This is a genomic window from Chitinophaga sp. (assembly GCF_035761305.1).
In the GTDB taxonomy this organism is placed as follows: Bacteria; Bacteroidota; Bacteroidia; order Chitinophagales; family Chitinophagaceae; genus Chitinophaga.
In genome coordinates this window covers 1-57,671 of record NZ_DASTRI010000089.1, presented here as the reverse complement: position 1 = coordinate 57,671, position 57,671 = coordinate 1, and the positions used below count along the sequence as shown (strand labels likewise).

The 57,671-nt window shown below is 49.9% G+C and carries 44 protein-coding genes (1 of these 44 running past the window's edge); 27 read left to right on the top strand and 17 right to left on the bottom strand.

What is annotated here, in order from left to right; translation table 11 throughout:
• From VFS25_RS08085 to VFS25_RS08055, 7 genes are all read left to right on the top strand, one after another.
• A protein-coding gene (locus VFS25_RS08085) for an OmpA family protein (protein ID WP_326461622.1) crosses the window boundary here: on the top strand, positions 1–230 show its end. Its footprint begins 1,657 nt before the window's first position; the window shows 230 of its 1,887 coding nt (coding positions 1,658–1,887); the start codon falls outside the window, past its left edge; it ends in the stop codon at positions 228–230.
• A gap of 574 nt (positions 231–804) precedes the next feature.
• On the top strand, positions 805–1,917 hold the full coding sequence (dprA, locus tag VFS25_RS08080; protein WP_326461621.1) for a DNA-processing protein DprA: 1,113 nt from the start codon (positions 805–807) through the stop codon (positions 1,915–1,917).
• Positions 1,918–2,133: 216 nt separating this feature from the next.
• Positions 2,134–3,606 carry an IMP dehydrogenase gene (guaB, locus tag VFS25_RS08075; RefSeq protein WP_326461620.1) on the top strand — a complete coding sequence of 491 codons (1,473 nt, stop codon included), beginning with the start codon at positions 2,134–2,136 and terminating at the stop codon, positions 3,604–3,606.
• 198 nt (positions 3,607–3,804) lie between these two features.
• Entirely contained in the window at positions 3,805–5,448 is a 1,644-nt protein-coding gene (lnt, locus tag VFS25_RS08070; RefSeq protein ID WP_326461619.1) for an apolipoprotein N-acyltransferase, read from the top strand.
• Positions 5,432–6,229: an alpha/beta hydrolase gene (locus VFS25_RS08065; protein ID WP_326461618.1), complete on the top strand. Its 798-nt coding sequence runs from the start codon at positions 5,432–5,434 to the stop codon at positions 6,227–6,229. The genes lnt and VFS25_RS08065 overlap by 17 nt, the downstream gene beginning before the upstream one ends.
• A 118-nt stretch (positions 6,230–6,347) precedes the next feature.
• A complete protein-coding gene (locus VFS25_RS08060) occupies positions 6,348–8,909 on the top strand; it encodes a PKD domain-containing protein (protein WP_326461617.1) in 2,562 nt (853 codons plus the stop codon).
• Positions 8,910–9,063: 154 nt separating this feature from the next.
• Positions 9,064–10,983, top strand: coding sequence for a PKD domain-containing protein (locus VFS25_RS08055; RefSeq protein ID WP_326461616.1), 1,920 nt, complete (start codon positions 9,064–9,066; stop codon positions 10,981–10,983).
• Between the two features lies 1 nt (position 10,984).
• Here the strand turns inward: VFS25_RS08055 and VFS25_RS08050 are convergent, their stop codons facing one another.
• Positions 10,985–11,857 carry a retropepsin-like aspartic protease gene (locus VFS25_RS08050; RefSeq protein ID WP_326461615.1) on the bottom strand — a complete coding sequence of 291 codons (873 nt, stop codon included), beginning with the start codon at positions 11,855–11,857 and terminating at the stop codon, positions 10,985–10,987.
• A 134-nt stretch (positions 11,858–11,991) separates the two neighbouring features.
• Between VFS25_RS08050 and VFS25_RS08045 the strand changes: the two genes are divergently transcribed.
• The 3 genes from VFS25_RS08045 to VFS25_RS08035 all read left to right on the top strand — a co-directional run bounded on the left by VFS25_RS08045 (position 11,992) and on the right by VFS25_RS08035 (position 14,688).
• The gene (locus VFS25_RS08045; RefSeq protein ID WP_326461614.1) at positions 11,992–12,747 is read left to right on the top strand and encodes an SDR family NAD(P)-dependent oxidoreductase; all 756 of its coding nucleotides are present in this window, start codon (positions 11,992–11,994) and stop codon (positions 12,745–12,747) included.
• Positions 12,748–12,901: 154 nt separating this feature from the next.
• Positions 12,902–13,063, top strand: a complete 162-nt coding sequence (locus VFS25_RS08040) for a hypothetical protein (RefSeq protein WP_326461613.1) — start codon at positions 12,902–12,904, stop codon at positions 13,061–13,063.
• A 119-nt stretch (positions 13,064–13,182) separates the two neighbouring features.
• On the top strand, positions 13,183–14,688 hold the full coding sequence (locus tag VFS25_RS08035; RefSeq protein ID WP_326461612.1) for a malate:quinone oxidoreductase: 1,506 nt from the start codon (positions 13,183–13,185) through the stop codon (positions 14,686–14,688).
• Between the two features lie 187 nt (positions 14,689–14,875).
• Here the strand turns inward: VFS25_RS08035 and sprA are convergent, their stop codons facing one another.
• Together sprA and ruvA are read right to left on the bottom strand one after the other, a co-directional pair.
• Positions 14,876–22,147 carry a cell surface protein SprA gene (sprA, locus tag VFS25_RS08030; RefSeq protein WP_326461611.1) on the bottom strand — a complete coding sequence of 2,424 codons (7,272 nt, stop codon included), beginning with the start codon at positions 22,145–22,147 and terminating at the stop codon, positions 14,876–14,878.
• Between the two features lie 36 nt (positions 22,148–22,183).
• Positions 22,184–22,771, bottom strand: coding sequence for a Holliday junction branch migration protein RuvA (gene ruvA / locus VFS25_RS08025; protein WP_326461610.1), 588 nt, complete (start codon positions 22,769–22,771; stop codon positions 22,184–22,186).
• A 148-nt stretch (positions 22,772–22,919) separates the two neighbouring features.
• Here ruvA and VFS25_RS08020 point away from each other — a divergent pair, with 148 nt between their 5' ends.
• The gene (locus VFS25_RS08020) at positions 22,920–23,918 is read left to right on the top strand and encodes a beta-ketoacyl-ACP synthase III (protein WP_326461609.1); all 999 of its coding nucleotides are present in this window, start codon (positions 22,920–22,922) and stop codon (positions 23,916–23,918) included.
• 327 nt (positions 23,919–24,245) lie between these two features.
• Here VFS25_RS08020 and VFS25_RS08015 read toward each other — a convergent pair whose 3' ends face one another.
• The 3 genes from VFS25_RS08015 to VFS25_RS08005 all read right to left on the bottom strand — a co-directional run bounded on the left by VFS25_RS08015 (position 24,246) and on the right by VFS25_RS08005 (position 28,929).
• Complete coding sequence (locus tag VFS25_RS08015; protein ID WP_326461608.1) at positions 24,246–26,174, bottom strand: tetratricopeptide repeat-containing sensor histidine kinase; 1,929 nt, start codon at positions 26,172–26,174, stop codon at positions 24,246–24,248.
• 3 nt (positions 26,175–26,177) lie between these two features.
• On the bottom strand, positions 26,178–28,085 hold the full coding sequence (locus VFS25_RS08010) for a HAMP domain-containing sensor histidine kinase (RefSeq protein WP_326461607.1): 1,908 nt from the start codon (positions 28,083–28,085) through the stop codon (positions 26,178–26,180).
• A 148-nt stretch (positions 28,086–28,233) separates the two neighbouring features.
• Positions 28,234–28,929, bottom strand: coding sequence for an NUDIX hydrolase (locus VFS25_RS08005; protein WP_326461606.1), 696 nt, complete (start codon positions 28,927–28,929; stop codon positions 28,234–28,236).
• A 110-nt stretch (positions 28,930–29,039) separates the two neighbouring features.
• Between VFS25_RS08005 and VFS25_RS08000 the strand changes: the two genes are divergently transcribed.
• Positions 29,040–29,501: a GNAT family N-acetyltransferase gene (locus VFS25_RS08000; RefSeq protein ID WP_326461605.1), complete on the top strand. Its 462-nt coding sequence runs from the start codon at positions 29,040–29,042 to the stop codon at positions 29,499–29,501.
• 141 nt (positions 29,502–29,642) lie between these two features.
• Here VFS25_RS08000 and fabD read toward each other — a convergent pair whose 3' ends face one another.
• From fabD to VFS25_RS07985, 3 genes are all read right to left on the bottom strand, one after another.
• Complete coding sequence (gene fabD, locus VFS25_RS07995) at positions 29,643–30,533, bottom strand: ACP S-malonyltransferase (protein WP_326461604.1); 891 nt, start codon at positions 30,531–30,533, stop codon at positions 29,643–29,645.
• Positions 30,534–30,671: 138 nt separating this feature from the next.
• Complete coding sequence (folE, locus tag VFS25_RS07990) at positions 30,672–31,259, bottom strand: GTP cyclohydrolase I FolE (RefSeq protein ID WP_414647709.1); 588 nt, start codon at positions 31,257–31,259, stop codon at positions 30,672–30,674.
• Between the two features lie 33 nt (positions 31,260–31,292).
• Positions 31,293–31,706: a 6-pyruvoyl trahydropterin synthase family protein gene (locus VFS25_RS07985; protein ID WP_326461603.1), complete on the bottom strand. Its 414-nt coding sequence runs from the start codon at positions 31,704–31,706 to the stop codon at positions 31,293–31,295.
• Between the two features lie 61 nt (positions 31,707–31,767).
• Here VFS25_RS07985 and mqnB point away from each other — a divergent pair, with 61 nt between their 5' ends.
• On the top strand, positions 31,768–32,424 hold the full coding sequence (mqnB, locus tag VFS25_RS07980) for a futalosine hydrolase (RefSeq protein WP_326461602.1): 657 nt from the start codon (positions 31,768–31,770) through the stop codon (positions 32,422–32,424).
• Between the two features lie 59 nt (positions 32,425–32,483).
• Positions 32,484–33,290 (top strand): 1,4-dihydroxy-6-naphthoate synthase, encoded by an 807-nt coding sequence (locus tag VFS25_RS07975; protein WP_326461601.1) that lies wholly within the window; start codon positions 32,484–32,486, stop codon positions 33,288–33,290.
• A 107-nt stretch (positions 33,291–33,397) separates the two neighbouring features.
• Here VFS25_RS07975 and VFS25_RS07970 read toward each other — a convergent pair whose 3' ends face one another.
• The 8 genes from VFS25_RS07970 to VFS25_RS07935 form a co-directional block, all read right to left on the bottom strand.
• Complete coding sequence (locus VFS25_RS07970; protein WP_326461600.1) at positions 33,398–34,237, bottom strand: aminotransferase class IV; 840 nt, start codon at positions 34,235–34,237, stop codon at positions 33,398–33,400.
• A gap of 319 nt (positions 34,238–34,556) precedes the next feature.
• Positions 34,557–35,213 carry a 3-oxoacid CoA-transferase subunit B gene (locus VFS25_RS07965; protein ID WP_326461599.1) on the bottom strand — a complete coding sequence of 219 codons (657 nt, stop codon included), beginning with the start codon at positions 35,211–35,213 and terminating at the stop codon, positions 34,557–34,559.
• A gap of 64 nt (positions 35,214–35,277) precedes the next feature.
• A complete protein-coding gene (locus tag VFS25_RS07960; protein ID WP_326461598.1) occupies positions 35,278–35,970 on the bottom strand; it encodes a CoA transferase subunit A in 693 nt (230 codons plus the stop codon).
• A gap of 19 nt (positions 35,971–35,989) precedes the next feature.
• Positions 35,990–36,472, bottom strand: coding sequence for a DUF4296 domain-containing protein (locus VFS25_RS07955; RefSeq protein WP_326461597.1), 483 nt, complete (start codon positions 36,470–36,472; stop codon positions 35,990–35,992).
• 35 nt (positions 36,473–36,507) lie between these two features.
• Positions 36,508–37,431, bottom strand: coding sequence for a DUF4835 family protein (locus tag VFS25_RS07950; RefSeq protein ID WP_326461596.1), 924 nt, complete (start codon positions 37,429–37,431; stop codon positions 36,508–36,510).
• A 10-nt stretch (positions 37,432–37,441) separates the two neighbouring features.
• Positions 37,442–38,671 carry a bifunctional phosphopantothenoylcysteine decarboxylase/phosphopantothenate--cysteine ligase CoaBC gene (gene coaBC, locus VFS25_RS07945; protein ID WP_326461595.1) on the bottom strand — a complete coding sequence of 410 codons (1,230 nt, stop codon included), beginning with the start codon at positions 38,669–38,671 and terminating at the stop codon, positions 37,442–37,444.
• A gap of 173 nt (positions 38,672–38,844) precedes the next feature.
• Positions 38,845–39,186 carry a DNA-directed RNA polymerase subunit omega gene (locus VFS25_RS07940; protein WP_326461594.1) on the bottom strand — a complete coding sequence of 114 codons (342 nt, stop codon included), beginning with the start codon at positions 39,184–39,186 and terminating at the stop codon, positions 38,845–38,847.
• Positions 39,155–40,105: an outer membrane protein assembly factor BamD gene (locus VFS25_RS07935; protein ID WP_326461593.1), complete on the bottom strand. Its 951-nt coding sequence runs from the start codon at positions 40,103–40,105 to the stop codon at positions 39,155–39,157. Before VFS25_RS07935 ends, VFS25_RS07940 begins: the two co-directional genes overlap by 32 nt.
• A 368-nt stretch (positions 40,106–40,473) precedes the next feature.
• Between VFS25_RS07935 and mraZ the strand changes: the two genes are divergently transcribed.
• From mraZ to ftsZ, 13 genes are all read left to right on the top strand, one after another.
• A complete protein-coding gene (gene mraZ, locus VFS25_RS07930; protein WP_326461592.1) occupies positions 40,474–40,971 on the top strand; it encodes a division/cell wall cluster transcriptional repressor MraZ in 498 nt (165 codons plus the stop codon).
• Between the two features lie 119 nt (positions 40,972–41,090).
• On the top strand, positions 41,091–42,002 hold the full coding sequence (rsmH, locus tag VFS25_RS07925; protein WP_326461591.1) for a 16S rRNA (cytosine(1402)-N(4))-methyltransferase RsmH: 912 nt from the start codon (positions 41,091–41,093) through the stop codon (positions 42,000–42,002).
• Between the two features lie 20 nt (positions 42,003–42,022).
• A complete protein-coding gene (locus VFS25_RS07920) occupies positions 42,023–42,397 on the top strand; it encodes an FtsL-like putative cell division protein (protein WP_326461590.1) in 375 nt (124 codons plus the stop codon).
• 85 nt (positions 42,398–42,482) lie between these two features.
• Positions 42,483–44,594 (top strand): penicillin-binding protein, encoded by a 2,112-nt coding sequence (locus VFS25_RS07915; protein ID WP_326461589.1) that lies wholly within the window; start codon positions 42,483–42,485, stop codon positions 44,592–44,594.
• A gap of 8 nt (positions 44,595–44,602) precedes the next feature.
• Positions 44,603–46,069 carry a UDP-N-acetylmuramoyl-L-alanyl-D-glutamate--2,6-diaminopimelate ligase gene (locus VFS25_RS07910; protein ID WP_326461588.1) on the top strand — a complete coding sequence of 489 codons (1,467 nt, stop codon included), beginning with the start codon at positions 44,603–44,605 and terminating at the stop codon, positions 46,067–46,069.
• A gap of 22 nt (positions 46,070–46,091) precedes the next feature.
• On the top strand, positions 46,092–47,342 hold the full coding sequence (gene mraY / locus VFS25_RS07905) for a phospho-N-acetylmuramoyl-pentapeptide-transferase (RefSeq protein WP_326461587.1): 1,251 nt from the start codon (positions 46,092–46,094) through the stop codon (positions 47,340–47,342).
• A gap of 3 nt (positions 47,343–47,345) precedes the next feature.
• Positions 47,346–48,737 (top strand): UDP-N-acetylmuramoyl-L-alanine--D-glutamate ligase, encoded by a 1,392-nt coding sequence (gene murD / locus VFS25_RS07900; protein ID WP_326461586.1) that lies wholly within the window; start codon positions 47,346–47,348, stop codon positions 48,735–48,737.
• 142 nt (positions 48,738–48,879) lie between these two features.
• Entirely contained in the window at positions 48,880–50,085 is a 1,206-nt protein-coding gene (locus VFS25_RS07895) for an FtsW/RodA/SpoVE family cell cycle protein (RefSeq protein ID WP_326461585.1), read from the top strand.
• A gap of 121 nt (positions 50,086–50,206) precedes the next feature.
• Entirely contained in the window at positions 50,207–51,295 is a 1,089-nt protein-coding gene (murG, locus tag VFS25_RS07890) for an undecaprenyldiphospho-muramoylpentapeptide beta-N-acetylglucosaminyltransferase (RefSeq protein ID WP_326461584.1), read from the top strand.
• Between the two features lies 1 nt (position 51,296).
• Positions 51,297–52,667 carry a UDP-N-acetylmuramate--L-alanine ligase gene (murC, locus tag VFS25_RS07885; protein ID WP_326461583.1) on the top strand — a complete coding sequence of 457 codons (1,371 nt, stop codon included), beginning with the start codon at positions 51,297–51,299 and terminating at the stop codon, positions 52,665–52,667.
• Positions 52,668–52,757: 90 nt separating this feature from the next.
• Positions 52,758–53,792, top strand: coding sequence for a hypothetical protein (locus VFS25_RS07880; RefSeq protein WP_326461582.1), 1,035 nt, complete (start codon positions 52,758–52,760; stop codon positions 53,790–53,792).
• Complete coding sequence (gene ftsA, locus VFS25_RS07875; protein WP_326461581.1) at positions 53,789–55,195, top strand: cell division protein FtsA; 1,407 nt, start codon at positions 53,789–53,791, stop codon at positions 55,193–55,195. Before VFS25_RS07880 ends, ftsA begins: the two co-directional genes overlap by 4 nt.
• Before the next feature lie 133 nt (positions 55,196–55,328).
• On the top strand, positions 55,329–57,071 hold the full coding sequence (gene ftsZ, locus VFS25_RS07870; RefSeq protein ID WP_326461580.1) for a cell division protein FtsZ: 1,743 nt from the start codon (positions 55,329–55,331) through the stop codon (positions 57,069–57,071).
• The last annotated feature ends 600 nt before the right edge of the window (positions 57,072–57,671 follow it).

Sequence of the window (57,671 nt, the reverse complement as noted above, 5' to 3'; positions counted from 1 at the left end):
TGGTTACAGAAATCAGCGGGCATACCGATAATGTAGGGTCGGATAAGGATAACCTGTTACTCTCTGCCAACCGCGCCAAAGCGGTGGTAGCTTACCTTACGCAAAAGGGCATAGCGCCGGAACGCCTGCGCGCCAAGGGCTACGGAGAAACACAGCCGGTAGCCGACAACAATACTGAAGAAGGCCGGGCAAAGAACAGGCGTACAGAGTTTAAGGTAATAAACCCGTAGATACAATTACGAATTGTTCAATTACGAATTACGAATCAGGGCACTGGCGTTATGGTTGTTGGTGTTAATTCGTAATTCATGGTTATTACAATTATAGCTGTTTGCGCTTCTTATAATTTATAATTGGCAATTATTTACAATAATACTGTATGAATAATTACAGGCGAAATACCCCTTCTGGCGAACAGGAAACTGTAAACTGGGGAAAGTGAAAATTATTTCCCCGCAAGCACTGTCAGCACTGCATGACTATTATAAAATTCATGCATTACTCACGGGCAATATCATTCATAGCTGACGTACAGCTGCAATAACGCCACCCGTAGGCTTTAATCACGAACCGTTACCTTGCAAAACAACACATCTGTCCACCATTTCAACAGCGCTGTGCTTCAATTGTAACATCGCACAATCCATAATTACTTCCGCACGAGGCTTTGCGGAAGGTTACCTGCTGCGTAGTTTGCAGGCGGCATCACTATCATTATCAATGTGATGAAGTTTTTAATTGTTTGCAGGGGATGAAAAAAAACCGGGAGAAAAGACGTAAATTGGTGTAAAGATTGTTTGTCCAATGTTTGAACCTTCAGAATTACTCCACCAAATAGCCCTTACACTCATTCCCCAGGTAGGGGACGTAACTGCAAAAAAATTAATTGATCATTTTGGCAGCGCCGGCGCCATATTTAAGGCAGGCAAACAAGCGCTGGAAAAAATACCGGAAATCGGCAGCATACGCGCAGCAGCCATTAAACAGTTCTCCAACTTTGCACGGGTAGAGGAAGAAATCCGCTTTATTGAAAAATATAACATACAGCCTGTATTTTATACAGATGCCGCTTACCCGCAAAAGCTGCAGCACTGCTATGACAGCCCTTTGCTGCTATATTTCAAAGGCAATACCAGCCTGAATGCGCCCCGCATCATTAATATTATTGGCACCCGCAATCCCACCGCGTATGGCAAAGCCATGTGCGAAGCTATTGTAGCAGCCCTGGCGCCGCACCAGATCACTATTGTAAGCGGCATGGCTTATGGCATTGATATTATTGCCCATAAAACCGCACTGCAGCATAATATACCTACCATTGGCGTGCTGGCGCATGGCCTGGATCGTATTTACCCGTATGCGCATAAAAATATTGCCGCAGCCATGCTCGAAAACGGCGGCCTGCTCACTGATTTCATGAGCCAAACCAGTCCTGATAAACAAAATTTCCCCAAGCGCAACCGCATTGTAGCCGGCATTTGCGATGCCACAGTAGTAATAGAAACCGGGCTGCGGGGCGGCTCGTTAATTACCGCACATATTGCCAGCAGCTATAACCGTGATGTGCTCACCATTCCCGGCAGAATTAACGATCCCAAATCGGCAGGTTGCCACCAGCTTATTAAAACACATACCGCGCACCTGATCACCCATGCAAATGATATACTGGATATTATGGGTTGGCACAATACGCCTAAACCGGCGCCGGTGGCCCAGCAGCGGGCTATGTTTGTAGCACTCAGCCATGAAGAGGAACAGGTAATGGCCGCTTTCCGTGAAAAAACCGAACAACATTTTGATGATATTTCCCGCGCCTGCCGCATACCCGGCAGCCAGCTGAATAACGTGCTTATGAACCTCGAAATGCACTGCATGCTTAAAAGCATGCCCGGGCAGCGATACCAGTTTGTAGGATAGCCGGCTGATTGATACGAGAGGGGTTGCGCTTTTTCCGCTGAACACAGCGGTACCCATATGCAGGATAGCCGCCCCTGAATTACACTGCTTTTTATGATGTGCTGCCGTCTATTGTATAGACATGCTCTATGCTACTATAGAAAACGGGTTTTTCTAATTCCGTAAATACTCGTACATTTGCGTGCAATTATTTTTAAACCAACAAATAATTGCAACATGCCTGCGGGAAAAGCCAAACCCAAGTTTGTAGACGACGGCCTTACATTTGACGATGTACTCCTTGTGCCTGCCTATTCTGAAGTATTACCGAAAGAAGTAAACATCTCCACCCAACTTACCAAACAGTTAAAGCTGAATATCCCCATGGTGTCTGCCGCCATGGACACGGTTACAGAAGCTAACCTGGCCATTGCGCTGGCAAGGGAGGGCGGTATAGGCATACTGCACAAGAACATGAGCATCGAAAAACAGGCCGAGCAGGTACGCCGCGTAAAACGCAGCGAGAACGGGCTGATACTGGACCCTATTACCCTGGATGCCAACGCTACCATAGGACAGGCCTTACAGCTCATGAAAGAGAACAGCATTGGCGGTATTCCCATTGTTGATGAAAATAAAACCCTGGTAGGCATCCTCACTAACCGCGACCTGCGTTTTGAAAAAGACCTCAAACGCCGGGTAAGCGAAGTAATGACCAAAGAAGGCCTGGTTACCGCTCCTGAAGGCACTGACCTGAAGAAAGCAGAAAAAATATTACAACAGAATAAGATTGAAAAGCTGCCGGTTGTAAGCAAAAACAAAAAGCTGGTAGGCCTGATCACCTACCGCGATATACTGCAGCTGACCAGCTATCCCAATGCTGTAAAAGATGCATACGGCCGCCTGCTGGTAGGCGCTGCACTGGGCATTACCCCCGATGTGCTGGACCGTGCACAGGCGCTGATACAGGTAGGAGTGGATGTGGTTTGCCTGGATAGCTCCCACGGCCATGCCATAGCAGTTTTAAACAGCCTGAAAAAGCTGAAAAAAACCTTCCCCAAGCTGCAGGTAATTGCCGGCAACGTAGCTACCGGCGACGGCGCCCGGGCACTGGTAGAAGCCGGTGCAGATGCCGTAAAAGTTGGCGTGGGCCCCGGCTCTATTTGCACCACCCGCGTGGTAACCGGCGCAGGCTTTCCCCAGCTCTCCGCTATCATGAATGCAGCAACAGCTATTAAAAAATCCGGCGTACCGGTAATTGCCGATGGCGGCATCCGTTACACCGGCGATATGGTAAAAGCCTTGGCAGCCGGCGCTTCCTGCATTATGGCAGGTTCTATTTTTGCCGGCGTGGAAGAAAGCCCCGGTGAAACCATTATTTATGAAGGCCGCAAGTTTAAATCTTATCGCGGTATGGGCTCTGTAGAAGCCATGCTGGAAGGCAGTAAAGACCGCTATTTCCAGGAGGAGGACGATATTAAAAAGCTGGTGCCGGAAGGCATTGTAGGCCGGGTACCGTACAAAGGCACACTATCTGAAGTAATTATGCAGTTTGTAGGCGGTTTGCGCGCCGGGATGGGCCTTACCGGCTCCAAAGACGTGAAAGCCCTGCAGGAAGCACAGTTCATAAAAATCACACCGGCTACGGTAAAGGAAAATCACCCGCATGATGTAGTGATCACCAAAGAAGCACCCAACTACAGCCGGTAAAAAATACATGCACGTGTAATGTTTATACTATAAGACAGGAGAGCCGGGTAAATAACCCGGCTCTTTGCTTTTTACCGGCAGCTGCGGCAAAAAGAAGATCTGTAGTTCTGTCGGTGGCCGCCCGCGCTCCATCGATTTTTCATGTGGTGTTAACATCAATACCTTATTTTTGAACACTATTGACCCATCGTACAATATATGGCTAACCGTAGTTCCAAAAAATGGCTTCCCTGGTTGCTGGGCGTTTGCAGCGGTTTGCTGCTGTGGGCCGCCTGGCCAACCTCTCCGTTAACCCTGCTGATATTCCTGGCATTCATACCGTTACTGCATCTTTCCAAACTGGTACAGCACCGCGGCATTTACTTCGGCTGCGTGTACCTGGCCATGCTGATCTGGAATGTGGGCACTACCTGGTGGGTAGGCAATACAACAGTGCCGGTAAGCGGCGTGCTGGCCAATGTTACCAACGCTTTAATAATGACAGTGCCCTGGCTGGGCTTCCGCAATATCCGCAAAAGATTTAGCGGCACCCTTAGCTACCTGGCGCTTATCGTATATTGGTTAACGTTTGAATACATACACCTGAACTGGGAGCTCAGCTGGCCCTGGCTTACTGTTGGCAATGTATTTGCCATGCACCCCGGCTGGGTACAGTGGTATGAATACACCGGCACCAGCGGCGGTACGCTGTGGGTGCTGCTGGTGAACATCAGCCTGTACACATGCTGGCAAAAACGCAGGCAGTATAAAGTGCCCTTTGCCACCCTGGTATGGAAAGAAGGCTGGAAACCTGCCGCTGTTTTTATTTTGCCGTTCATACTCAGCTTTACAACCGGTGTACGGTACCAGCTGCAGCAGCCGTTCAAAGGCGGGCCAAAAAGTCTTTCCATAGTGGTAGTGCAACCCAACATTGACCCGTACGACAAGTTTGCTGAAGGCGCAGAAACACAGCAGCTGGAGAAATTGATGCGCCTTACCCGGCAAATGGCCGACAGCAATACCGCATATATTGTATGGCCGGAAACAGCCCTGTTTCCCCGCGGCGCCTGGGAACATATGCTCAACGAGCAGCCTTCCGTGCAGGCAATACGTACCATGCTGCGCCAATATCCCAATGCTAAGCTGATCACCGGCGCAACTACGCTTAAACATTATGATAATAAAGATGAAGCCCCCTACTCTGCCCGGCCAATGGATAACGACGGTTACTTTGACGCATTTAACACCGCTTTGCAGATAGACACTTCCAATATCATACAGATATATCATAAATCCAGGCTGGTGCCGGGAGTAGAGCTGATCCCCTACTCGCGTTACCTGAAGTTCATGGAAAGCTGGGCGCTGGACATGGGCGGCATTACCGGCAGCTATGGCCGCACCCCTGGTGTGGATGTACTGGAAAACACCACTGAACATATTAAAGCCTTCCCCACTATATGTTATGAGTCTATTTACGGCGAATTTGTAGCAGAACATGTGCGCCTGGGCGCCGGCCTGTTATTTATTATAACAAATGACGGCTGGTGGGGCAATACCGAAGGCCACCGCCAGCACCTGCAATATGCGCGCCTGCGCGCCATTGAAACCCGGCGCTGGATAGCACGCAGCGCCAACACTGGCATTTCCTGCTTTATTACGCCCCTGGGCGATTTGCAGGAACCGCAGCCCTACTGGCAGGAAGCCGTTATTAAAGCCAATGTAACACCAGCCACCTCTTTTACGTTCTATGTGAAGTACGGTGATCTCATTTCCAGGGGCGCACTGATATTTTGTATCTTGTTAATTATATACTCCATTATTCTCCGGTTTACTAACAGAAAAGCTTATGTGGAAGGAAATTAACAATACAGCATACAGCGGCGCTTACCAGGTAAACGGCACCGGCACACCTGTAATACTGCTGCATGGTTTCCCCGAAAACAGTGAAGTTTGGTTGCAGCAGCAAAATAACCTGCAGCCCCATTGCTGCGTAATAACACCAGATCTGCCGGGCAGCGGCCGCTCACCGCTTACCCAGCCGCTGACGATGGAAAGCATGGCAGATTTCGTACATGCGGTTATGTTAGCAGAAGGCATTGAAAAGGCCATTATAATAGGTCATTCTATGGGCGGCTATATAGCGCTGGCATTTGCAGAAAAATACCCGCAGCAGCTGTTGGGGTTGGGATTATTCCACTCCACCGCGCTGGCAGATACCGCCGAAAAGCAGGACGCCCGCCGCAAGTCCATTAAGCTCATGCAGCAATATGGCGCAGAAGCTTTTTTACGGCAGGCAACGCCCGGTATGTTTAGTCCGCATACCAAAAGCACCCGGCCAGAGCTGGTAGAAGCATTGATACAAATGGGCATGCATTGCCGGGTAGAAGCGCTGATAGCTTATTATGAAGCCATGATGCAACGGCCCGACCGTAAAGCCGTATTAGCGCAGCTGCAGGTACCCGCGCTGTTTATACTGGGTAAAGATGATACTGCCGTTACGTTGGAAAGTGTGCTGCCGCAGCTTACACTGCCGGGTAAAAGCAGCGTTCATATTTTTGAGCACACCGGCCATATGGGCATGTGGGAGATGGCAAAGGAAACCTCATTGGCGTTGCAGCAGTTTGTTGAGTTTTGTAACCAGTAAATAACCGTAACATTCAACCCAAATAAATTCAGGCACACACGTGAAACGCATTTCTTTACTAATAATATTTTTAGCCGGTGCACTTGCTGTACGGGCTTCTCATATTATTGGCGGGGAAATGTATTACAAATACCTGGGCACCAGCAATGGTCAAACCCAGTACCTGGTTACGCTAAAGCTGTTCCGCATATGCGGCAACCCGGGCGGCAATGTAGCGCAAATGCCGCCCAGCGTGTATTTTACCATATACAGCAAGGATAATGGCTCGCAGGCAGGCAACTACCAGTTTGCCCGCAAAGGAGCTATTCAAACCGTTAGCTCCGCGCTGGTAGACCCCTGTATTGTAAACCCGCCCAGCGTGTGTTTTGAGATCGGTATTTTTGAAGGCACCATTACGGTACCGGATAACGACCAGGGGTATACGGTGGCGTTCCAGAGCTGCTGCCGCGATAACTTTATTGAGAACGTTATTGACACGCACATTCCCAACGATAACAATCACCCTGGTAACGGCGCTACCTATATAGCCGAGCTGCCTGGCCGTAACAATGGTATTATAGGCAGCTCCAGCCCGGTATTTGCCAAAGACCAGGCCGTGGTTATATGTGCCGGCAAAAAGTTCACTTATGATTTTTCTGCCGTAGACCCTGATGGCGACCGCCTGGAATACAGCTTTTGCGATGCTTTAGGCGGCGGCCAAACCACCAATACCGGCGTACCGCCGCCCGCTGTAGCGCCTCCCTATAGCGCAGTGCCTTACAAAAACCCGTATAACGGCGACAAACCGCTGGGCGCCGATGTTTTCATTGATCCCAACACAGGCATTATTTCCGGTATTGCACCGCCAGCCGGCAAATACGTGATCACTGTTTGTGTAAAGGAATACCGCGGCAGTCAGCTGCTGGGCGTTCACCGCAAAGATTTTCATATTACGGTTACCACCTGTACGCGGCTGGTAACCGCCGCCATGCCGGATAAATATGCCGACTGCTCGGGCTATACCATAAACTTCATTAATAACAGTACGCCGGGCAAAACCTATTTCTGGGATTTTGGTGATGGCGATACCCTTACCACCACCAGCACCGACGATCTGCCGCATACCTACAGGGGAGATGGCGTATATACCGTAAAGCTGTATGTTGACCGTGCCAGCAGCTGCGGCGACAGCGCTACTGCCACGGTATATGTATACCCTTTGTTTAAGCCTGATTTTTCTGCAAGCGGCTTATGCACCACTAAACCCACGCAATTCCGTAATACCTCCACCACCAGCAGCCGCACGGATAATATTGATTATTACCGGTGGGATTTCGGCGATCCTGCTGCTACCAACGATACAGCGCTGATGGTTGGCAACCCTGCCTACCAGTACACAGCGCCGGGAAAATACAATGTGGAGCTGCTGGTGCGCACAAAGAACGGCTGCGAGCGCACCTATTATGATACCGTAACCATTTACGACAAACCGCCGCTTACAACTACCAGCGACACACCGCTTTGCCATAATAATGCACTGCAGCTGCAGGCCTCCAGCATTGTTGCCGGCACCTACAGCTGGGCGCCAAACAACTATTTTATTACCGGCGCCAATACTGCCACACCGGTTGTAAGACCGAAGGTAGACACTGCTTACACTGTAACATTCACCGACGCTACAGGCTGCGTGAACAGCCAGCGTGTAGCCATTGACGTAAAGGACACCCTGCTGGTTACCACCCAGCCGGATAGTACGGTGTGCACCGGTGACACGCTGCACCTGCGCGCTGTGGCAGATGGCGATTACCAGTACGCCTGGTCGGACCTGGGCAATAATACCGTGATAGCCAACAGCCCCAATGCCAGCGTTACACCGCCGCCGCCTGCCGCCTCCTATATGATGCAGGTAACATTGGGCACCTGCTTTACCCGCGATACCGTAAACTTTAAAGTGGTGGATCCGCCGCATGCGTATGCCGGTGAAGACACCACCATTTGTTACGGCGACAAGGTAACCCTGCGCGCCACCGGCGGCTCGTCATACATATGGACGCCTGCCGATGTGCTTTCAGCGCCCACGCGTTCCGTAACCGTTGCCAGCCCCTTAACCACTACGGATTTTATTGTAACCGTAACCGATGTACTGGGCTGTCCAAAACCGGTAAACGATACGGTGAAGATAAACGTAACACCGCCTGTACCTGCCTTTGCAGGCAATGACACCATTCTTATAAAGGACCAGCCTTTCCGCCTGCATGCTACCGGCGGCGCGCGTTATGCATGGTCGCCGGTAGATGGATTAAGCGATCCGGATATAGATACGCCGCTTACGCTCATTAACCACGATATTACCTATACCGTTACGGTATATACTGAAGAAGGCTGCTTTGCCACAGATGATATTCACCTGCGCTTTATTGTAGGCCCGGACATTTACGTTCCAAACGCCTTCTCTCCCAACGGCGATGGCCAGAATGATATTTTCCGTCCCCTGCCTGTGGGCATTGTACACATGGACTTTTTCCGCGTGTTTGACCGGTGGGGTAAATCCATGTACTCCAATACAGAATATTTAAAGGGATGGGATGGCACTGTAAATGGGCACCCGGCTGCCGTAGGCACCTATGTTTGGGTAGTTCAGGGCCAGGATATTCATGGTAATACACTGCTTCGCAAAGGAACAGTTACGCTTATACGTTAGAAAAAAACAACACGTGTGAGCAGGCAAAAACAAGCGGTGCCCAAACCGCGCTTTGCTGCGCCCCGCTTCAATTTCCACGATTTTCCATTCATCGATTTCTTTTCACGGATTGCTATTTTTTTAGTACATTCAAAGAGGCCTGTGCCCCTACCTCATGAGCAAATTCCTCCTACTCGTTTTTGGCTGCTGCCTGATCCACGTTGTAGCAGTTGCTTACCATATAATTGGAGGGGAAATCTATTATCAAACCGTAGGATATAACGGCATTACGGGAAAATACCGCTACCTGATTACCTTAAAGCTTTACCGCGATGCGGATTTTACCTGCGGCGACAGGCAGGGCTGCCTGGATCATTTTGAAAACCCCGTGGTTATAAACGTGTACACTGCCTCCGGGCAGCGCGCCATTGCCCCGGTGGTGCTATATATTCAGGAAACCAGGCCGTTGTTTGATACATTGAAAAACCCCTGTCTTGCCCCGCAAACACAACATCTCGAAGCAGCCTTTTACCGCGATACCATTGATCTTACGCCGCAATACGGCGGTTATTATGTAGCTTACCAGCGCTGTTGCCGCGGTGAAAAGCTGGCCAATATTTACAACTCTGAACAGGAAGGCAGCACTTACTACACCATTATTCCCGGTACGGAAAGCAGGCCTAATAATAACAGCGCTTATTTCAGCAAAGATGTAGCCATTGTTATATGCGCCGACTTCCCTTTCAGGTATGATTATGCGGCCACCGACCCTGATGGCGACAGCCTTACCTATAGCCTTTGCAGCGCCTTAACCGGCGGCGCCGCCCGTAATGAAACCAACACCACCAACCCGCCGCCCTACGACGACCTTGTAGACTATATACCGCCTTACTCGGGCGCTAATCCCATGGGCGGCGCACCCCGCATCAGCATTAACAATAATGGATTGCTAACCGGCACGCCGGACCGCCCCGGCAAATTTGTAGTATCTGTATGCGTGAATGAATTCGACCGTGTTACAAAACAATACATCGGCAGCCATCATAAAGACATTCTGCTCACGGTATTCAGTTGTAAAGCCGATGTACGGGCTAACCTGCAGAGTGTACTGAATAACTGCACAGATACAGCCGACCTGCGGGTGGCTATTCCAAACTTCAGCAATGCCGGCTTTACCTCCAGCTACTACTGGAACTTTGGCGACGGTACAGATACCACTACTTATGACAAGCAGGTGTTTTACCACACCTACCCCGATACCGGCAGCTATCCCATTAAACTGGTGGTGAACCGGGGCCTGCCCTGTGTAGACAGCAGCAGGGGCATTATTAACAACTACCCCGGCCTGCGCGCCGGCTTTACAGTAACCGGCATGTGCAGCGGAGAACCTATTACCCTGCGCGACACCTCCAGCTATACGTACGGTAACATTACCTCCCGCAGCTGGGACCTGGGTATGCCCGACGCCCAGGCCAGCGGCTCATTGGTAAATATCACATATCCTAACAGGGGCGTATATACGATTACGCTTACGCTGGAAACAGATAAAGGCTGCAGCAAAACCGCCACACTTAATTTAACCGTGTACCAGGTAAAACCCTATGCGGGTAATGATACCATACTAACCCGGGGACAGCTGCTGCCGCTTTACGCCAGCGGCGGCGAGTTTTACCAGTGGACGCCTCCTTACGGCCTCAGTAATCCGGGTATTGCAGATCCTGTGGTGGATTATGACAAGGATATTCAATACCTGCTTAAGGTAAGCAACCAGCAGGGCTGCGTGGGGTATGATACATTGAACGTAAAATACTACCTGGGGCCTGATCTTTATGTTCCGAACGCCTTTACCCCCAACGGCGACGGGCAGAACGACCGCTTCCGGTTTATACCGGTGGGCATTGTACAGTATGACTACTTCCGCATTTACGACCGGTGGGGACAGCTGGTGTACTCCTCTGTTGATTTCCGCATTGGCTGGGACGGCGCTGTAAACGGCCACCCAGCAGCGGCCGGCACCTATGTATGGATATTGCAGGGCAAAGACCTGAGCGGCCAAACCGTTTCCAGGAAAGGCACCGTAACCCTGCTTCGTTAAATTACAAGATCAGCTGCTCACCGGGAATGTCAATAGTAATCCTGGGAGCTAACCAGTTGATCCACATAATGCCATCGTATATCAGGCCGTCTACAAACTGCGCCGGCACATTAATAACATTTATACCGGGGGCTGCGGCAGCGGCAATTTTCTTCACAGTGGTAAAGTAAATGCTGGAAGTAAATGCGGCGTTGATCTCGCTCTTCCTTTCTTTTTTCCTGACCAGCGTAGTATCGCCCGCATCTATACCCAGGCGCTGCAGGTATTTTGAATTTATCCTGTACACATCTTTGCCCGCACCGCTGTCCAGCGAAAATTGCAGGGTAAGCGTATCATTCACCCGGAAATAGGCAAACATATCGAGCGCTTTACCGTGCGACTGCTCCAGCTGCAGCGGAACAATGCGGCCGGCTTTCCTTATGGCTGCAAGCTGTTGCGGCGTTTCGAGCCGGATCACTTTCTTATCAAAGTCAATGGTAAAAGGCTGCTGCTCCATCAGCTTCAGGGAAATAATACCGTCTGCGCCGCCCAGGTCTACATCCAGGTAGCTTATCTCTGACACTGTTTTGTGCAGGTTTCCCAGCTTAAAATCACGTACAGTATAAAGGTCTACATCCAACCGCTCCCCGGTAGCCCGGAAGGCCGTAAAACCGCCGTCTATAGGCGCGGTATGCTTTAAACGGTCAAAGAACTTTTTAGTGAGCACTGTTAAACCCGCGCCGGTGTCAAATATAAACCTGCCCGTTACCCCGTCTATGCTGGCGGCTACAAGTATGTGGCCCGATGGCAGCAGCTGAAAAGGTATGGTACTTTGGCTAAATGTAATGCCAGGCAGGAACAGGATAAGAAAAAGCAGCAGGAAGCACGATCTCATTTGAACTGCGTTTTAACGGAAAAGATAAAGTTAAAATGGAATTTCAGCCCTATAACGTATAGTACTAACGGGATGTTACTGCACTATCGGCCGCTGTTAGTATCTTAGCATTATCATTTAAAAACCGCTTCCTAATGGCTATTGTACTTATTACCGGCGCTACTGCCGGTTTTGGAAAGGCTTGTGCTGAAAAATTTGCCCGGCATAAATATGATCTGATTATTACCGGCCGCAGGCAGGAACGCCTGCAGGAATTAAAAACCGGGCTGGAACAGCAATACGGCATTCATGTGCTGCCCCTGGCCTTTGATGTGCGTAATGAGCAAACGGTTACGGATATACTGGGCGGCATACCGGAGCAATGGAAACAGGTAGCAGTGCTGATCAATAACGCCGGGCTGGCCGCTGGCCTCAGCCCTATTGACGAAGGCAGCACCGACGACTGGAATGCCATGATAGACACTAATGTAAAAGGACTGCTGTATGTGTCCCGCGCGGTTATTCCCTGGCTGAAAGCACAGGGCAAAGGCCATATCATTAACCTGGGCTCTATTGCGGGGCGGCAAACCTATGCCAAAGGCAATGTGTATTGCGCCAGCAAAGCCGCGGTAGATGCCATTACCCTGGGTATGCGCATAGACCTGCTGCCCTATGGTATAAAAGTAACAGGCATATGCCCCGGCGCCGCGGAAACGGAATTTTCCCTGGTGCGCTTCAAAGGCGATGAGCAGAAAGCCCGGGATGTGTACAAAGGGCTAACCCCGCTGAGCGCTGAGGATGTAGCGGATGTGATCTTTTACTGCGCCTCCCTGCCCCCTCATGTTTGCATCAATGACCTGGTGCTAACACCCCTGCAGCAGGCAAGCGCCTACTATTATCACAGAAAATAACAGGAAAATGAGGAATTGACATGAAAATGTTATTTTATAGTTTATATATTTTGAATATATTTGAAACATTGCATATATTTAAGCCATATTAATTTTTTCAGTTACAATGTTTAAGAAGAAACTAACTATCCTATAATCCATAACCGAAATCCCTATGCTTACATTTGTAACAATTTTGTTATTACGCCTGTACTATCCCAGGTGGAAACGGGAATGGCGCTTTTATGCAGAAAGATCCCGGCAGAACAAATATGGCCGTTGGGCCATGGACAAGGCCTGGAGCAGTGATGCCGGCTATTCCCTAAGCTACAGCTGATGCTGAAACGTAGAGAAAGATTTTGTTAACAGTCCCGCGCTTATAGCCGGGACTGTTTTGTTTTAGGTATAATCCTATTAATTTTGCGGCGGAAAAACGTAAATAATACCTTTTAATATATGTCTTCAAAAGCTGCGCCTGATGTTGTGTTAATTGGAGCTGGTATCATGAGCGCTACCCTGGGTGTGTTATTGAAAAAATTACAACCCGAACTGACCATTGAAATCTTTGAAAGACTGGATGTTATTGCAGGTGAAAGTTCAGATGCATGGAACAATGCAGGCACAGGCCACTCTGCCTTTTGTGAACTGAATTATACCCCTGAAAAGCCGGATGGCACCGTAGATATTGCCAAGGCCATTAAGATTGCAGAATCTTTTGAAGTTTCCAAAGAATTTTGGGCTTTCCTGGTTCAGGGTGGGCTTATTAAATCACCGGAGAACTTTATACGCAGCGTACCGCACATCAGCTTTGTGTGGGGCGCCCCTAATGTAAGTTACCTGCACCAGCGGCAAAAAGCGCTGGAAGGCAATGCCCTGTTTAAAGGCATGCAATATTCTGAAGATCCCCACACCCTGGCTAAGTGGATGCCCCTGGTAATGGAAGGCCGCGATCCTAACCAAAAGGTAGCTGCTACCCGTATGGAGGCCGGCACAGATGTGAACTTTGGCGCGCTTACCCGCGAGCTGTGCGCCTATCTCTGGAACCAGAAGGGTGTAAAGATCTATACCGCCCATGAAGTACGTGATATTGAACAGGAGGAGGACGGGCGTTGGGCCATTACCGTTAAAAATGCCACTACCGGTAAAAAACGCACTGTTAAAACCAAATTTGTATTCATAGGCGCCGGCGGCGGTTCCCTGCCCCTGCTTGAAAAATCCGGCATACCGGAAGGCAAAGGCTTTGGCGGTTTCCCGGTTAGCGGACAGTGGCTCATTTGCAACAACCCGGAAGTAATTGAACAACACGCGGCCAAGGTGTACGGCAAGGCGTCTGTAGGCGCGCCGCCCATGTCGGTACCACACTTAGATACCCGGGTAATTGACGGTAAAAAAGCATTGCTGTTTGGCCCTTATGCCGGGTTCTCCACCAAATTCCTGAAGCACGGCTCTTTCCTGGACCTGCCGCTCTCTATCAAATACTATAACATCCGCCCCATGCTGGCAGCGGGCTTTGACAATATTCCCCTTACCAAGTACCTGATAGAGCAGGTACGCCAGTCGCCGGAAGACCGTATGGAAGCCTTACGCGCTTTTGTACCGCACGCTAAAATGGAGGACTGGGACCTGGAAACTGCCGGACAGCGGGTGCAGATCATTAAAAAAGATCCCGAACACGGCGGCGTGCTGGAGTTTGGTACAGAGGTGGTAAGCGCTGCCGATGGCTCTATTGCTGCCCTGCTGGGCGCATCGCCCGGCGCTTCTACAGCGGTATCTATTATGCTGGACCTGTTGCAGCGCTGCTTTAAAACACAAATGGCCACCCCGGAATGGAAGGCCAGGCTGAAAGAAATGATACCCTCCTACGGAAAAAAGCTGGGCGATACGCCAGGCCTGTGTGATGAGATCCGCAGCTGGACCAGCCAGGTGCTGAAGCTGAACGTGGAAGAGCCGGTAGAGAATTAATTAATAATTAAGAATGAATAATAATAAAAGAGGGCTGATCCTGGTGGTCAGCCCTCTTTTATTAATCCTGCTCGAATAATTAGTTAGAGAACCATTGCGCCCGGGGCGCACCGGAGGTCGCACAACCATCGGCATGCTGCCTGCAACGTTTCCAGTACACCGGGCTCCCTGCCGCAAGTTGCTGATACTACTGTGCCAGCATAAACCGCAATGTTATACCTCCCCGGGTATTAGTAACGGGATAGGCCGTGGATATAACCGGTATGGTTTGCCTGCGGTCATAGAAGAAGCGCAGGTTCAGGCGGTTGTTCACCACATAATCAATAGACGGCGCTATGCCTATTACCTTTTGCCCGCTGGTAGGTATTACCAGGTCGGCATCCAGGCGGTTATTCACTGTCCGGTCATCACGATAGCTGAGATCCAGCCGGAAGTTCATATCATTTTCTAATTTCTTACCCCCGTTTTTTCCTATGCGGAACGGCATCGGGAACCCACGCATACGATAGCCCGCGCCCACTATAACTTCTGTTGAGCGCAGCTCTGTAAGCTGATAATCTATAAGGCTGAGGCTCAGGGAGCGGCTCTTACGGAACTCCAGGCGGGCATTCAGGCTATTGGTGAAGGTCATATCAAAACCTATCAGCGGCGCAAACTGCTCCGTCATGGTGATATTAGGCACCAGGAAGTAAGGAATGTAGTTGCCCGACACTGTATCTATAAACCCGGGATAGCCTGCCAGGCGCGGATCTTCGTACAGCAGCGCGGTATTATAAGAGTTCATGCTTAACGTACCGGTATAGGCATGCGTAAGCACAAAGTTGGTGAATACGTTCCGGAACGGTTCCAGCTTGGTTAACCCGTTATAGGTGATGCGCCAGTTAGGTTTGGGTATAAAGTTGCTGAACGGGTTGCTGCGCACATTGGCGTTGCTTTGCTTCAGCAGTCCTATTTTTTCCGGGTCCTTGCCGGTATAAGCCGCCAGGAAGGCGGGTATCAGCACATCCTGCGCATAACGGCTGTAACCGTAGTAATAGGTGGGGTCTTTGGTGTTTTGCGTAGGCGCGCCCTGGTTATACGGGTTTTGTGCAGCCAGGCGGCGCGATATAGCCAGGCGGTAGTTCTCAAAGTTCTGGAAGGTTTTGGACATACCGCTTTCCGCGTCGATCTTGCCGAACAGGGTTTTAATGGCTATGTAGGTGATCTCAAAGCCACCCGCATCATAAGGGCTCAGGTGCTCAAAGCCCAGTATATTACCTAGCGTGTCTGTTGCATTTTTAAACAGCTCTGTATGCGTTTTGGTAAACGATTTGGTAATATTCAGGTCTATACGCAGGTCGGGAATGGGTTCCAGCTGCGCCTGCGCATCCAGCCGCTGGGTAAACTGCTGCTGAAACTGCACGTTAAACAGGGTGTCCGGTGTTATCAGTCCCTTTTTGGCAAAATTATCCAGCCAGGCTTTATTAGGCTGCGCGCCAAATACAAAGCCGAGGCCCGGCGCCATCGAAGCCCAGTTCATGCCCAGCGCCTTAACACTGTCTATATACCCCGGCAGTCGTGTGCCCGCATTTTCAGAATAGTTAATGGCAATGCGTTTTATCGACAGCAGCGGCCTTAGCGCGGCTTTCACCAGCGGCGGCAGCTCTTCGCTTTCCTCATCTTTCTTCTGCTGCTGTTGCTTATTCTGCTGGTTGCCCTGCATATTCTGGTTCTGCATGTTGTTGCTCCGGTTCCGGTTATTGCCGGAAGGCCCGTTGTTGGTAACCCTGCGCAGGAACTTGGATTTGTTATACAGCTCAGAGAACTTAAATTCCGCCGTTACCGTACGGTTCTGCGTATTTTCAATGGCGTTACCCAATTCCAGCGCCAGGCGGGAAGCGCCTGTCCACCGGTATTCCGTGCTGTAGCCCAGGGCAATGTTGGTCCAGGTAAGGGCCGGTATTTTGCTGGTGGGCAGCGTATAGGTAATGTTGGCGGAATGGAAGTAATTGGTGGTACGCCCAAACTTAAACAGGTTATGCCGCACGCTGTCGCGTTTAGCCTTGGTGTCAATACGGCCTTCGGGTTCATCAATGCGCGTATTGGTCACTGCATTAAAGTCAATGGTAAGGCTGCGGGTAAGGTCCCACTTCAGGCCATAGTAGCGGTCAAACGTAAAGTATTTGTTATAGGTTTCGGGCAGCTTATAGGTGCCGTCGCCGCCAACATTGCGGATGCGGGTAGCGCCAAACTGCCGCGTAATATCTGCCCTGAAGCTGATAATGGAAGGCACATAGTTGATGTTGAAGTCGCGTACCAGGTCAAGCCAGTGCGTTTTGGTTTTGAACAGCTTTTTAAACGGCATTAAGAACTTGCTTTGCCCGGCATAGTTATAGCCCAGGCCACCCCGGTGCTTCGTAAGCACATCATTTTCTATAAGCGGGTTATGGCTGTATGTTTGCGAGTACGAGTAGCTGATGTCAAAGTTCTCCAGGTCCCATAGCTTTAATTTGGGTTTGCCCTGGTTCAGCTTTCGCACGTTGGTAAAGTTCAGGCTCTTGATGGAAGTAAAGTCCTGCGCATCGCGTTTAATCGAATCCCGCTCCGCGCTCGTTCGCGCCAATCGCAACTTATCTTTCAGCTTAATATCCAGGTCATACGGGTCGTATTCCGGGTTGCTGGCAGACTGGGAGTAGCCTGCGTACACCGGTATGGATATGCCCATTTTCTTGGGCAGCAGCTTGCCCAGGTCAAGGTTGGCAGCTACATCGTATTGCAGGTAGTTATCGCGGAAGCGCTCATTCACGCGCTGGTCAATATTACCAAAACCGGCAGTGTGCATATTACCGGACACGCTTACGGTGCCCAGGTCGGCCAGCTGCAGGTCCATACGGGCAGTGGCGGCGTAACCGCCTTTTTCATCAAAGTCGGTCAGGCGCATTTCATTGAACCATACTTCGGCGCATTTTTCCAACCCGTCGTTTTTAGGGTTGTACACGCCTATCATTACGCTTCTTACGTCGCCCAGGCTGGGGTTACCCACTACGCTCATATAGTTGGCGCCGTCCATTTCGGTGTAGGGCAGCACCGGCGAGCAGCTGTCGCACAGGTTACGGCGCTGTTTCAGGTTGGCCAGCTTGGACAGCTCCAGGTCCAGGTCGTTGGCCTCGGGCCAAACAACGTACGCATCGCCCGTCTTGCCCCAGGGCGTTACCTTCAGCGGTATCTGGTATTCGTAGTAGTTGCTTACAAAGTCGCTGCCCAGGCGTACAATGGCGCGCAGCTCTCCATCCTTCAAAGAGGTAGGATTATCTACCGCCTCTGCGTGAATGTACATCTGCAGGTGTTTATATTGGCGCATGTCAAGGCCCAGGTTCTTGTACACGCCGCGGTTGTCGCCATCCTTCAGGTTACATACCTGCATAGACAGGGCCTGCTCATTCAGCTGCAACGTGGTGTTGTTGGTGCTGATGGTGTTTTGCCGGGTTACGCCGGGCGGTATCAGATACGGAACAGGCGTGCGGGAGGAGTTTTCCTCAATGTTCACCGCGGTTGTATTGAACTTGGTGCCTTCGTCAATAGGTACAGGATCGCCGGGCTGCAGCTTGTACATGTAACGGCGCCACTGGTTGCGCACCAGGTCAAGCTTGCCGAAACGCACTACCACAGAGTCCTGGAAGCCGGTAAGGAACATACGCATAAAGCGGATGGATTTAAAATCCGGTATGTTGCCTACACGGCGGTCGTACTGGTTCACCGGCACCTTAAACTGGTACCATGTTTCATGTGCCGTGTTGCCATCCTGCAGGGTTACATCAGCAACCACCTTATCCACTATATAGTTCTCCCCTATCTGCATGTTGGGTTTCAGGTTCACGCGGTACTGGAAGTATTCTTCCGTTTCATTCATGGTGTTATCGCGGTTCAGGTCCTCAGACTCGGGTATGTTAGTGGCTGCAGATGAATACTGCGAGTTGTTATTGGACACCGGGGAGTTGCCTTCCGGGTTGCTGTAGTTTTTATAACGCTGTAATATGCCCAGGCCCTCCCGGTCATAATCATCGCCGCGGTAGTGATGGTAGTCGTCATTAGCAGGGTCGTTGTAGGCCTGCTGGTAAATGGCGGAGCTGGTGCCAAAGCTGGCGGCCAGCTTGGCCAGGTAATCGCGGTAAAAATAGCGTTCATCGCCCGTGTTGCCGGTAGAGCGCAAGCCGTCGTAACCCACATCCTGGTAAGCGCGGATGTTGGGATCATTATCAAAAGCCTGTGTAAGCTGCTGCTGGTATTTGGGTATGCGGCCCCAGTGGGAAGAGTCCAGCTGGTTCGCGTTCTGGCTTGGATTGGGCAGGCCGTTCTCAAACATTTTACGGGAGTCTTTCAGCACATCTTCCGACACATTACCCAGGTTAAAATACAGCTGACCGCCCGTGCTGGTCGGGTTTTCAATAAAAGGATCCTGGATCCAGAACTCTATGAACTCCACGTTGGCAGTTTCAAAATCACTGTTATCAATGGAACGCATAATACCGGCCCATTTACGCTGCGGTGTTTTCAAACGCCCGTTGGCATCAATATCAGAAGGCCGGTAAGAGAAGTTGTAAGGCCCTCTTTCCGTGGGGTAATAGGCCAGGTCTAATGTGCTTAGCTGGCTTTGCCCGAAGTCGGTAGAGCGTTTAGGAAATATTTCTTTCTGGTAAACAAGGCGTACCCGCGGGTCCGATTGCTCCTTCACCGAGATGTTGGCAGGCAGGCCGGGCGACTTGGGCACCTGCAGCGTTGGCTCAATGATATACCAGGCCAGCTTGGCGCGGTTTTTACCATAGTCGAGCGAGTCGTTCAGGTCTGCTTCGGGGAACAGCACGTTGCCGTTGGCATCTGTAGCGCCGCTGGGAGTAGAGGCCAGCACCCAGCTAGTAGCGGGGAATTTAAGATCATACCCGCTCTGCGAACCTTCAAAATCATCAATATACACCTGGCCGGAGCTGCTGCCGGCAGCATTCACCAGCTTACTGTGGCCCGGGAACAGGCGCGCCACCTCACCTGTGAACAGGATGTTGGAGGGCGTATTGGTGCTGTAGTTGGGCAGCTTATCCAGCAGGCGGGTAAGGCCTTTCCACTCGGAGTTATAGTTTACATCCAGCCCCATTACCGTGTTCTTAATGGGATCTTCCCCGTAGTTCACCTTCTGGTAGTAGGGCCGCTCGCTCATACGCACCATGGTGCCGCCCAGGCTCAGCTTATCGTTTACATAATAATCCAGGCGGGTGCCGAAATAGTTGCGTACCTGCTGGCCAAACAGCGCATTGTTCTCAAACTGTACGTTAATGGGCACGCCGGAGTTCAGCACGCCGCCGTTAATGATTTTTATACGGCCCAGGTTATAGTCAATAATATAATCCACATTTTCGCGGAGCATTTGCCCGCCGGCGGTTACCGTTACGGAGCCGGGTGGTATGTTGTAGCCGCCCAGTGATATTTCCGATGAATTGGCCGACTTATACGATCCTTTGAGCACATAACGGTTCAGCTGCGGGAACTGCTGCGCCACTACTTTGATAGAGTCGTACAGTACGTTATAGAGATATTGCTTTTCCAGCGTTGGGTTGCCGCCAAAGGCCTTTCTAAGCCCGTCGGCAAAGGGCTCCAGCTGCGGGAACATTACCCGCCCGGTTTGCGAGTTGATGGTGTAGCCCTCCACATAGTCAAAAACACCATCGGGCTGGGGGTCATTCTGGTTATTAAGGCGGTCCAGGTTCAGGATAGTGATAATAGGTGCGCCGGCATACTGGCCCTGGGCATCGGGTATATACCGTTTGTCGCTGGGCGCGCGGTCCTGGGTGCCGGGGTCTTTGTAGTATACATCCAGCTTAAAGTCCTGCCGGTTTATCTGGAAAGCGCCGGTAGAATAAACGTTCTTCATCATCAGGTCCCAGATGGGCAGCGTAGGCCGGGCAGAAGTGGCTTTGAGCAGCTTCAGGAACAGTATCTGCTGGTTAGCGCTGTTGTTCTGATCCGGCGGCACATCCTGGGAAAACTCCCCTACCTGGTACACGCGGCCATTGTAGGTATATTGGTAAGCTACGGCCAGCACCTCATCCGGCTGCAGCTGCTGGTTTAAGGAAATGTAGCCCAGCTGCCGGTTCACGGTATATTCAGTGGAGTCCAGCTTACGGGCAAAGGTTTTTTCAAATTCCTGTACCGGTTTCAGGCCCAGGCTTAACAGGCGGCTTACTACTGTACCTGTAAAGCGGCTGGCAGGGTCGTTCGCCAGCTGGCTAAACAGGTTGTTAACCCCGTTGGCCGGCAGCTTAGAGCTGGTAAGCACCTGCAGGTTGGTGTTATAAGGTTTGTACTCGCCCAGGTCCATTAAACCCACTACATCCCTGGTTTGGGTGGTGGCGCCGGTTTTATTGGTTACCCATACCTCTATACGGTTAATGTAAGAGAGGGAGCGGATCACCGGCAGGTTAGACATGGCATAGTTGAACGTGTCCCGGAAAAACTGCGCCAGCAGGAAGTGGCGGTTATCTTCATACTCGTCGGCCCGGATGGTGAAGTCCTGCACCTGGGTGCCGCCTTTCAGCATCAGGTTCTGCTTCTGCGATTTCTGGTTAGAAAGTACGCTGGTTACGGTAAGGCGGCCAAACTGCAGCTGGGTTTTGATACCAAACAGTGATTGCACGCCGGAAATCAGCTGGCTGCGCAGCGGAAAGCTTACGTTACCTGCTTCTATCTTTTTTATGATCTCATCGTCGTAACCGGTGTACTCCAGCTTTATCTGGTTCTCAAAGTCAAAGGTGCTCTGGGTATTGTAATTGGTGATCAGCTTTAGCTTATCTCCTATTTTACCGGTTACGTTCATGTTAATGTTCATGTCAAAATCAAAGCCCCCGTTCTTACGCGCCTGTTCAACCAGCACGGGGTTTTTGATGTTCTGGCCCTGGTAACCAAAGGTCAGGTCCAGGCTGCCCTGGGGGCGTATATCCACCTTACTGCCGCCAAATACGCGGTCAAACAAGCTGTTGCCGCGGTACAGGTCCGGACCGGAGCCCAGCTGGTTTAAGCTGCTGAGGGTGGAGGCCCGTTTTTGCCAGTAGTTTTGCTCACTTTGATCGGCCTGCAGGCGGTAAAACTCGTCAAAGTTCATGTAGGTGGGGTTCCGGTAGTACTGGTCGCCGATTTTTTCCGAGATAATGTATTGTTTGGTAACGGGATCGTATTCTACTTCTCTTTTAATATTAGCGGGGTCTTTGAGGTCAATGGCATTTCTGACAGGATCGGTAATAGCATTTCCGTACCTGTCTTTTATAGGATATTTCAGGGTATCATTTTTATGGGTTGTATCCTTTGCGATTGTATCTGTTTTCCAGTTTCGCTGCTTAAAATAGTTTCCCGAACGTTCCCTTGCGGCAGTGTCAAGAATAAAAAAAGATACGACGCCTATTACTGCAAAAGCACTTAAATATGTCTTTTTTGCCAAGCGAAATAGGTTTTTATAGAGGTCAGGGTAATAAAATTATAGACTTTTCAGGGATTTCTTAATCAGCCCTTCCAAGTCCTGCAATAGTGGTTCAGCCTTCAGTACCCTTTGAATAGCCTGTTCTGCCACGTTACGGGCTATTCCCAGGGTCACTAATGCATTTAACGCATCTTCCTGCAATGTATTGTTTGTATTTACAGATAATTGTGGGCCTGTTTCCTTCTGCCTTTTTATCTTGTCTTTTAGCTCTAAAATAATCCGTTTTGCCGTTTTGGCACCTATGCCCTTAATGCTTTCCAGCATCTTTTCATTTTCCATGGCAATGGCGCGCTGAATGTCTTCGGGCTGCAGGGAGGATAGCATCATGCGGGCGGTGGAAGCGCCTATACCCGATACGCCCAGCAGCAGCAGGAACATGCTGCGCTCTGCTTCATCAAAAAAGCCATACAGGGTATGGGCGTCTTCCTTGATGTGCAGATGGGTGAGCAGCTTGCATTGTTCTAGTCCCTGAATACGGGAGTAGGTATTTAAGCTGATCTGTACCTCATATCCCACCCCCTGCACTTCTACATACACCATTGCAGGTGATTTGAGGGTTAATTTCCCGGTAAGGTAAGCGATCATACAGGTTTTATAAAGGCGCAAACTTACGGAAAAACTCGTAAGTGGTTGTGTATTACTTGGGCTCCCGCCTAGTTATGACAACATAAGACTTTTGATTTTCTTTTAATATCGTATTTTTACGCCCTGTTAAAAACAATCATTCCAATATATGAGTAAAATTACGGCCGCTATTACAGCGGTGGGTGGGTATGTTCCTGACTATGTACTGACCAATCAAGAGCTGGAAAAACTGGTAGATACCACGGATGAATGGATTACTACCCGTACGGGAATAAAGGAAAGAAGGTTATTGAAGGGGGAAGGTAAAGGAACATCTGAATTATGCGTGCCGGTAGCGCTGGAAATATGCCGCAAAAGAGGTATCACCCCGGAAGAGATAGACCTGCTGATCGTGGCCACTGTAACGCCGGATATGGTTTTCCCCGCCACCGCCAACATAGTAACAGATAAGATCGGGGCTAAAAATGCCTGGGGGTTTGATGTTAATGCCGCCTGCTCGGGCTTTTTATACGCGCTTGATACCGGCGCGCGCTTTATTGAAAGCGGCCGTTGCAAAAAAGTAATGGTAATCGGGGCCGATAAAATGAGCTCTATTATAGATTATACCGACCGTACTACCTGCATTATTTTTGGAGATGGCGGCGCCGGCGTGCTGCTGGAGCCTAATACAGAAGGTTACGGCCTGGTAGACAGCATCCTGAAAAGCGATGGCCACGGCCGCGAATACCTGCACATGAAAGCCGGCGGCTCGGCCAAACCTGCCAGCATAGAAACTGTTCAGAACCGCGAACATTTTGTATACCAGGAAGGTAAGATGGTGTTTAAATATGCCGTGGCCAACATGGCGGAAGCTGCGCACGATATTATGAAGCGCAACCAGCTTACCGCTGAAAGTGTTGCCTGGCTGGTACCCCACCAGGCCAACAAACGTATTATAGACGCTACTGCACAACGTATGCAGCTGCCGGACAGCAAAGTGATGATGAACATTGCGCGCTACGGCAACACCACCGGCGGTACTATTCCCCTGTGCCTGTGGGATTATGAAAAGCAGTTAAAGAAAGGCGATAACCTGGTGCTGGCAGCCTTTGGCGGCGGCTTTACCTGGGGCGCAAGCTATATTAAGTGGGCGTATGACGGACGCTAACGCGTGCGTAATTACGAATTATCCAATTACGAATTACGAATGAGAGCCGTGTTATTACAGCCACCGGTGCTGGTTTGTAATTCGTAGTTGTTTTTTATACAGGTGTTGTTTATTGCCTGTTGCGTTCTTTTCAGACTACTGCACCTATTGCAGCTTTATAATGTATTCAATTTGTTAATGTTATAAAGCACTGGCCTGCAGTCATATTAAAAACCCCATCTTATTTACAAAGCACGTTGCCTGAAAATTTCATCGCCCAATTCGTAATTCGTAATTGAATAACTCGTAATTACGTTCGGTTGAAACGTGCGCTCGTGCGCGCATGCTTCAACTGAACGACGGTAGTTCATACACAAACGTAAACCCTTCTCCCTCCTTTTCCGGGGCTGCGCTGATATGCCCGCCCATCTTATCCATAAAATCCTTACAGATCACGAGGGCCAGCTCCACATCGTGCAGGTGGCCAGGCTGGTAATATCCTGTGCCCCGGTATTCAAACAAATGCTCCGGCATAGCATTGGCAATATCGATCTTCAATACCTTTACCCATACCTTTACGGCGCCGCCCGCTGCGCCGGCCTGCACCAGCACCTGCCCGCCGGCGACGGAAAAACCGGTTGCGCTGTTTAACAGGCTGCGGTGCACAAACTGCAGCATCTCGCGCTCTGCAGCTACCTGTATGGCTTCGGGCACCTCAATGTGTATGTGTACATTTTTTTCCAGCGCTGTATGCTGTATGCTTTGCCGGGCTTCCATCATCATAGCCCGAATATGACAGGGCGCAGGCGCATATATGAAGCCGGACAGCTGTGATTTAATCCAGCGCAGGATGTTGTCAAACACTGCCAGCGTATCGGCCGCAGAACCGGCAATCTGGTCTACCAGCTGCGCCATGGCGGCTTTGTCCAGGCTTTGTGTTTGCAGCAGCGCCGCCATCCTGATAATATTGTTCAGCGGGTTACGGAAATCGTGCGCTATTACTGATATGAGCTTGTTCTTGAAATCATCATTGGCGCGCAGCAACCGGTTCTTTTCTGCTATAGAGCGGTTCATGGCATCCATGCGGTGCTCATACCGGCGGGAGCTGCGGTAATAGCGGTAATAAACAATGGTAATACCTGTTAACAGCACCAGTAGCGCTGCCAGCAGCCAGATAAGCATACGGCGGGTATCGCGCTGCAGGTTGCTTTTTTCAATGGCCTGCTCCTGCACTTGGTTGCGCAGCTGTAAAGCTTTCATTTCCTGCTCTTTCAGAAAATAATCCAGGTAATTAATCTCCTGCTGCTGTTGCCGCAGGGCCAGGCGGTGCAGCGCCAGGCGGCGTATGCCGTTGCCATACCGGGCAATTTTGCCGGCATCATGCAGCTGCTCATAATGCCGGTACAGGAAAGGCAGCACGGTCATCATCAGCTCATAGTACCCTGCCTGCTCCGATAGCTTAAATATCTTTGCTGCATAAAGCGCGCTGTCGGCCGGGTAGCCCATGGGAATAAAATCATCCAGTATGCGGAAGTAGGCGGCAATGGCCAGGTGCCGGAAACCCTTTTGCAACGCGGTATCGGCAATTTTATTGATCAGCGCTTCACCTGCCGGGCCATGCCCGTTTTTTAACAGGTTCACGGCTTCAAACATCCGGGCATATAGCCATTCCCGTGAGTAAGGATAACGGTCCGTAATGGCACGCAGCTGGTTATAGGCCCATTTTACCGAGTCCTGCCGGGTGCTGTCGTTCGTGTACCTGATAATATAGTTGCTGAGCACCAGCGTGTACATAGAGTCGTTGGAGAGGTGGCGCCCCCAGCGCATGGCTGCATGCAGGTAATAGTCTTCCAGGGGTGCATTGCCTTCTGTATCATAATCAACACTCAGGTTATTGAGCATATGGCATACGTTGGCTGAGTCGCCGCTGGCCAGGTATAGCGATAGCGCGGCCTGCTCATAGGCAATGGCCTGCTGGGTATTGAACTGTTGCCCGTACACAATGCCCAGGTTTTTGAGCGCGCCTGCTTCGCCCCGCTTGTAATGCAGCCGCACGGCTATTTCCCGGGCTTTGGTAGCCAGCAGAAAGCAGCTGTCTATATTACTTAAATGATAGTACACCCCCAGCTGGTTCAGCATATCCACATAGGCCATGCTATCCTTTGCGTGGGGCAGGCTTTTGCGGAGCGCAGCTATCTCGGCAGACTGGGCACGGGCCCGGAAGGCTGCCAGGAATAAGCCGGCACAAAACAGTATGTAGCATATGATACTACGCATTCATCAGCTGCTTTCACGGTTGTTTATACAGTGTGCTGCAGGCAGCGTATAGGACAATGCAGCGCCCCGGTGCGGCGTATTGGCAACATGTACGCTGCCCTGCATCATACCCAAAAAGTCCCTGCAAATAATAAGCGCCAGTCCTGCGCCCTGCTGTTTACTTTTAGGCGAGCGGCTATCTGTATGGTATTCAAACAGGTGCGGCAGCAGGTGATCGGGTATGCCGCTGCCTTCATCCGTTACCGTTACGGTTACCTGCCCGTTTTCTACCCCTGCTGTTATGTAAATGCTGCCATTGCGGGGCGAAAACTTAACGGCATTATGAATAAAGTTGCGATGCACAAACTGCAGCATTTCACGCTCTGCCAGCGCGCACAGGTTATTGGGAATATGCACATACACGTGCACCTGCCTTTCTGTAATTACATCCGCAAGGCTTTGCAGCGCGGCGTTCACCAGCGCGTGCAAACGGCAGGGCTCCGGTGCATATACAAAGCCGGATAGCTGTGACCTGATCCAGCGCAAAATACTGTCAAACGTGTGCAGTGTATTACGGGAGCTGCGCTCCACACCGGTCAGCAGTGAAGTGGCTGCGGCCGGCTCCAGGGATTGCCCCTGCAAAAAATGCATGATCTCCAGTATATTCACCAGCGGCAGCCGGAAGTCATGCGCTATCAGGGATATAAGCTTGTTCTTGAAATCATCGTGCGTTTGCAGCAGCGCATTTTTTTCGCTGATCTCCTTATACTTTTCCGTAAGCTGTATGCCGCTCTCACGGGAACGCTTATACGCATAATAAAAAAAGGTAAGCAGCAGCACCACCAGCAGCAGCAATACTATCATGCCGCCTGCCAGGTATTGCCGTTTACGGTTGGCCAGGTGTTTTTGATCCAGCTGCGCCTGTTGTAAGCGGTGCTGCAGTTGCAGGGCATTCAACCGGTCGTTCTGCCGGTAATAGGCTATATAATCCAGCTCCCCCTGTTTTTTAACGGCCCGCTCTTTTTCAAGTATATGCAGCATTAGGTGGCTGTAATAGGCTGCGGTTGCGGCCTGCCCGTGCCGGGTATAAAAAGTGTACAGGTCGGCAGCGGCGGCCAGTACCAGCTCCCAGTAACCGCCGGTTATGCCGTACTGCACCATGTTCACCCTGTATTGCAGGGAGTCGGCCTGTTTTAACTGCACTTTATAGCTGGCCAGCTGCGCGCTGGCATAAAGGGCCAGGTAGGTATAGCTGTTGTTAAGGCTTTGCTGTATTACCTGCTGCAGCTGCTTTTGCGCGGCAGCTACCTCCCCTTTTTTAAAAAGCTCGCCAGCTTCATAAAAGCTGCATTTCAGCTGCATGCGTATATCGCCATAGCGGCCGGCCAGCCGGCGGGCGGCAGCCAGGGCCCACCGGGCAGAGTCGGCCCGGGACGTATCGGCAGCATGTACAAAATAGTAGTCGGCCAGCACGGTGGCATACAGCGAGTCGTTATGCATATGCCGGCTTTTTCGCATGGCCTGGCGCATATATTCAACGGCCGGCGCCCGCTGCCCGGCATACTGGTAGTAAATAGCTATGCTGGAAAGCACCTGGCTAACAGCTGCGCTGTCGCCGAGGGCGTCGTATGCCCGCAGCGCATCCAGGTAAAAACGGTACGATAAAAACCGGTTAAAGCGCAGGGCATAATAGCCGCCCAGGTTCATATACACACCTGCCTGGCCTTTTAAATAAGCCTGGCGTTCTGCTATGCCGCGGGCAGTGTTAATATACAGGAAACAGGTATCCAGCTGCTGTGTAAGGTATAGCACAGACAGGCGGTTCAGGATATTCACATAATGAGTGCTATCCGTGGTATGGGGTAATTGCGCTTTTAGCTCGCTGATCTCATTGCTTTGGGCCTTTAACGTTAGCGCTGTGCTTAGCAGCAAAACATAAATTGCACCCCACCTCAAGGTATATGTACTTCGCCGGATGTGCTCCACTCCATTTATGGCTTAACACATGATAAATGACACCTATACAAAAAGCGGTATCATGTGTGAAGATAGGGGAAAAATGAAACGTAACAATGCGTGCCTACAGCTCGAACACAAATCCGCGGCGGGTAAGCTGCTCATACTTCTGTTTATCAAACCGGTAAAGGTGCGCTCCTTTTTTAGAAGTGGTTTTATCTTTTTCTTCCAGCTTTTCCAGGATGCCCATGGACAGTATTTTTTTGCGGAAGTTGCGCCGGTCCAGCTCGCGCTGGTATATTTCCTCATACAAACTGCGCAGCTGCGACAAAGTAAATTTTTCCGGCAGCAGCTCAAAGCCTATAGGATGAAAGTGTGCATTGTCTTTCAGCTTTTTGAGGGCATCTGCAATCATGCGGCCGTGATCAAAAATAAGCGGGGGTATCTGGTGCAGCTCCAGCCAGTGTGCGCCGTGTTCTGTAGCCAGTATATGATCATGCTCCTTAATGCGTATAAGCGCATAATAGGCAATGGATATTACGCGGGCGCCGGAGTCTCTTTCCACTTCGCCATAGCAGCCCAGCTGCTCCATGAATATATTTTCCAGGCCGGTGGTTTGTTTCAGTATACGTGCTGCTGCCGCATCTGTGCTTTCCAGCTGCTGCACAAAGCCCCCCACCAGCGACCACTCTCCCTGCCTGGGCGCTACCTTGCGCTTAATAACCAGCAGCTTAAGCCTGCTGTTCTCAAAACCAAATATGATACCGTCTACTGCTACCAGGTGCCGGGGCACGCCGGCATAAAAGGGTGATGGTTCCATAACGCTATGGGTTATTACCAATTTACGATTTTAGATTTTAGATTTACGAATTATTACAGCAGTATAATACCTGTTAAATACACAACGGCTTCATTAATTTGCTTAACTAGATGAGTATCACTATCAGGATTGCACGAAAAGACGATTGCCCCCGGCTGCTGGAGCTGATACGGGAACTGGCGGAATATGAAAAAGCTCCGCAGGAAGTAACCGTTAGCCTGGAACACTTTGAGAACGCCGGCTTTGGCGCCCACCCGGTATGGAAAGCTTTTGTAGCAGCAGACAATGAAAACGGGCAGGAGCAGATCACCGGGTTTGCCCTGTATTACATACGCTACTCTACCTGGAAAGGTTGCCGTTTATACCTGGAAGATATTATCGTGTCTGAACGCTGGCGGGGCCGGGGCATTGGCAAGCTGCTGTTTGACCGGCTGCTGGAAGAGGCCAGGGAAAAACAGTTCAGCGGCATTACCTGGCAGGTGCTGGAATGGAATGAGCCGGCCATCAATTTCTATAAAAAGTATAACGCCCGCTTTGATCCCGAATGGTGGAACGGGAGTATAGAGTTATAGAAGACGGGAGCCAAAAAAATGTAAAATGTAAAACCTTAAATACTAAATGTAAAAGTAAAATGCTGCTAACATGCTATTGTAAACGATTTCGCAGCATTTTACTTTTACATTTATGATTTTACATTTATGATTTTACATTTTTCAGCTCACCCCGTTCACCACTGCTTCTTTATGTATTTTGGTAATTAAGCCCTGCAATACTTTACCGGGGCCTACTTCTGTAAATTCAGCACCGCCGTCGGCCACCATGGCCTGTACAGATTGTGTCCATCTTACAGCGCCGGTCAGCTGGTCAATCAGGTTCTGCCTGATCTGTGCAGGATCATTCACGGCTTTGGCTACTACGTTCTGGTATACGGGGCAAACAGGCGTGTTAAAGGTAGTACGCTCTATAGCGGCCTGCAGCTCTTCCTTGGCAGGCGCCATTAAGGGTGAGTGAAAAGCGCCGCCTACCGGCAGCACCAGCGCTCTTTTGGCGCCGGCGGCCTTCATTCTTTCGCAGGCAATATTCACCGCGTTCACGGTGCCGGAAATAACCAGCTGCCCGGGACAATTGTAGTTGGCAGGCACCACTACTTCACCGGTTTCCTGCGTTACGGCCGCGCATATTTCCTCTACTTTCGCATCATCCAGGGCCAGTACAGCCGCCATGGTTGACGGTTGCTTTTCACAGGCACGCTGCATGGCGGTAGCGCGTATGAACACCAGGCGCAGCGCATCTTCAAAAGACAGCGCACGGTTGGCTACCAGGGCCGAAAACTCGCCCAGGGAATGGCCGGCCACCATATCCGGTTTTGCATTTTCAATGCCCATAAAGGCAATAACGGCATGCAGGAAAACTGCCGGTTGTGTAACATTGGTTTGTTTCAGGTCGGCTTCCGTACCTGTAAACATGGTATCGGAAATGCGGAACCCCAGTATCTCGTTGGCTTGCTCAAATAATGCTTTTGCTTGGGAGTTGGTTTCATACAATTGTTTTCCCATTCCGGGGAACTGCGATCCCTGACCGGGAAATACGTAAGCGTGCTTCATTACTCGTTGTAGTTTAGTTGAAATAGCTCTGCAAAGAAAACAAAAAAATCAGTTACTTAAACATTAGCCAATAATATAATAAAATAACCTTCCAGGCAAAAATATCCCGGAAGGCTATGTATTTTACTTACTACCCGTTTATTTTCCGATCAGGCGCATAAACTCGGAGCGTGTACGCCCATCCTCAAACTGCCCGGAAAAGGCCGATGTGGTGGTAATAGAGTTTTGTTTTTGCACGCCGCGCATCATCATGCACAGGTGCTGCGCTTCTATAACCACCGCCACGCCCTGGGGCTCCAGCGTTTCCTGTATTGCATCCAGTATCTGGTGTGTAAGGCGTTCCTGTACCTGCAGGCGGCGGGCAAACACATCTACCACGCGCGCCAGCTTGCTTAACCCTGTTATATAGCCGTTAGGAATGTACGCTACATGCGCTTTGCCGAAAAAGGGCAGCATATGATGCTCGCATAAAGAGTACAGCTCTATGTCCTTTACAATTACCATTTCGCTGTAAGCCTCTGTGAACTTGGCTCCCCTGAGGATAGCCTTGGCATCCAGCTGGTAGCCCTGGGTAAGGTACTGCATGGCCTTAGCCAAACGTTCGGGGGTTTTCAGCAGGCCTTCACGGTCAGCATCTTCTCCTATCAGCTGCAAACATTCCCTGTAATTGTTCATCAAACCGGAGGTCACATGCTCATCAAATGTTTCAGTCTTTTTATATGCCATTTATTGTTCGATTTCTGTTACTAATGCCGGTGCTTACTGACCGCCGTAATACTCCACGTATATGCGGGGTGTTTCGTATAGTTTAATGCAATGCAGCTGCGCTGCGGGCGGCAGGTTTTTAGCCAGCTCGTCCCAGATGGCAATGGCCAGGTTTTCTGCAGAAGTGAACTTGCCTGCCATAAAATCCACGTCCATATTCAGGTTGCGGTGATCTATCTTTTCAATGATCACGTCTTTGATCACATCGCCCAGGGTTTTGGCATTGAACACAAACCCGGTTTCCGGGTCAGGCGTGCCTTTTATGGTAACATGTAATTCATAGTTATGCCCGTGCCAGTTGTCATTGGCGCATTTACCGAATACTTCCAGGTTCTTTTCCTTGCTCCATGCGGGATTGGACAATTTATGCGCAGCATTGAAATTCTCCACACGCGTTAAATAAATCATTATTGAAATAAAATTTCCGCAAAAATACCATTAATCCGCGAGCCAGCCGTAAGTTTACAGGATGAATATACTGCTTGTAGCTGCTACTGACCTGGAAATCAAACCTTTCCGGGAATATTTGGCCCAGGCCCGCCTGCCGGCAACTTACCAGGTAACCGTGCTTATAACCGGTATCGGCGGTATGCACACGGCGTGGCACCTCGGAAAGTACCTGGCCGCCCACCGGCCGGATGTAGCCATACAGGCAGGCATAGCAGGCAGCTTTAACCGCCAGTGGCCTTTAGGGCAGGTAGTAGTGGTGAGCCGGGAGCAGCTGGGCGACCTGGGCGTGGATGATGCCGGTACTTTTAAAGATCTTTTTGATACCGGGCTGTGGCAAAGCGGGCAGCCCCCTTTTGAAGACAGCAGCCTGGTGAATACCTTTGCATACCTGCCTGCGGTGCCGGAGCTGCCTGTGGCCGCCGGCGTTAGCGTAAATACTGTAAGCGGCAGCCTGCCGGGTATTGAGCGCATTCAACAGAAATATGCGCCCGATATAGAAAGCATGGAAGGCGCAGCCTTTCATTTTGCCTGCCTGCAGGAAGGCATTCCCTTTTTGCAGCTGCGCGGCATTTCCAACTATGTGGAGGTGCGGGATAAAAGCAAATGGAATATTCCCCTGGCCGTGCAAAACCTGAACCGCGCGCTGATAGCCGTGGTTGAAGCAATGACCACCTGAAACCTACGATAGTGACCTGTTTGTAATAACCATATTACACAGATTAAACGCTTAATAACATGCATTTATCACTAGGCTTTTCACCATGTCCTAACGACACTTTTATTTTTGACGCCATGGTGAATAACAAGATTGACACCAACGGCCTTACGTTCGACACTGCGCTGGAAGATGTGGAAACGCTGAACCAGTGGGCGCTGCAGGGCAAGCTGGCTATTACCAAGCTCAGTTTTGCCGTGTACCTGAAGGTGCGCAACCAGTATAACCTGCTGAACAGCGGCAGCGCCCTGGGCAGAGGCTGCGGCCCCCTGCTGATTGCCAAAAAACCCATTGCCCTGGAAAATGTGAAGGATTGCCGCATAGCCATACCGGGCGACAACACCACCGCCAACCTGCTGTTTTCCATTGCTTTTCCGGAAGCCAAACAAAAACAGGTAATGCTGTTTTCAGAAATAGAGCATGCGGTGCTGGATGGCCGTGCAGATGTAGGGGTGATTATTCATGAGAACCGTTTTACCTACCAGCAGAAAGGCCTGGTAAAGATCATAGACCTGGGCGAGTACTGGGAAAGCACTACCGGCAGCCCCATTCCACTGGGCGGCATTTTCATCCGTAAAGATGTGCCGGCAGATGTGCAGCAGCAGGTAGATGCCATTATTCATCAAAGCCTGCAGCATGCTTACCGGCAATACCCCCAGCTGTCAGATTACGTAAAGCAGCACGCCCAGGAAATGGACGAAAATGTAATGCGCCAGCATATTGACCTTTATGTAAATGATTTTAGCCTGGATCTGGGGCAGGAAGGCCACGCCGCAGTAGACCGCCTGATGCGGGAAGCAGAAAGCCGGCGCACCGTAATACAATAGCTGTTAGCCGTTGGCTTGGGGTTAAATGACTTGCTGAGTAATACCATAACTGTTAGCGGTTGACAGCGCCTTTATTTAGCTAAAAGCTAACGGCTAACCGTTCCGCTTTAAATTACGCCTTCAAACAATACCTCATGTAAAATAGCGGCAGTAGCATTGCCATAACGGCTGCCGCGGAAACGCCCTACCCAGCGTATGCCGTAGATAGCATTGGTAAGAAAAATTTCATTGGCCTGCTGCAGGTCGGTGATGGTAAGCGGGTACTCCTCCAGCTTAAAGGGCAGCTCTGTTCTTAATAAATGTTTGCGCATTACGCCGCACACGCCCCCTTCTGACAAGGGTGGCGTAATAATTTGCCCGTTGCGCACCACAAACAGGTTGGCAATGGTAGTATCGGCTACCCGGTTATGGTGGTTCAGCAAAATGGCTTCATCCAGCTGGTTCTGGCGGGCGTACATGCTGGCCATTACATAAGCCAGGCAGTTATTGGATTTTATGCTGGACAGCTTATCGCTGCTTTTGCGTGCATCCGGAAAAACATCTATGGTAAGCCCCTGCTCATTCAGCTCAAAAATGCGGCGGCTCAGCTCCGTACACTGTATAATGAAGTTAGGCGTATTATCCGCCGGGTCATAATACCCGCCGTTGGAGCGGAATACGGTAAGGCGTACACGCGCCAGGCGCGACAACCCGTTGAGGCTGCACAGCTCTGTTATAAGATCGGTAAAATAGTCTTTGGTAAAATGTAAAGGCACCTCAAAATGCAGGCGGTTCATGCTGGTGGCCAGCCGCTCAAAATGCAGGTCGGCCAGCAGCACCTGCCCCTGGTAAACTTTGAGGGTTTCAAAACAACCATCCCCGTAGCGGAAAGAACGGTTATCTGCCGTAAAAATGGGTTCTGCTCCGGGAAGAAATCTTCCATTGTAACAAATTAAACCAGCTTGCACTTCGAACGCTTTTTGGTGACAGGTTTGTTAAGTTACGAAAATTAGGGGAAAACGCTCTCCGGGTAATTAATAATTAACAATTAATAATGAATAATTGTAATGCAGCGTATGACGGTCATTATATGCAAATATTAACTATATAAGTTTACCGGATGATTCGTTAATTAATAATAAAGGGGCAGTGCGCCAGTAAAGAAAAATCCCTCCGGGAATTAAGCATTAAGCATGAATAATTAATAATGAAGAACAATATGCTCCCGAACCGCACCGCTTTAAAACAAACACCGCCCTATTAATTATTCATTCTTCATTATTAATTCTATAGTTGCATCTCCGGGATAGTACCTGCCACCACCAGGCGGCCGGCAGTTTTAGCAATGATCTCATCTACCTCCACGCCGGGGGCGCGTTCCAGCAGCTTAAAGCCTTCGGGTGTAACATCCAGCACCGCCAGGTCGGTTACGATCTTTTTTACACAGCGTACGCCCGTAAGCGGTAGTGAGCATTGCGGCAGCAGCTTGCTTTCGCCTTTAGGGTTAGTGTGCATCATTGCTACAATAATGTTTTTGGCAGATGCTACCAGGTCCATGGCGCCGCCCATGCCTTTTACCATTTTGCCGGGTATTTTCCAGTTGGCAATATCCCCGCTGTCTGATACCTCCATGGCGCCCAGTACCGTAAGATCTACTTTGCCTGCGCGTATCATACCAAAGCTTTCGGCAGAGTCAAAAAAGCAGCCGCCGGGCAATACGGTTACGGTTTCCTTACCGGCATTGATCAGGTCCGCATCTATATCTGCTTCTGCGGGATAAGGCCCCATGCCCAGCATCCCGTTCTCTGATTGTAACATAATGGATATACCTGCCGGCACATAGTTAGACACCAGCGTGGGGATGCCGATGCCCAGGTTTACATACATACCATCCTGCAGCTCCTGTGCTATTCTTCTGGCAATGCCGTATTTATCTAAAGGCATACTTGAATTTTTTTGATCGTGGAAGTGGATTTTTAAGGCATTCATTCATCTGCACATCTGCACATTACATCTTCACCGTGCGGCGCTCTATACGTTTTTCATAATTGGTGCCCTGGAAAATGCGGCGTACATAAATACCCGGCACGTGAACATGATCAGGGTCCAGCTCACCGGGCTGCACCAGGTGCTCTACCTCCGCAATGGTGATATTGCCCGCCCTGGCCATGGGAGCGCTGAAGTTACGGGTGGCTTTGCGGAATACGAGGTTGCCCATGGTATCTCCCTTCCAGGCTTTTACAATGGCAAAATCCGCATGCAGGGCCAGTTCCATCAGGTATTGCTTGCCGTTGAACTCACGCACCTCCTTGCCGGCGGCTATCTCTGTACCGTAACCGGCCGGCGTAAAAAAAGCAGGTATGCCCATGCCTGCCATTTGTATGCGGGTAGCCAGCGTACCTTGCGGAATAAGGTCTACCTCCAGCTCGCCGCTGAGCAGCTGGCGTTCAAATTCTGAATTCTCGCCTACATAAGACGCTAACATTTTTTTGATCTGCCGGGTTTGCAGCAGCAGGCCCAGGCCAAAATCATCTACCCCCGCATTGTTGGAAATGCAGGTAAGCTGTTTCACGCCCTTGCGTACCAGGGCGTTGATACTGTTTTCCGGAATACCGCATAATCCAAATCCGCCCAGCATCAGCACCGCGCCATCCGGTACATCGTGCAGGGCCTCATCGGCATTAGCCACAACTTTGTTCATGTTTTGGTGTTTTACAGGGTTAGTGTTTCCTTTTCAGGAAAGGAAAGATGGTATCTTGCTTTTTTGAAATTACAGTATTCTTTGGATATGGAAAAAAAGCGCCGGGATCTTCGGCATAGCGCTGCCTTCTTTCTTCGCCTTCCGCCACGTTCTTTTGCCGGGTTATCTCTGCCTGCATCATGTCATACACTTCTTTCAGGCGGTTGGCATGCGCCTCATAATAACGGTAGCTGCTCATAAAATCCTTTACGGAAATATGGTGCAGGTCCAGTATCTGCCGGTAATATTCCTTTACTTTCAGCTGGCGGATGGAGTCCGGCACAGGCATGCCACGCATGGGCGTAATATCATAGCTGTAGGCATCTGCGAGGTTCATATCCAGCAGTATGGCGCTCATTTTTTCTTTTGACAGCACATTATCCGGCACTTTATCTCCCTGGCCGCAGGCAGCTGCGCCCAATATCAATACCCCGGTTAAAATTATCTTTCGTATGTCAGTCATTGTTACGCTATAGGTGAAGATGGCTATTATTGCCTTTACTTCATTTGCTGGTACTTGTTTGCATTTGTAACATCCATCTGCGCCAGCATTTGCGCGGCGCGGCTTTTTTCCTGGGGCGGCGCCTTGGAAAATATTTTCAGCAGCTCGTCCGATTTGGCGGTGAAGAATGTTTGCAGCAGCATGGAGTTGGGAATATCCTGCTGAATGGCGTACAGCATGTTCAGGCAGTTCATAATGGCGGCGCGGCCCTTGTTCATATCGTCATACATCACATCCAGCCCCTGCCGGTGGTACTGGTACATTACATCATGAAAGCGGCTGAATTTGGCATTCAGCAGGTTATCCTGCAGCCAGTAACGGTTACGGTTACCCTCAAACGCTTTCCAGCCGGCAATATCCTTGCCGTCCGGCGCATTGCTTACTATGTTCAGCGCTTTTTTAAAAAAGGCGTCGCCGCCGCGGGGTGAAAAAGAGTCATAGTCAAGCCCCAGTATAATGTACACATAATACGCCAGCGTGGCGGTAAGGTTAGATACCATGGGATCATTGGCCACCACGCGGTTATCGCTGAATTCCAGCGGCTGAAACTCCACATAGCGGAAGGCCACGTTATTATCCTGCGTGTTCAGCAGGCTGGTTACATAGCCCGAGTTAAATACCGGGCGCGTAGCCTGTATGGTAAGCGCTGCTTTGTAAGCGTTGGAGCCCAGCTCCTGCTGCACATTCAGCATAAAGTTGCATTCAATGCGCTCGGCTACGGTATAAGCATCGTTGGTCCAGCGGCGGTTGTTCAGAAATTCTTTAATGGCGTTCTGCAGGGTGGTAAATACTTTTTTATCTACACCGGTTACCTGGTTGGCCACCACGGTTACATTGGCGCGTATTTCCTGTGCTTCAGCCGCAGTGCCGCCCAGGGCGGAAAGCACCAGGCAAAGGGCCAGTAAAAATGTATGTTTCATAGGACAGGGTCTATTTACCATCATGATCATGTTGCAGTTCAATTATAGCTGAAACAATATCTTTTGCCACCTCCTGCTTGGATTTCAGCGGCAGCGCCGTTTCCCTGCCGTCGCGGTCAAACAGGGTTACCTTATTGGTATCATGGTTAAACCCGGCGCCTTCGTCATTCAGGGAGTTCAGCACCACCAGGTCCAGGTTTTTGTCCCGCAGTTTTTTCAGCGCGTATTCCTTTTCATTGTTGGTTTCCAGTGAAAAGCCCACCAGCAGCTGGTCCTGGCCTTTATTGTTGCCCAGGGTGCGCAGTATATCGTGTGTTTTTTCCAGCTCCAGCGTTATGCCCTCATCCCCTTTCTTGATCTTTTTATCCACTACTGTTTTAGGGCGGTAATCCGCCACTGCAGCGGCCATAACTACAATATCGGCCATGGGATAGTTGGCAATGCAGCTATTGAACATTTCTGCGGCGGTGTTTACATGAATTACCTCTACGCTGCTATCGGCAGGGGTAAGGCGTGTAGGGCCCAGCACCAGTTTTACGGATGCGCCGGCAGCGGCCAGCGCATCTGCCACGGCAATGCCCATTTTACCGCTGGAGTGGTTGCTGATAAAGCGCACAGGGTCTATGGGCTCCACTGTGGGGCCTGCGGTTACCAGCGCCAGCTTGCCCTTTAAGGGCAGCTGGGAGGGAATGTTGGATTGCGGCGCGCTGAAATACTGGCGCAGGTAGGCAATAATATGTTCCGGCTCCGCCATACGGCCTTCTCCAAAAAGGCCGCTGGCCAGCTCGCCGTTCTCCACGGGCAGCAGCCGGTGGCCGTATGATAATAGCTTTTCTACGTTATTGCGGGTGGCGGAGTGGTGCCACATATCTTCATCCATAGCAGGGGCTACCAGCACCGGGCAGGTAGCGGAGAGGTACACGGCCTGCAGCAGGTTATCGCACAGGCCCTGCGCCATTTTTGCAATGGTATTGGCAGATGCGGGCGCCACCAGCATTACATCGGCCCAGCGGCCCAGCATTACATGATTATTCCAGCTTTGATTATTGTTAAGGTCTACCAGCGCTTCGTTCCTGGACAGCGTGGATAGTGTAAGGGGAGTAATAAAATCGCAGGCAGCGGAGGTCATTACTACTTTTACCAGGGCGCCTTCTTTCACCAGCAGGCGTATGAGGGTGGCCGCTTTGTAAGCGGCAATACTACCTGATACCCCCAGGAGGATCTTTTTTCCTTGTAACATGGCTTTTAAGAGTTTGCATACGGGGCAACCGCTTCAGCGGCAAGCTACAAAACAAAAGCGGCAGAAAAAAATTGTCCTGCCGCTTGAGTAGCTTATACCGGCAGTGGGCCGCCTGCAGCATATGTGCGAACGGTACCTGCCAACTTGTTTATAATTTATAATAACAGTTGTTATCAACTGTACAGATCATCATCGTTCCGGCGGAAGTAGATCTTATCTTCCAGGAACTCCGCTGTAGCCTGGATAGCCGGGTTAGCCATCCTTTCATAGAAGCGGGATATTTCTATCTGCTCCTTATTCTCATGCACTTCTTCCAGGTTATCGGTATGGCTGGCAAATTCTTCCAGCTTGGAGTGCAGCTCTTCTTTTACAGATATGTTGATCTGGTTGGCACGCTTAGCAATAACGGCGATAGACTCGTATAAATTGCCTGTTTTGCCTTTTATCTCGGTTGTGTTTTTGGTTTCTACCCAGGGATTTAAACTACTGGTTAGATTGCGTTTTATTTTGCTCATTCTCCAAGGGTTTAATGTTAATGCTGTTGGAAGTATTGGTATTTATAATATTCGGAAGTTCCTTTTCCTTTTCGGCTTTGGCCCGGCGGGCGCGCTCTTTCTCTATTTTCGCCGTTTGAGAGTCCAGGGTTTTGATATTATCCTTGGCCATGGCGTAGTACCTTTCGGCATCTGTTTTCATTTTACTGGACGGGTAATGGTCTGCAAAATCCATGTACTCCGTTACCACATCCTCATAGCGCTCTTTTTGCTTTTCCAGGATGCTGTTTTTGGCATACTGGTAGTAAGCTTTGATAGCCATGTACTTATAACCGTCGCTCTTATCTGAGTCCGGGTAGTTGCGCATCAGGTTTTTGAAGGCAATTGCCGCGGATTTGTAATACCCTAAGTTAAAATAAAGTTCGGCACTATTATACTCTTTCTGCTCCAGCTTGCGGCGGCACAGCTCTATTACCAGGTTGGCCTCCGCTACCTTATCGGAAGTGGGGTAGTTGTTAATGTAGGTTTGCATGGCAGATATTGCCTTTACGGTATTGGTCTGGTCAAGTGATACCTTGGGCGACTGCTTATAATAGCAGTAGGCCTGCATGTAATCTACCTCCGTGGCATGCGGACTGTTGGGAAACGCATCCAGGTAGTTTTTAAAGTGGAAGGCTGCCTGCACATAGTCTTTTACGTAGTACGAGCAGTAGGCATATTTATAATAGATAGGCTCAAACTTATCGGTGCCTTTATATACAGGAAACAGCTCTTCGTACAACATCTGGGCCTGGGTATATTTCTTCTTCTTGTACAACTTATCGGCATAGGTCAGCTTTTTGGCGAAGTCCTTGCTTTTCTCTATCCGGCGCAGCTCCATATTACAAGCCGAAGCCGCTACCATGGCAAACAGTGTGATGTATAAAAAGATTTTCCTCATAAAAAAGAAGGGCAAAGGTACAAATTAAATGTAAATGTAAGGGTGGACAATATTTGCAGCTGTTAAAATTTTGCCAAAAGGCGCTATTTACCGGCAGGCCGGCCCTATTATCTTACCACTTTTTCACCCGGCTTTTCCCCGTTAATTTACACCGGCCGCTATCGTATACCGCAGGGCATTAAAAAAAGACCAATCCCTTATCCACAGCAAACTCCACTACATTCACAAGTTATTCACATTATAGCTATCAATATCCACATTCCTAGGAAGCAAAATCCCCGGTAAGGCCAATAGCAGGTACATTTTTCCCCTTTGGAAAAAATTTAGAATGCATTTTTTCGTTAAAAAGTGGGAAAAAGTGTTATTTTGTGTTAGAAAATGGATTTCAAGGATTTTCGCCCCCCGCTATGACAGGTTTTCTCGGTGAATATGAGGCCACGCTGGACGCAAAGGGGCGCTTTCTACTACCTGCCGGTTTCAAAAAGCAGTTGGCGGAAGGGGCCGGTGAACAGTTTGTGCTAAACCGGGGGTTTGAAAAATGTTTGTCCTTGTATCCGATGAATGAGTGGCAGCCGATATTTGAACGCATTAGCAAGCTGAATGATTTTGACCCGAAAGTTAGGGAATTCCGCCGCTACTTTTTGAATGGCGCCACCATTCTGGAGCTGGATAGTGCAGGCAGGTTATTAATTCCAAAAAACTTAATGACTTATGCCAGCCTGGAGAAAGACATTGTACTGGCAGCAGCCACTAACAAAATCGAGATCTGGGATAAAAGTAAGTACCAGGAGTTCTTTGAAAATTTCTCACCAGGGGCCTTTAGCGATCTGGCGCAACAGGTGATGACAGGCGGCGAAAGCCTTTAAGAATTACGGATCAGATAATTACGAATGATGCAGCGGCTTATCAGCCTGCACCCGTACCAAGTAATCATCTCCACAATTCGTAATTCGTAATTGAATAATCGTAATTGAACAACTGTATCATGGATGCTTCGCAATATCATTTGCCCGTACTCCTGCAGGAAGTGATTGAATACCTGCAGATACGCCCTGACGGCACTTACGTGGATGCCACTTTCGGCGGCGGCGGCCACTCGCGGGCCATCCTGTCGAAATTAGGGCCCAGCGGCCGCCTGCTGGTATTTGACCAGGATGAGGATGCTTACCGGAACCGCATTGAAGACGAACGGGTAACCTTTGTGCAACAGAATTTCCGTCACCTGCAGCGGTTCCTGAAGCTGTATAAGGCAACGGAAGCAGATGGCATACTGGCCGACCTGGGCGTTTCCAGCTACCAGTTTGATACGGCTGAAAGAGGCTTCAGCACGCGCTTTGAAGGCAACATGGACATGCGCATGGACACCCGCTCTTCGCTTACTGCCGCACAGGTACTGCAAACCTACTCTGAAAAGGAGCTGCACCTGCTGTTCCAGGAATACGGAGAGGTAACGAATGCCCGCACACTGGCCAAAACCATTGTAACGCAGCGTAAAACACACCCGCTGCGCACCATTAGCGAGTTTAAGTCCCTGATACAGCCCATTGTAAAGGGCAACCCGCAAAAGTACCTGGCACAGGTATTCCAGGCGCTGCGGATAGTTGTGAACGACGAGCTGGGCGCACTGAAAGAGCTGCTGCAGCAATCAGCAGCCATATTAAAGCCGGGGGGCCGGCTGGCCGTTATCACCTTCCACTCGCTGGAAGACAGGCTGGTGAAAAATTTCATGAAAACTGGTCAGTTCGAGATCCGGGACTCGTCTTACGATTTCACTACTGCCCCTCCCCCTAAGACCTTCCAACTAATTACTAAAAAGCCAGTTACCGCAGGCGCAGCAGAATTGAAGCAGAACACAAGAGCAAGGAGCGCCAAGCTAAGAGTGGCTGAGAAAATTTAGCATATCAAAAACTTATTACCGTGTTGCAGGAAGCAGAAGTATTGGACGATACAGCACAGGAAGAAAGTACAGGCATTCCGGAGGCGCCGGAGCAAAAAAAGGAATGGCGCCTGCGCATTAATTACCGGGCGCTTACGCAAAACATGCCCTTCATCCTGTTCCTGAGCGCACTGGCGCTCGTATACATTGCCAACAGCCATTTCGCGGAAAAGAAGATCCGCAGGATCAATAAGCTGGGCAAGGAAATAAAGGAGCTGCGGTGGGAGTACCTGAACGTGAAAAGTGAGCTTATGTTCCGCAGTAAAATGAGCGAGGTAAGCAAAGCCGTGGAACCGCTGGGCCTGAAACCGCTCAGCAACCCGCCAATGAAGATCGAAGTAAAAAGTAAGCAGTAGCATATAGCACAGCGGACAGTAAAAGAGAATACCGGAAGTAACAGTAAGCAGTAGCACCGCTTACTTCTTACTTCATTTTATATATATGGAAGTAAAGAAAGACATACTATGGCGTGTATACCTGTGCTTTATAGGCATGGGGCTGTTTGGCGTGGTTATACTGGCTAAAGTGTTCATCCTGCAAAATGTAGAAGGTAACTACTGGCGCAGCATGGCCGACAGCCTGCACACCAGCTATGTGTCTTTGGATGCGGAAAGAGGCACCATTTATTCAGAAGAAGGCAGGATGCTCTCTACCTCCATTCCCTACTTTGATATACGGATAGATTTCGCAGCCGACGGCCTGCGCGAAAAGGATGGAAAGATTTTCAAAACAAACCTGGACAGTCTTTCCCGCTGCCTCTCCCGGCTGTTCGACGACCGCACCACCGCAGAGTACAAACAGCTGCTGCGGGAAGGCTACAAAAGCAAGGACCGGTATTTTTTGCTGAAACGCAATGTACCGTTTAATGAATACAAGCAGCTGCGCAACTTTCCCATGTTCCGCCTGGGACCTAACAAAGGCGGCATGATAGCCGAAACGCGCAACAAACGCATTAATCCCTTTAAGCTGCTGGCCAACCGTACCATTGGCCTTTCCAGGGAAAATGCACAGAATGTAGGACTGGAAAGAACCTACGATGATTACCTGAAAGGGGTAACTGGTAAAAGGCTGATGCGCCGCATTGCCGGCGGCACTTTTGTACCCGTAGAAGGCTACGACATTGAGCCCGAAGACGGCCACGATGTGCACACCACGCTGGACGTAAATATGCAGGACATTGTGGAAACCGCCCTGATGAACATGATGGTGCAGAATGAGGCGGAACACGGCACCTGTATATTAATGGAGGTAAAAACCGGGAAAATAAAAGCCATCGCCAACCTGGGCCGGCAGCCGGACGGCAGCTACTGGGAGGATATGAACTATGCGCTGCAGGTAGGCGAGCCCGGTTCCACCTTTAAGCTGGCAACCGTTATTTCCATACTGGAAGATAAATACACTACCATGAACGGCATGGTAGACCTGAACTACGGACGCTGGCAAATAGGCCGCAGAACAGTATTTGACTCTGAGCCGCACCATCGTACCAACGTAACCGTTAAGCAGGCCTTTGAGCTGAGCTCCAATGTAGGCATGGCCAAGCTGGCTTACCAGTTTTATAATAAGCAGCCTAACAAGTTTTCAGCAGACCTGAAAAAGCTGCACCTGGATAAGCGCACCGGCATTGACCTGGAAGGGGAAGGACAACCTGTGATAAAAACCACGGCGTCTAAAACCTGGAGCGCCACCTCCCTGCCCTGGATGGCATTCGGGTATGAGGTGCTTATAAGCCCGCTGCAGATATGCATGCTGTACAATGCAGTAGCCAACAACGGGAAAATGATGAAGCCCTACCTGGTGAACAGCATTACAGAGTACGGCCAGGTAGTGCAGCAGTTTGAGCCTACGGTGGTAATGGACAGCATTTGCTCACGCAGTACGCTGGTGCAGGTGAAAAAAATGCTCGAAGGCGTAGTGCTCGAAGGCACTGCCAAAAAATTATGGACACCGTACTACTCCTTCGCCGGCAAAACAGGCACCGCACTGGTAGCCAACGGCAAAAGAGGGTATGCAGATAAGATATACCAGTCGTCATTTGCCGGTTACTTCCCGGCCAATGACCCGCAGTACACCTGCGTGGTAACCATCAAAAACAAACCGCATGCGCTGCGGTTTTACGGCGCATCTGTAGCAGGCCCGGTATTCCGGGAAGTGGCAGATAAATTGTACGCCATTGCTGTAGAAAAACAGCAGCCGTTAAAAACCACCGTGCAGCTCGACTCTGCACTGACGCTTAAAACAGGCAAAGGCAGCGAGTGGCAGGAGATACTGAGCACGCTGCACCTGCCCAGCAACGGGGCGCCTGTTAACAGCAGCAGCTGGGTAAGCGCCGCTGTTAATGCACAGCAGCAGGTGGCGCTGCAGCCGGTAAAACAGCTGAAGGGCGCGGTGCCGGATGTAAAAGGAATGGGATTAAAAGATGCGCTGTACCTGCTTGAAAATGCAGGTTTGCGCGTACAAATAAAAGGAACGGGTAAAGTGGTGGCACAATCCATACCCGGTGGCAGTAAGATAGGTAAAGACAAAACGATTGTAATTGAACTGAACACGTAAGCAGGGGAATGCAGCTATTAAGAGATATATTATACAATGCAGGCATCCAGGCAGTGCACGGAAATAACAACATTTCCGTGAATGCGCTGCGCATCGACTCCAGGGCCGTAAACCCCGGCGATGCGTTCATTGCCGTAAGAGGCGTGCATACAGACGGCCATTCTTTTATTGCAAAAGCCATTGAGCAGGGCGCAGCAGCCATCATCTGCGAAATATTGCCGCAGCAGCTGTTAGACCAGGTATGTTACGTACAGGTAAATGACAGTACGCTGGCCTGCGGTATTATGGCGGATAACTTTTACGGGCATCCGTCACGTAACCTGCAGCTGGTAGGCGTTACTGGCACCAACGGTAAAACCACCATTGCCACCCTGCTGTTTAAGCTGTTTACGCAAATGGGGTACCATTGCGGGCTGCTTTCCACCGTACAAAACCAGATAGGCGACGCCGTTATACCAGCTACCCACACCACCCCGGACGCTATCAGCCTGAACGCGCTGCTGGCGCAGATGGTAGCGCAGGGCTGCCTGTACGCCTTTATGGAGGTAAGCTCCCACGCCATACACCAGCAAAGGATAGCAGGGTTAAAGTTTGCCGGCGGTATTTTCAGCAACATTACGCATGATCATCTCGACTATCATAAAACCTTTGATGAGTACATCCGTGTAAAGAAGTCGTTTTTTGACGGCCTGCCTGCTACTGCGTTTGCGCTTACCAACCTGGATGATAAGCGCGGCAATGTAATGCTGCAGAACACCAAAGCCCGCAAAGCCACGTACAGCCTGCGCAGCATGGCCGACTTTAAAGGCAAGATACTGGAGAACAACCTCACGGGTTTAATTATGCAGATGGGTGAGCAGGAAGTACATTTTCGCCTGATAGGAGAATTTAATGCCTACAACCTGCTGGCCGTATATGGCGCAGCCGTATTACTGAACCAGGATAAGCACGTCGTGCTGCAGGCGCTCAGCAACCTGCAGGGCGCCGAAGGCCGCTTTGATTATATACTGTCGGATAAACAGCGCATTATGGGAATTGTGGATTATGCCCATACCCCCGATGCTTTGCTGAATGTGCTGGCCACCATCAAAAACCTGCGCAAAGGCAATGAGCAGGTAATAACGGTGGTAGGCTGCGGCGGCGACCGCGATACCGCCAAGCGCCCGGTAATGGCGCAGGTAGCCACAGAGCACAGCGACCGTGTAATACTTACTTCCGACAACCCGCGCTCTGAAGATCCGGTAGCTATCATACAGGCTATGGAAGCAGGCGTGCCGGTGCACCAGAAAAAAAAGGTGCTGTCTATTACCGACCGGAAAGAAGCTATTAAAACCGCCATCAGCCTGGCAGGGCCGGAAGACATTATACTGGTGGCCGGTAAAGGGCATGAAAAATACCAGGAGATTAAAGGGGTAAAGCACCCGTTTGATGATAAGGCAGTGCTGCAGGAAATGATGCGGATGATGGATAAATGAATGAACGAGGACTAACTAACTTATGCTATATTATTTATTTAACTACCTGAAAACTGAGTTCAATATCAGCGGTAGCGGGATGTTCCAGTACATCACCTTCCGGGTTACCATGGCATTGCTGCTGTCGCTGGTAATATCCCTCCTGCTGGGAAAACGCATTGTGCGTTTCCTGCAGCGCAAGCAAATCGGCGAGGTGATACGCGAGCTGGGTCTGCAGGGAGAAAATACCAAGAAAGGCACGCCTACCATGGGTGGGCTGATCATCCTTTCCGCCATTGTGATCCCTACCCTGCTGTTTGCCCGGGTGCTGAACGTATACATCCTGCTTATCCTGCTGTGCACTATATGGCTGGGGCTTATTGGTTTTATAGATGACTACATCAAGGTATTTAAAAAGAATAAGGAAGGGTTGGCCGGCCGCTTTAAAGTACTGGGCCAGGTAGGCCTGGGGCTGATTGTAGGCCTTACCCTTTACTTTAATGATAATGTAGTGATTTCCCGTGAGGTGCTGAATGCAAAGCCCATTCCGGCTTATGAGCGGGTGATGAGCCAAACAGAACGCACCACCAAAGAAGGTAAACGTTTTGTGGATGTAAAAACACCCATTACCACCATTCCCTTTGTGAAAACGCACGAGTTTAACTATGCCCGGCTGATCTCCTGGATACCCGGTGCGGAAAAATACACTTTTGTGCTGTATGTGCTCGTTGTGATCTTTATCATCACTGCTGTTTCCAATGGCGCTAACCTTACAGACGGGCTGGATGGCCTGGCCACCGGCGTTTCCGCGGTAATAGGCATTTGTTTGGGCGTGTTCGCCTACGTATCAGGCAACATCCAGTTTGCAGAGTACCTGAACATTATGTACATCCCCAACCTGGGCGAGCTGGCTATTTTCATCGCTGCTTTTGTAGGAGCGTGTGTAGGCTTCCTGTGGTACAATGCCTATCCCGCGCAGGTATTCATGGGCGATACCGGCAGCCTGGCGCTGGGCGGTATTATTGCATCCCTGGCCATTATTGTACGCAAGGAGCTGCTGATACCTATTTTTTGCGGCATTTTCCTGGTAGAGAGCCTGAGCGTAATGCTGCAGGTAAGCTACTTCAAATACACAAAGAAAAAATACGGTGAAGGCCGGCGCATATTTAAAATGTCGCCCCTGCACCACCACTACCAGAAGGTAGGGTATCATGAAAGTAAGATAGCTGTGCGTTTCTGGATTGTGGCCATTATGTGCGCCGTATTTGCTATTGCAACTTTAAAAATGAGATAATATTTGAAACAGCACTTACAATATCATCCAACAGCTGCAGACAGCGCCGGCAATGCCGGGAGGCTGGTGATACTGGGCGCAGGCGAAAGCGGTATTGGTGCGGCCCTGCTGGGCAGGCAGCAGGGATATGAGGTGTTTGTATCGGACGGAGGGGTGATCAAAGACAACTACAAACAGGAAATGGCGGTAAACCACATCCCGTTTGAAGAAGGACAGCACTCCTGGGATGTGATACTGGGTGCAGATGAAATTGTGAAAAGCCCTGGCATACCCGAAAAGTCGGAGCTGATGAAAAAGGTGCGTGAAAAGCAGGTACCGGTTATTTCAGAAATAGAGCTGGCTTACCGTTTCAGCAAAAACGCAAAGATCATTGCTATTACAGGCAGCAACGGCAAAAGCACCACCACCGCGCTTACCTACCATATTTTTAAAACAGCCGGCTATAATGCCGCCATGGTAGGCAACATTGGCATTAGCTATGCGCGGCAGGTAGCCACTGCGCCGGTGGACTATTACATTATAGAGGTAAGCAGCTTCCAGCTGGATGACATTACCACATTCCGGCCCAACGTAGCTGTTTTGCTGAACATAACGCCGGACCACCTGGACCGTTATGACTACAAAATGGAAAACTACGTGGCCTCCAAGTTCAGGATAGCCATGAACCAGACAAAGGACGATTACTTTGTTTACTGCATGGATGACCCGGAGATCAGGAATTACATGAACCAAAAAACTATTTATTCAACATCAATACCCTTTACTATCATGGAACCATTGAAGAAAGAAGGCGGATTTATAGCAAACGACCAGGTGAACATCCAACTGAACAACGACCCGGTGATTGTGTCTATCTATGATCTGGCCCTCAAAGGCAAACACAACTTATACAACTCAATGGCAGCAGGTATAGCAGGTAAAACCATGGACATACGGAAAGAGAAGATCCGCGAAAGCCTGACCTCTTTCAAGAGCCTGGAGCACCGTATGGAATATGTAGCCACCGTGCGCGGGGTAGATTTTATTAATGACAGCAAAGCTACCAATGTAAACTCCCTGTGGTTTGCGCTGGAAAGCATGGAACAGCCGGTAGTGCTGATCATGGGCGGTGTAGACAAGGGTAATGATTACAGCGCCGTAAAAGAGCTGGTACAGGAAAAAGTAAAGGGTATTGTATGCCTGGGCGTGGATAACCAGCCTATACAGGACTCGCTGGGCAGTGCTACCCCTATTATGGTGAACACCAGCAGTATGAAAGATGCCGTGCGGGAAGCATTCAGGTTGGCAGCTAAAGGTGATGTGGTGTTGTTATCTCCTGCCTGCGCCAGCTTTGATCTTTTTAAGAATTATGAGGACAGAGGCCGGCAGTTTAAAGAAGCAGTCAGAGAACTGTAAGGTAATTACGAATTACGGATTGGTTAATTACGAATGGATGGCAGAGGAAACATTTATTGATAAGGACAGTCAGTAATTAACAATTCCAGCGCACACGCCCTTAATTCGTAATTCGTAATAAAAAAATTTGTAATTAAATCCGATGGGTGATTTTCTTTATAGGACAAAAGGTGACAAGGTGATATGGGCCATCGTAGTGTTCCTGTCGCTCGTGAGCTTGCTGGCGGTATATAGCGCCACAGGCTCACTGGCGTATAGGGAAAGAGGCGGCCATACGGAGTATTACCTGCTCAAGCAGCTCACCGTGCTGGTGCTGGGATTGCTGATCATCTATTTTGCGCACCGCGTGAATTACACTATTTATTCCCGCGTAGCGCAAATAGGGTTCATTATTTCCATACCGCTGCTTATATACACCCTGGCATTTGGATCGCATATTAATGATGCCAGCCGCTGGATACGGCTGCCCATTATTAACCTTACGTTCCAGACATCGGATGTGGCCAAGCTGGCCATCTTCATGTATGTAAGCCGGCAGCTGTCCAAACGCCAGCATGTGATCACCGATCTGAAAAAAGGTTTTCTGCCCATTATTATACCGGTAGGCATTATCTGTATGCTCATTATGCCGGCTAACATGAGCACCGCGCTGTTACTGGGCGCCAGCTGTATGCTGTTATGCTTTATAGGCCGTATACCGGTTAAATACCTGATGGCTATGGTGGGTATGTGCGCAGTGCTGGTACTGCTCATGTTCCTGGTAGCCAAAGTATCGGGTTATGAGGGGCGTACCAAAACCTGGTTAAACAGGATTGAACACTTTACCAGTAATGACGATTCCGAAATTCCTTACCAGGTGCAGCAGGCCAATATTGCCATAGCAGGCGGCGGCATCCTGGGCAAAGGGCCCGGCAATAGTACGCAGCGGAACTTTTTGCCGCATGCGTATTCTGATTATATATATGCAACAATTATCGAAGAGTATGGTATCTTTGGCGCCTTTTTGATATTGATGGCCTATATGCTGCTGCTGTTGCGCTGCATCCGCATATACCGGAAATGCCCCTACGCTTTTGGGGCCTTCCTGGCATTGGGGCTTAGTGTAACACTGGTAATTCAGGCCCTCACCAATATGGCGGTAAACGTAGGCGTGTTCCCGGTAACAGGGGTTACGCTGCCTATGGTGAGCATGGGCGGTTCGTCGGTAATATTTACCAGCCTGGCCATAGGCATTATATTAAGCGTAGCGCGCAATGTAGAGGAAATGGAAGGCAAAAAGGCAGAGCAGGAACGCATAGCACGGGCAATGGCCATGCGTGAAGAGGTGGAAGAGTTAGAGGAAGTATAATTAATAATGAATAATTAATAGTTAATACCGGAAGCGGAGATAAACCTCATTAATTATTCATTGTAACAAAACATAATCATATTAATTATTAATTATTCATTCTTAATTATTAATTAAAACGGTGGCAAAGGTAATAATAGCAGGCGGCGGTACCGGAGGACACATCTTCCCGGCAATTGCTATTGCCAATGCATTGAAGAAGGTGGCCCCGGACACTGAAATACTGTTTGTGGGCGCAAATGGAAAAATGGAAATGGAGAAGGTGCCGCAGGCAGGCTACCGGATAGAGGGTTTGGACATTGCTGCATTTAACCGCAGCAATATGCTCAAAAACCTGGCGCTGCCCTTCAAGATCATAAAAAGTTTAAACCAGGCAAGCAGTATACTCAAACGCTTTCAGCCCAATGTTGTGGTGGGCGTAGGCGGTTACGCCAGCTTTCCTATGCTGCGTAAGGCGCAGCGCAAAGGCATTCCGACCTTAATACAGGAGCAGAATTCCTTTGCGGGGAAAACCAACAAAATATTGGGGCGGCGGGCCAACCGTATTTGTGTGGCCTACGATGGTATGGAAAAATTCTTCCCGGCAGAAAAGCTGATCCTAACCGGCAACCCGGTAAGAAGCAGCATCACACAATCTGCGGTGACCCGCCAGGAAGCGTTACAGCATTTTGGCCTGCAGGAAGGGAAAAAAACGGTGTTTGCCTTTGGCGGCAGCCTGGGCGCCAAATCCATCAGTGAAGCATTACGCAACCTGCAGCCCGCGTTTGTAGAAAAAGATGTGCAGCTGATATGGCAAACCGGTAAGCTGTATTATGAAACCGCCAAAGCAGCTGCAGCGCCCTATGCATCGCACATCAAGGTGTTTGAGTTTATTAACCTGATGGATTTTGCATACAAGGCGGCAGATGTGGTAATATCCCGCGCCGGCGCCATGACCATTGCAGAGGAGTGCGTGGCCGGCAAAGCGGTAATATTTGTACCATACCCGTACGCTGCCGAAGACCACCAGACGTTTAACGCAAAAGCGCTGGTAGCCAAAGATGCAGGACTGCTGATAAAAGACAGTGAGGTAGGCAAAGAGCTGGGCAATACCCTCTTTAGCCTGCTGCAGAACAAAGCGCTCATACAGCAGCTGGAACAGCACATTGCAACACTGGGCCACAGTAATGCAGATATGATCATAGCAAAGGAAGTATTGAAATTAATCTGAGATGGATCTGAACAACATACAAAGGGTATATTTTATCGGCATAGGCGGCATTGGCATGAGCGCCATTGCACGGTTCTTTAATGAGAACGGCGTGCAGGTGAGCGGCTATGACCGTACCGAAACCGCCCTTACCAAACAGCTGGCAGCTGAAGGTATGCAGATCCACTATACAGACGATATAACACTGCTGGATAAAACCACTAACCTGGTAGTATATACGCCTGCCATTCCCCCTATCCATACAGAGCTGCAATGGTACCGGGAAAACAATTTTGAAGTGGTAAAGCGCAGCGATGTGCTGCAGGAAATTACCCGGGAGCTGTTTGCCATAACAGTAGCCGGCACCCATGGTAAAACTACTATCAGCACCATGATAGCGCATATACTGCGGCACAGCGGTTATGGCTGTAATGCCTTCCTGGGTGGCATCAGCGTAAACTACGACCGCAACTTCTGGAGCAGCAGCAAACGGGTAGCAGTAATTGAAGCAGATGAATACGACCGCTCTTTCCTGAAGCTAAGCCCGGATATAGCCGTGCTTACCGCCATGGACCCGGACCACCTGGATATTTATGGCACGGAAGCAGCAATGCAGGAAGCATTTATCCAGTACACAAGGAATATAAAGCCAAACGGCACGTTAATAGCAAGGGAAGGGCTGCAAAGGGCAGCCGACCTGCAGGCCGCCAACAAGCTGTGGTACAGCCGCCAAAGCACTACGGCCAATGCATATGCCCGTAACATACGCAACAAAAAAGGCGGCTACGAGTATGATGTAGTACAGCAAAACTGGACTATTGAAAACGTAACGCTGCCAATTGGCGGGCTGCATAACATAGAAAACAGTGTGGCCGCCATTACCGCAGCGCAGCTGCTGGGCATTGACGCAGCCGCCATTAAGGCCGCCATAGCGGATTTTAAAGGCATCCGCCGCCGCTTTGAATACGTGATCAATAACGATTACCAGGTGTTCATTGACGATTACGCACATCACCCGGAAGAGCTGCGCGCCCTTATCAGCAGCGCGCGCAACCTGTTCCCGGATAAAAAATGCGTAGTGGCATTTCAGCCGCACCTGTACACCCGCACCCGCGACCTGGCAGATGGCTTTGCGGAAAGCCTGGCCCTGGCCGATGAGGTAATTTTGCTGCCTATTTATCCTGCAAGGGAATTGCCCATAGAAGGGGTAAGCAGCAAAATGATTGCAGAAAAAATAAAAAACAAGCCCGTGCAGGTATTGCAGCAGGCGGAATTGCTGGAGTGGCTGAAAGCCAATACCGCTCCCCTGTTCATAACAGCCGGCGCAGGAGATATAGACCTGGTGAAAGAGCCCGTCAGAAAAATACTGGAAGGTGAAAAAAGTGAAGGATAGCGTAGCGTGAAGCGATTTGTGAAAACAGGCAAGCGTTTTCACATTTCACCTTTCACCGGACATCATTTAAATAAATTAAAACGCATAAAAGTGCAGCCAAGAACACGCAAAGCATTAAAACGGATGGGTATCGCCTTCATATGGATGGTGGTGCTGACTGGCTTTGTAGTGCTGGTAGGCGCAGCTGCTAAGGTAAAGGACACCGCCGCATGCAAAGGCATTGCGGTAAAGCTGTCGGGCGACGATGAAAATTTCTTTATAGAGGAAAAGGATATAAAAGCGCTGCTGGTAAAAAATAAAGACCTGAACCCGGTAGGCAAACCGGTAAGCACCATCAATATCGCCAACCTGGAAAAAATAGTAGCACAGGATCCCTGGGTAAAACAGGCCGACCTGTATATAGATAACAACCGCGTGCTGAATATTAAAGTAATACAACGTGAGCCGGTAGCCCGTGTATTCACCATCACCGGCAACAGCTTTTACCTGGATGCGCAGGCCGACCGCATCCCTATATCTGAACGGTATGCTGCGCGGGTGCCTGTATTCACCGGCTTTCCTACAGATGCGCTGCAGCTGCAGTCGGCAGACAGTGCGCTCACCGCAGCCATTGTAGGCATCAGCAGCTATGTGCTCAACAATCCTTTCTGGATGGCCCAGGTAGAGCAGGTGAACATTACCGGCGACCGGCAGTTTGAGATCACTCCCAAGCTGGGCGATCATATTATTGACTTTGGAGAAGGCACGGATATTGAAAAAAAGTTTGCCAGGCTGCTGGCCTTTTATAAGGAAGGACTAAGCCGCGTAGGCTGGAACAACTACACCCGCGTAAATGTGGCGTTTGAAAATGAAGTAGTATGTACCCGTAAAGATGGTACACCGCCGCCTAAGCCCACACCGCCGCACATAGACAGTGTGGATGTGGACATGGCGGGCACGGGCGATATTGCCGCAGCAGCAACGCCCGCAAAAACAACCGCCGAAAGGCATACGGAAAAGCCGGCCGCAAAACCGGCGGATAAAACAACATCCAAACCAACGGCCCGCCCGCAAAGGACACCCAAAGCGGTTTACCGGCCGGCAGGTAAAAAAGTTAACACAACAAAAAAACATAGAACGCCATGAATCAGGAAGCTCCCATCATTGTAGGCCTTGATATAGGAACTACGAAGATTGCTGCCATAGCAGGAAGAAAGAATGAATACGGGAAACTGGAAATCCTGGGATTCGGTAAAGCCCCATCATTTGGTGTGCAGCACGGTATGGTGCTGAACATTGATCAGACAATTAAAGCCATACGGCAGGCACTGGAAAACTGCTATGCTTCTAATCCCAACCTGGAGATCAATGAAGTGTATGTAGGCATTGCCGGCCATCATATAAAAAGTTTACAAACCCGCGGCGATATTGTACGCAGCGACACCGATGCGGAAATATCCCAGCGGGATATTGACCAGCTGATCAACGACCAGTATAAAACGGTCATACCTGCCAGTGACCAGATCATTGATGTAATACCGCAGCAATACATTGTTGACAGCCTGCAGAATATTACCTACCCCATTGGTATGTCCGGGGTAAAGGTAGGCGCCAACTTCCACATTATTACGGGCGATAAGAACGCCATCCGTAATATAAACCGCAGCGTGGAAAAATCGGGCCTGCACATTCATGACCTGGTGCTGCAGCCCCTGGCTTCCGCTGCAGCCGTTATGTGCGACCTGGATTTTGAAGCCGGCGTTGCCATTGTGGACATTGGTGGTGGTACCACCGACCTGGCGGTTTTTTATGAAGGCATTCTTAAACACACAGCGGTAATTCCTTATGGCGGGGAAAATATTACCAATGATATTAAGAACGGCCTGGGCGTGCTGAAAACGCAGGCTGAGCAAATGAAGGTACAGTTTGGCTATGCGCTGGCAGATGAAGCCAAAAGCAATGCCTACATTACCATACCGGGCCTGCGCGGGCAAAACCCGAAGGAAATATCTGTAAAAAACCTGGCGCACATTATACAGGCGCGGATGAGCGAAATACTGGATTTTGTGGTGTACCACCTGAAACAGATAGGCATGGACAATAAAATGCTGAACGGCGGCATTATACTTACGGGAGGCGGCTCGCAGCTGAAACACCTGATACAGCTAACGGAATATACTACGGGTGTGAATGCACGCATCGGTTACCCGAACGAGCACCTGGCCAGCGGGCATATCGACGAGCTCACCAAACCCATGTACGCTACCTGCGTAGGTTTGATACTGAAAGGCTATAACGATTACGAGAACGACCGCAGATCACTGGAAGAAAATTATGTAAAGATCAACACCAGCTTTACTGCCAAAGAAAAAGCCTCCGGTAAGGCAGCAGACGGTGAAGACGACTGGATGCAGGAAACAGCAGCCGATGCCGCAGCTATCCAGGAGCAGAAAGCAAGAGAAAGGAATGCATCTTTGAAAAACTTCCTGGACAGGATGAAAACAAAGATCATAGATATGTTTACAGAAGAAGAAGACGCAAAGCTTTAATTAATGATTAAGAATTAATAATTAATAATACACGTTACACAGGCGTTTGATGCAACACAATTGGCACGATTATTAATCCTTAATTATTCATTATTAATTATTTAAGCAACTAACCCATAAAAGAAATAGAGTCATGATACATTTTGATCTTCCAAAGGAGAAATCCTCCATCATCAAGGTAATAGGCATTGGTGGTGGTGGAAGCAATGCGGTGAACCACATGTACAATCAACGCATTGAAGGGGTGAATTTTATTATCTGCAATACCGATGCGCAGGCTATTGCCAACAGCCCCGTGCCCAATAAAGTGCAGTTAGGGCCGCACTTAACACAGGGACTGGGCGCCGGCGCAAACCCTGAGATCGGGAAGCAGGCAACAGAGGAATCCTTTGAAGAGCTCAAAAAAATGCTGGAGGTAAATACCAAGATGGCCTTCATTACAGCAGGCATGGGCGGTGGCACCGGTACCGGCGGCGCGCCTATTATTGCCCGTATCTGTAAAGAGCTGGGCATCTTAACGGTAGGCATCGTAACCACGCCCTTTTCTTACGAAGGGAAGAAACGTATGATGCAGGCAGATGAAGGTGTAAGCCGCCTGAAAGAGTACGTAGATACGCTGCTGATCATCTCCAACGATAAGCTGCGCCAGAAGTACGGCGATCTTAAATTCAAGGCCGCCTTTGAAAAAGCTGATAATGTGCTGGCCACCGCAGCCAAATGTATTACAGACGTGATTAACAGCACCGGCCAGATAAACGTGGACTTTGCAGATGTATGCACCGTAATGCGTAACGGCGGCGTAGCCATACTGGGCGCGGCCACTGCCGAAGGCGAAAACCGCGCGCAAAAGGCCATTGAAGATGCGCTGACCTCTCCGCTGCTGAACGATAACGATATTAGCGGCGCCAAATGGATATTGATCAATATTTCCTCTGCAGAAGGTGAGTTTGAGCACACCCTGGATGAAATGGACACCATACAGGCCTATGTACAAAGCATGGCCGGAGAGGATTGTGATGTAATACTGGGCGTAGGCTATGATCAAACACTGGAGCGCAAGATTGGCGTAACCATTATTGCTACCGGTTTTGAGCAGAAGCCTATACAGCGGATGACAATGAATCCCGAAACCCAAAAGGCAGCGGAGCCTAAAATTGTAATGCAGCTGGGACAGGAAGGTGCTGAAAAGAAAATGAGTGATCCCAAGCAGCAGGGCAACCTGTTCCAGGAGCCAACGGATCATATGGCGCCAAGACTGGTAGAACCGGTGGTAACGCACCCGCAGCAGGCCCCCAACTACACGCCGCCGCCTGCACCGGAAAGGCAGAACTATGTGCTGAATATTGAGCCGGACCCGGATTATGTACCGCCGGTAGTGTCCAATCAGCCTGCACCGGCCGCCAACAACAATACCACCAGCGGAATTAACGTTATACGTGCGCAGCAGCATACGCCGCAAACCTATATTCATATAGAGCCGCTGAGCAATACACCGCCTCCGCCGCCGGCCAATGACCAGCCGGAGATGAAGATGGTGTTCAGGGAAGAGGAAGAACCGGCAACGCCGCCTACGCCACCTCCTCCTGCTGCATCCACTGCACCCGCTCCTGCTGCAGATGATCCGTTTGAAGAGCAGAAGCGCAAGCAGGCAGAAAGGGTAGCCAAGCTGCGGAGCATCAGCTTTAACGTGAAAACAATGGATAACAATGCCGAGATAGAAAATGTGCCCGCGTACCTGCGCCGCAATGTGGACCTGGATAACGGGGCCGGTTCTGCAGAACGTTTTTACTCCAACTATACGGTGAGTGAAACCGGGCAAAACCAGGCAGAGATCAATACTATCAATACGTTTTTAGACGGGAAAAAACCGGATTAATATAATCGGCAGGTAAGCCCATACAGCCGGGCGTTTAACCCGTTCTGTAATTTTTCGTTTGATTGTTTTTTAGTTGTGTTAAAGAAAGTCCCCTGGTTCTCCAGGGGACTTTTTAATTGCTGAAGATGAATAAGTACTCCTTCGCATTATATTGCTGCTATTCACCTGCTTATTTGTATAATATCCGCCTTCTACTTCTTTAAAATAAATATTCGTCATTCTATCTATTTGCGCCGGACCAAAGCGCGGGAACAGTGCTACGGCTCTTAATAGAGAACCCAAATCGTTAACATCTGATTAACCTATGCATATCTCACCTGCCAGAATGAGCACCATATTATAATTTGGTGGGAATATTCAATTTATTTAAATTTAAAAATTCCACGTATTAATATACGGGTTAACTCACAGGCCCTACCTGTCCTATCCTTATTGATCTTCCGCTAAGAGTAACAAGTATTCTTTTCAATTAACCTTAAAAAATTATCCCTATGGATTTTAAAGACCAGCTGAAACAGCTAGGAGAGCGCGTTAGCAGATTAAAGGATCAGATACTTACTGAAGAAGCCACCAAGAATGCGTTTGTAATGCCCTTTATAC

Excerpts from the sequence above, each read along its gene's own strand:
- VFS25_RS07950 (WP_326461596.1), bottom strand. The coding sequence starts at position 37,431 with ATGAAACATACATTTTTACTGGCCCTTTGCCTGGTGCTTTCCGCCCTG.
- VFS25_RS08045 (WP_326461614.1), top strand. The coding sequence starts at position 11,992 with ATGGCTATTGTACTTATTACCGGCGCTACTGCCGGTTTTGGAAAGGCT.
- VFS25_RS08065 (WP_326461618.1), top strand. The coding sequence starts at position 5,432 with ATGTGGAAGGAAATTAACAATACAGCATACAGCGGCGCTTACCAGGTA.
- dprA (WP_326461621.1), top strand. The coding sequence starts at position 805 with ATGTTTGAACCTTCAGAATTACTCCACCAAATAGCCCTTACACTCATT.
- VFS25_RS08050 (WP_326461615.1), bottom strand. The coding sequence starts at position 11,857 with ATGAGATCGTGCTTCCTGCTGCTTTTTCTTATCCTGTTCCTGCCTGGC.
- ftsZ (WP_326461580.1), top strand. The coding sequence starts at position 55,329 with ATGATACATTTTGATCTTCCAAAGGAGAAATCCTCCATCATCAAGGTA.
- VFS25_RS08000 (WP_326461605.1), top strand. The coding sequence starts at position 29,040 with ATGAGTATCACTATCAGGATTGCACGAAAAGACGATTGCCCCCGGCTG.
- VFS25_RS08040 (WP_326461613.1), top strand. The coding sequence starts at position 12,902 with ATGCTTACATTTGTAACAATTTTGTTATTACGCCTGTACTATCCCAGG.
- ftsA (WP_326461581.1), top strand. The coding sequence starts at position 53,789 with ATGAATCAGGAAGCTCCCATCATTGTAGGCCTTGATATAGGAACTACG.
- VFS25_RS07910 (WP_326461588.1), top strand. The coding sequence starts at position 44,603 with ATGCAGCTATTAAGAGATATATTATACAATGCAGGCATCCAGGCAGTG.
- VFS25_RS08015 (WP_326461608.1), bottom strand. The coding sequence starts at position 26,174 with ATGCGTAGTATCATATGCTACATACTGTTTTGTGCCGGCTTATTCCTG.
- fabD (WP_326461604.1), bottom strand. The coding sequence starts at position 30,533 with ATGAAGCACGCTTACGTATTTCCCGGTCAGGGATCGCAGTTCCCCGGA.
- VFS25_RS07940 (WP_326461594.1), bottom strand. The coding sequence starts at position 39,186 with ATGAGCAAAATAAAACGCAATCTAACCAGTAGTTTAAATCCCTGGGTA.
- VFS25_RS08060 (WP_326461617.1), top strand. The coding sequence starts at position 6,348 with ATGTATTACAAATACCTGGGCACCAGCAATGGTCAAACCCAGTACCTG.
- ruvA (WP_326461610.1), bottom strand. The coding sequence starts at position 22,771 with ATGATCGCTTACCTTACCGGGAAATTAACCCTCAAATCACCTGCAATG.
- coaBC (WP_326461595.1), bottom strand. The coding sequence starts at position 38,671 with ATGTTACAAGGAAAAAAGATCCTCCTGGGGGTATCAGGTAGTATTGCC.
- mqnB (WP_326461602.1), top strand. The coding sequence starts at position 31,768 with ATGAATATACTGCTTGTAGCTGCTACTGACCTGGAAATCAAACCTTTC.
- VFS25_RS07915 (WP_326461589.1), top strand. The coding sequence starts at position 42,483 with ATGGAAGTAAAGAAAGACATACTATGGCGTGTATACCTGTGCTTTATA.
- VFS25_RS08020 (WP_326461609.1), top strand. The coding sequence starts at position 22,920 with ATGAGTAAAATTACGGCCGCTATTACAGCGGTGGGTGGGTATGTTCCT.
- VFS25_RS07960 (WP_326461598.1), bottom strand. The coding sequence starts at position 35,970 with ATGAACAAAGTTGTGGCTAATGCCGATGAGGCCCTGCACGATGTACCG.
- lnt (WP_326461619.1), top strand. The coding sequence starts at position 3,805 with ATGGCTAACCGTAGTTCCAAAAAATGGCTTCCCTGGTTGCTGGGCGTT.
- guaB (WP_326461620.1), top strand. The coding sequence starts at position 2,134 with ATGCCTGCGGGAAAAGCCAAACCCAAGTTTGTAGACGACGGCCTTACA.
- murC (WP_326461583.1), top strand. The coding sequence starts at position 51,297 with ATGGATCTGAACAACATACAAAGGGTATATTTTATCGGCATAGGCGGC.
- VFS25_RS08035 (WP_326461612.1), top strand. The coding sequence starts at position 13,183 with ATGTCTTCAAAAGCTGCGCCTGATGTTGTGTTAATTGGAGCTGGTATC.
- VFS25_RS08005 (WP_326461606.1), bottom strand. The coding sequence starts at position 28,929 with ATGGAACCATCACCCTTTTATGCCGGCGTGCCCCGGCACCTGGTAGCA.
- VFS25_RS07935 (WP_326461593.1), bottom strand. The coding sequence starts at position 40,105 with ATGAGGAAAATCTTTTTATACATCACACTGTTTGCCATGGTAGCGGCT.
- VFS25_RS07895 (WP_326461585.1), top strand. The coding sequence starts at position 48,880 with ATGGGTGATTTTCTTTATAGGACAAAAGGTGACAAGGTGATATGGGCC.
- VFS25_RS07965 (WP_326461599.1), bottom strand. The coding sequence starts at position 35,213 with ATGCCTTTAGATAAATACGGCATTGCCAGAAGAATAGCACAGGAGCTG.
- VFS25_RS07955 (WP_326461597.1), bottom strand. The coding sequence starts at position 36,472 with ATGACTGACATACGAAAGATAATTTTAACCGGGGTATTGATATTGGGC.
- folE (WP_414647709.1), bottom strand. The coding sequence starts at position 31,259 with ATGGCATATAAAAAGACTGAAACATTTGATGAGCATGTGACCTCCGGT.
- rsmH (WP_326461591.1), top strand. The coding sequence starts at position 41,091 with ATGGATGCTTCGCAATATCATTTGCCCGTACTCCTGCAGGAAGTGATT.
- VFS25_RS07975 (WP_326461601.1), top strand. The coding sequence starts at position 32,484 with ATGCATTTATCACTAGGCTTTTCACCATGTCCTAACGACACTTTTATT.
- mraY (WP_326461587.1), top strand. The coding sequence starts at position 46,092 with ATGCTATATTATTTATTTAACTACCTGAAAACTGAGTTCAATATCAGC.
- VFS25_RS08055 (WP_326461616.1), top strand. The coding sequence starts at position 9,064 with ATGAGCAAATTCCTCCTACTCGTTTTTGGCTGCTGCCTGATCCACGTT.
- VFS25_RS07985 (WP_326461603.1), bottom strand. The coding sequence starts at position 31,706 with ATGATTTATTTAACGCGTGTGGAGAATTTCAATGCTGCGCATAAATTG.